At 41.5% G+C, this 57,671-nt stretch carries 55 protein-coding genes (1 of these 55 running past the window's edge); 27 read left to right on the top strand and 28 right to left on the bottom strand.

The features are described from left to right. The 3 genes from CHB71_RS18470 to dinB all read right to left on the bottom strand — a co-directional run. Positions 1 to 1,673: the 5' portion of a DNA polymerase III subunit alpha gene (locus tag CHB71_RS18470; protein ID WP_317043998.1), read on the bottom strand. Its footprint begins 1,342 nt before the window's first position; only the first 1,673 of its 3,015 coding nucleotides appear in the window; it begins with the start codon at positions 1,671 to 1,673; its stop codon lies off the left edge, out of view. Then, complete coding sequence (locus CHB71_RS18465; RefSeq protein ID WP_089358446.1) at positions 1,643 to 2,071, bottom strand: endonuclease domain-containing protein; 429 nt, start codon at positions 2,069 to 2,071, stop codon at positions 1,643 to 1,645. The genes CHB71_RS18470 and CHB71_RS18465 overlap by 31 nt, the downstream gene beginning before the upstream one ends. Before the next feature lie 88 nt (positions 2,072 to 2,159). Beyond that, entirely contained in the window at positions 2,160 to 3,368 is a 1,209-nt protein-coding gene (dinB, locus tag CHB71_RS18460) for a DNA polymerase IV (RefSeq protein WP_089358445.1), read from the bottom strand. A gap of 140 nt (positions 3,369 to 3,508) precedes the next feature. Here dinB and CHB71_RS18455 point away from each other — a divergent pair, with 140 nt between their 5' ends. The 5 genes from CHB71_RS18455 to CHB71_RS18435 all read left to right on the top strand — a co-directional run bounded on the left by CHB71_RS18455 (position 3,509) and on the right by CHB71_RS18435 (position 8,254). Continuing rightward, positions 3,509 to 5,428, top strand: a complete 1,920-nt coding sequence (locus CHB71_RS18455) for a YfiR/HmsC family protein (protein ID WP_089358444.1) — start codon at positions 3,509 to 3,511, stop codon at positions 5,426 to 5,428. A 9-nt stretch (positions 5,429 to 5,437) separates the two neighbouring features. Then, on the top strand, positions 5,438 to 5,809 hold the full coding sequence (locus tag CHB71_RS18450; RefSeq protein ID WP_089358443.1) for a response regulator: 372 nt from the start codon (positions 5,438 to 5,440) through the stop codon (positions 5,807 to 5,809). 79 nt (positions 5,810 to 5,888) lie between these two features. Next, positions 5,889 to 6,257, top strand: a complete 369-nt coding sequence (locus CHB71_RS18445) for a response regulator (RefSeq protein ID WP_089358442.1) — start codon at positions 5,889 to 5,891, stop codon at positions 6,255 to 6,257. Between the two features lie 150 nt (positions 6,258 to 6,407). Next, entirely contained in the window at positions 6,408 to 6,773 is a 366-nt protein-coding gene (locus tag CHB71_RS18440) for a response regulator (protein WP_089358441.1), read from the top strand. 152 nt (positions 6,774 to 6,925) lie between these two features. After that, positions 6,926 to 8,254 carry a sensor histidine kinase gene (locus tag CHB71_RS18435; protein ID WP_245811372.1) on the top strand — a complete coding sequence of 443 codons (1,329 nt, stop codon included), beginning with the start codon at positions 6,926 to 6,928 and terminating at the stop codon, positions 8,252 to 8,254. On the opposite strand, the gene CHB71_RS18430 is transcribed toward CHB71_RS18435, so the two are convergent. After that, positions 8,247 to 8,516, bottom strand: a complete 270-nt coding sequence (locus CHB71_RS18430) for a hypothetical protein (protein WP_144017491.1) — start codon at positions 8,514 to 8,516, stop codon at positions 8,247 to 8,249. The two genes, CHB71_RS18435 and CHB71_RS18430, sit on opposite strands and share 8 nt — an antisense overlap. Before the next feature lie 95 nt (positions 8,517 to 8,611). Further along, positions 8,612 to 8,851 carry a hypothetical protein gene (locus tag CHB71_RS18425; protein ID WP_089358439.1) on the bottom strand — a complete coding sequence of 80 codons (240 nt, stop codon included), beginning with the start codon at positions 8,849 to 8,851 and terminating at the stop codon, positions 8,612 to 8,614. Positions 8,852 to 8,963: 112 nt separating this feature from the next. On the opposite strand from CHB71_RS18425, the gene CHB71_RS18420 reads away from it, so the two are divergent. The 3 genes from CHB71_RS18420 (at position 8,964) to CHB71_RS18410 (ending at position 11,005) form a co-directional block, all read left to right on the top strand. Then, complete coding sequence (locus CHB71_RS18420) at positions 8,964 to 9,677, top strand: hypothetical protein (RefSeq protein WP_089358438.1); 714 nt, start codon at positions 8,964 to 8,966, stop codon at positions 9,675 to 9,677. Positions 9,678 to 9,788: 111 nt separating this feature from the next. Beyond that, positions 9,789 to 10,310 carry a hypothetical protein gene (locus CHB71_RS18415; protein WP_089358437.1) on the top strand — a complete coding sequence of 174 codons (522 nt, stop codon included), beginning with the start codon at positions 9,789 to 9,791 and terminating at the stop codon, positions 10,308 to 10,310. A gap of 5 nt (positions 10,311 to 10,315) precedes the next feature. After that, on the top strand, positions 10,316 to 11,005 hold the full coding sequence (locus CHB71_RS18410; protein ID WP_089358436.1) for a metallophosphoesterase: 690 nt from the start codon (positions 10,316 to 10,318) through the stop codon (positions 11,003 to 11,005). A 183-nt stretch (positions 11,006 to 11,188) separates the two neighbouring features. Here the strand turns inward: CHB71_RS18410 and CHB71_RS18405 are convergent, their stop codons facing one another. After that, complete coding sequence (locus tag CHB71_RS18405) at positions 11,189 to 12,073, bottom strand: dienelactone hydrolase family protein (RefSeq protein WP_089358435.1); 885 nt, start codon at positions 12,071 to 12,073, stop codon at positions 11,189 to 11,191. Positions 12,074 to 12,383: 310 nt separating this feature from the next. On the opposite strand from CHB71_RS18405, the gene CHB71_RS18400 reads away from it, so the two are divergent. From CHB71_RS18400 to CHB71_RS18955, 3 genes are read left to right on the top strand one after another with little or no spacing between them, the layout of a single operon-like run. Then, positions 12,384 to 13,355, top strand: coding sequence for an SMP-30/gluconolactonase/LRE family protein (locus CHB71_RS18400; protein WP_089358434.1), 972 nt, complete (start codon positions 12,384 to 12,386; stop codon positions 13,353 to 13,355). Continuing rightward, positions 13,352 to 13,873 (top strand): hypothetical protein, encoded by a 522-nt coding sequence (locus tag CHB71_RS18395; RefSeq protein WP_144017490.1) that lies wholly within the window; start codon positions 13,352 to 13,354, stop codon positions 13,871 to 13,873. Before CHB71_RS18400 ends, CHB71_RS18395 begins: the two co-directional genes overlap by 4 nt. Continuing rightward, positions 13,855 to 14,730 carry a hypothetical protein gene (locus CHB71_RS18955; protein ID WP_221406767.1) on the top strand — a complete coding sequence of 292 codons (876 nt, stop codon included), beginning with the start codon at positions 13,855 to 13,857 and terminating at the stop codon, positions 14,728 to 14,730. The genes CHB71_RS18395 and CHB71_RS18955 overlap by 19 nt, the downstream gene beginning before the upstream one ends. On the opposite strand, the gene CHB71_RS18385 is transcribed toward CHB71_RS18955, so the two are convergent. The 3 genes from CHB71_RS18385 to CHB71_RS18375 all read right to left on the bottom strand — a co-directional run bounded on the left by CHB71_RS18385 (position 14,727) and on the right by CHB71_RS18375 (position 18,458). After that, on the bottom strand, positions 14,727 to 15,416 hold the full coding sequence (locus CHB71_RS18385) for a LytR/AlgR family response regulator transcription factor (protein ID WP_245811370.1): 690 nt from the start codon (positions 15,414 to 15,416) through the stop codon (positions 14,727 to 14,729). The two genes, CHB71_RS18955 and CHB71_RS18385, sit on opposite strands and share 4 nt — an antisense overlap. After that, a complete protein-coding gene (locus tag CHB71_RS18380) occupies positions 15,413 to 16,432 on the bottom strand; it encodes a sensor histidine kinase (RefSeq protein ID WP_089358432.1) in 1,020 nt (339 codons plus the stop codon). Before CHB71_RS18380 ends, CHB71_RS18385 begins: the two co-directional genes overlap by 4 nt. A 136-nt stretch (positions 16,433 to 16,568) precedes the next feature. Continuing rightward, positions 16,569 to 18,458 (bottom strand): CocE/NonD family hydrolase, encoded by a 1,890-nt coding sequence (locus tag CHB71_RS18375; RefSeq protein ID WP_089358431.1) that lies wholly within the window; start codon positions 18,456 to 18,458, stop codon positions 16,569 to 16,571. A gap of 111 nt (positions 18,459 to 18,569) precedes the next feature. Between CHB71_RS18375 and CHB71_RS18370 the strand changes: the two genes are divergently transcribed. Continuing rightward, positions 18,570 to 19,088, top strand: a complete 519-nt coding sequence (locus CHB71_RS18370; RefSeq protein ID WP_221406766.1) for a hypothetical protein — start codon at positions 18,570 to 18,572, stop codon at positions 19,086 to 19,088. A gap of 14 nt (positions 19,089 to 19,102) precedes the next feature. Here CHB71_RS18370 and CHB71_RS18365 read toward each other — a convergent pair whose 3' ends face one another. Together CHB71_RS18365 and CHB71_RS18360 are read right to left on the bottom strand one after the other, a co-directional pair. Then, a complete protein-coding gene (locus tag CHB71_RS18365; RefSeq protein WP_089358430.1) occupies positions 19,103 to 20,155 on the bottom strand; it encodes a DUF4407 domain-containing protein in 1,053 nt (350 codons plus the stop codon). Positions 20,156 to 20,233: 78 nt separating this feature from the next. Continuing rightward, positions 20,234 to 20,779: a hypothetical protein gene (locus CHB71_RS18360; protein WP_089358429.1), complete on the bottom strand. Its 546-nt coding sequence runs from the start codon at positions 20,777 to 20,779 to the stop codon at positions 20,234 to 20,236. Between the two features lie 149 nt (positions 20,780 to 20,928). Between CHB71_RS18360 and CHB71_RS18355 the strand changes: the two genes are divergently transcribed. After that, positions 20,929 to 21,510, top strand: a complete 582-nt coding sequence (locus CHB71_RS18355; RefSeq protein ID WP_089358428.1) for a TlpA family protein disulfide reductase — start codon at positions 20,929 to 20,931, stop codon at positions 21,508 to 21,510. Between the two features lie 179 nt (positions 21,511 to 21,689). Here the strand turns inward: CHB71_RS18355 and CHB71_RS18350 are convergent, their stop codons facing one another. The 11 genes from CHB71_RS18350 to CHB71_RS18300 all read right to left on the bottom strand — a co-directional run bounded on the left by CHB71_RS18350 (position 21,690) and on the right by CHB71_RS18300 (position 35,120). Then, positions 21,690 to 24,647: a type I restriction enzyme HsdR N-terminal domain-containing protein gene (locus CHB71_RS18350; RefSeq protein ID WP_089358427.1), complete on the bottom strand. Its 2,958-nt coding sequence runs from the start codon at positions 24,645 to 24,647 to the stop codon at positions 21,690 to 21,692. A gap of 138 nt (positions 24,648 to 24,785) precedes the next feature. After that, positions 24,786 to 27,416 (bottom strand): FtsX-like permease family protein, encoded by a 2,631-nt coding sequence (locus tag CHB71_RS18345; RefSeq protein WP_089358426.1) that lies wholly within the window; start codon positions 27,414 to 27,416, stop codon positions 24,786 to 24,788. 2 nt (positions 27,417 to 27,418) lie between these two features. Further along, the gene (locus CHB71_RS18340; protein WP_089358425.1) at positions 27,419 to 27,751 is read right to left on the bottom strand and encodes a PadR family transcriptional regulator; all 333 of its coding nucleotides are present in this window, start codon (positions 27,749 to 27,751) and stop codon (positions 27,419 to 27,421) included. A gap of 79 nt (positions 27,752 to 27,830) precedes the next feature. Then, positions 27,831 to 28,223 carry a hypothetical protein gene (locus tag CHB71_RS18335; RefSeq protein WP_089358424.1) on the bottom strand — a complete coding sequence of 131 codons (393 nt, stop codon included), beginning with the start codon at positions 28,221 to 28,223 and terminating at the stop codon, positions 27,831 to 27,833. After that, positions 28,224 to 28,766 (bottom strand): DUF1579 family protein, encoded by a 543-nt coding sequence (locus CHB71_RS18330; RefSeq protein WP_089358423.1) that lies wholly within the window; start codon positions 28,764 to 28,766, stop codon positions 28,224 to 28,226. Positions 28,767 to 28,771: 5 nt separating this feature from the next. Then, positions 28,772 to 29,416, bottom strand: a complete 645-nt coding sequence (locus tag CHB71_RS18325) for a YceI family protein (protein ID WP_179213471.1) — start codon at positions 29,414 to 29,416, stop codon at positions 28,772 to 28,774. After that, positions 29,409 to 30,026: a dioxygenase family protein gene (locus tag CHB71_RS18320; protein WP_089358421.1), complete on the bottom strand. Its 618-nt coding sequence runs from the start codon at positions 30,024 to 30,026 to the stop codon at positions 29,409 to 29,411. The genes CHB71_RS18325 and CHB71_RS18320 overlap by 8 nt, the downstream gene beginning before the upstream one ends. Before the next feature lie 106 nt (positions 30,027 to 30,132). Further along, complete coding sequence (locus CHB71_RS18315) at positions 30,133 to 30,951, bottom strand: LytTR family DNA-binding domain-containing protein (RefSeq protein ID WP_089358420.1); 819 nt, start codon at positions 30,949 to 30,951, stop codon at positions 30,133 to 30,135. A gap of 309 nt (positions 30,952 to 31,260) precedes the next feature. Continuing rightward, complete coding sequence (locus CHB71_RS18310; protein WP_144017489.1) at positions 31,261 to 32,076, bottom strand: hypothetical protein; 816 nt, start codon at positions 32,074 to 32,076, stop codon at positions 31,261 to 31,263. Positions 32,077 to 32,212: 136 nt separating this feature from the next. Continuing rightward, entirely contained in the window at positions 32,213 to 32,848 is a 636-nt protein-coding gene (locus tag CHB71_RS18305) for a cation transporter (protein ID WP_089358418.1), read from the bottom strand. A gap of 31 nt (positions 32,849 to 32,879) precedes the next feature. Continuing rightward, complete coding sequence (locus CHB71_RS18300) at positions 32,880 to 35,120, bottom strand: FdhF/YdeP family oxidoreductase (protein WP_089358450.1); 2,241 nt, start codon at positions 35,118 to 35,120, stop codon at positions 32,880 to 32,882. A 470-nt stretch (positions 35,121 to 35,590) separates the two neighbouring features. Here CHB71_RS18300 and CHB71_RS18295 point away from each other — a divergent pair, with 470 nt between their 5' ends. The 9 genes from CHB71_RS18295 (at position 35,591) to CHB71_RS18255 (ending at position 41,870) form a co-directional block, all read left to right on the top strand. Beyond that, positions 35,591 to 35,821, top strand: coding sequence for a MoaD/ThiS family protein (locus CHB71_RS18295; RefSeq protein ID WP_089358417.1), 231 nt, complete (start codon positions 35,591 to 35,593; stop codon positions 35,819 to 35,821). Positions 35,822 to 35,824: 3 nt separating this feature from the next. Next, positions 35,825 to 36,241 carry a molybdenum cofactor biosynthesis protein MoaE gene (locus CHB71_RS18290; RefSeq protein WP_089358416.1) on the top strand — a complete coding sequence of 139 codons (417 nt, stop codon included), beginning with the start codon at positions 35,825 to 35,827 and terminating at the stop codon, positions 36,239 to 36,241. Beyond that, the gene (moaA, locus tag CHB71_RS18285) at positions 36,241 to 37,221 is read left to right on the top strand and encodes a GTP 3',8-cyclase MoaA (RefSeq protein WP_089358415.1); all 981 of its coding nucleotides are present in this window, start codon (positions 36,241 to 36,243) and stop codon (positions 37,219 to 37,221) included. Before CHB71_RS18290 ends, moaA begins: the two co-directional genes overlap by 1 nt. Further along, entirely contained in the window at positions 37,218 to 37,688 is a 471-nt protein-coding gene (moaC, locus tag CHB71_RS18280; RefSeq protein ID WP_089358414.1) for a cyclic pyranopterin monophosphate synthase MoaC, read from the top strand. Before moaA ends, moaC begins: the two co-directional genes overlap by 4 nt. After that, entirely contained in the window at positions 37,621 to 38,256 is a 636-nt protein-coding gene (mobA, locus tag CHB71_RS18275; protein WP_179213470.1) for a molybdenum cofactor guanylyltransferase, read from the top strand. Before moaC ends, mobA begins: the two co-directional genes overlap by 68 nt. Continuing rightward, complete coding sequence (moeB, locus tag CHB71_RS18270) at positions 38,253 to 39,257, top strand: molybdopterin-synthase adenylyltransferase MoeB (RefSeq protein ID WP_089358412.1); 1,005 nt, start codon at positions 38,253 to 38,255, stop codon at positions 39,255 to 39,257. The genes mobA and moeB overlap by 4 nt, the downstream gene beginning before the upstream one ends. After that, positions 39,254 to 40,006, top strand: coding sequence for a sulfite exporter TauE/SafE family protein (locus tag CHB71_RS18265; protein WP_089358411.1), 753 nt, complete (start codon positions 39,254 to 39,256; stop codon positions 40,004 to 40,006). The genes moeB and CHB71_RS18265 overlap by 4 nt, the downstream gene beginning before the upstream one ends. Before the next feature lie 160 nt (positions 40,007 to 40,166). Next, positions 40,167 to 41,348: a molybdopterin molybdotransferase MoeA gene (locus CHB71_RS18260; protein ID WP_089358410.1), complete on the top strand. Its 1,182-nt coding sequence runs from the start codon at positions 40,167 to 40,169 to the stop codon at positions 41,346 to 41,348. A gap of 213 nt (positions 41,349 to 41,561) precedes the next feature. Further along, entirely contained in the window at positions 41,562 to 41,870 is a 309-nt protein-coding gene (locus CHB71_RS18255; protein WP_089358409.1) for a DUF7009 family protein, read from the top strand. A gap of 159 nt (positions 41,871 to 42,029) precedes the next feature. On the opposite strand, the gene CHB71_RS18250 is transcribed toward CHB71_RS18255, so the two are convergent. Genes CHB71_RS18250 through CHB71_RS18240 form a run of 3 tightly spaced genes read right to left on the bottom strand, consistent with a single transcriptional unit; the run spans position 42,030 to position 44,895 of the window. Continuing rightward, positions 42,030 to 42,623: a nucleotidyltransferase family protein gene (locus CHB71_RS18250; protein ID WP_089358408.1), complete on the bottom strand. Its 594-nt coding sequence runs from the start codon at positions 42,621 to 42,623 to the stop codon at positions 42,030 to 42,032. After that, positions 42,620 to 43,777, bottom strand: a complete 1,158-nt coding sequence (locus tag CHB71_RS18245) for an XdhC family protein (protein ID WP_089358407.1) — start codon at positions 43,775 to 43,777, stop codon at positions 42,620 to 42,622. Before CHB71_RS18245 ends, CHB71_RS18250 begins: the two co-directional genes overlap by 4 nt. After that, entirely contained in the window at positions 43,774 to 44,895 is a 1,122-nt protein-coding gene (locus tag CHB71_RS18240; protein WP_089358406.1) for a cysteine desulfurase family protein, read from the bottom strand. The genes CHB71_RS18245 and CHB71_RS18240 overlap by 4 nt, the downstream gene beginning before the upstream one ends. A gap of 114 nt (positions 44,896 to 45,009) precedes the next feature. On the opposite strand from CHB71_RS18240, the gene CHB71_RS18235 reads away from it, so the two are divergent. Then, complete coding sequence (locus tag CHB71_RS18235) at positions 45,010 to 45,471, top strand: (2Fe-2S)-binding protein (protein WP_089358449.1); 462 nt, start codon at positions 45,010 to 45,012, stop codon at positions 45,469 to 45,471. A 22-nt stretch (positions 45,472 to 45,493) separates the two neighbouring features. Continuing rightward, positions 45,494 to 47,692: a molybdopterin cofactor-binding domain-containing protein gene (locus CHB71_RS18230; RefSeq protein WP_089358405.1), complete on the top strand. Its 2,199-nt coding sequence runs from the start codon at positions 45,494 to 45,496 to the stop codon at positions 47,690 to 47,692. Positions 47,693 to 47,721: 29 nt separating this feature from the next. Here the strand turns inward: CHB71_RS18230 and CHB71_RS18225 are convergent, their stop codons facing one another. Both CHB71_RS18225 and CHB71_RS18220 read right to left on the bottom strand, forming a co-directional pair. After that, positions 47,722 to 50,319 (bottom strand): ABC transporter permease, encoded by a 2,598-nt coding sequence (locus CHB71_RS18225; RefSeq protein ID WP_089358404.1) that lies wholly within the window; start codon positions 50,317 to 50,319, stop codon positions 47,722 to 47,724. A gap of 1 nt (position 50,320) precedes the next feature. Further along, positions 50,321 to 50,656, bottom strand: coding sequence for a PadR family transcriptional regulator (locus tag CHB71_RS18220; RefSeq protein WP_089358403.1), 336 nt, complete (start codon positions 50,654 to 50,656; stop codon positions 50,321 to 50,323). Positions 50,657 to 50,765: 109 nt separating this feature from the next. On the opposite strand from CHB71_RS18220, the gene CHB71_RS18215 reads away from it, so the two are divergent. Then, positions 50,766 to 51,152: a DUF1801 domain-containing protein gene (locus CHB71_RS18215; protein ID WP_089358402.1), complete on the top strand. Its 387-nt coding sequence runs from the start codon at positions 50,766 to 50,768 to the stop codon at positions 51,150 to 51,152. Here CHB71_RS18215 and CHB71_RS18210 read toward each other — a convergent pair whose 3' ends face one another. Beyond that, positions 51,153 to 51,899 carry an EcsC family protein gene (locus CHB71_RS18210; RefSeq protein WP_089358401.1) on the bottom strand — a complete coding sequence of 249 codons (747 nt, stop codon included), beginning with the start codon at positions 51,897 to 51,899 and terminating at the stop codon, positions 51,153 to 51,155. A gap of 84 nt (positions 51,900 to 51,983) precedes the next feature. Here CHB71_RS18210 and CHB71_RS18205 point away from each other — a divergent pair, with 84 nt between their 5' ends. Both CHB71_RS18205 and CHB71_RS18200 read left to right on the top strand, forming a co-directional pair. After that, entirely contained in the window at positions 51,984 to 53,129 is a 1,146-nt protein-coding gene (locus CHB71_RS18205; protein ID WP_089358400.1) for a BamA/TamA family outer membrane protein, read from the top strand. A gap of 220 nt (positions 53,130 to 53,349) precedes the next feature. Then, positions 53,350 to 57,671: Ig-like domain-containing protein (locus CHB71_RS18200; RefSeq protein ID WP_144017488.1), on the top strand; the 4,322-nt coding region annotated here is incomplete at its 3' end.

The raw sequence follows: 57,671 nt of genomic DNA, 5'->3' as shown, positions 1-57,671 counted from the left end.
GCTGGTGACTCGATATAAAAACAACCGATCGCGTCAGCGTTTCTCAGCTTGTTATTCAGTTTAGGATCATCCTTAAAAGACTTGAAGTTGTGGATGTCTACCTCCGGATCATCGGGGCAATTGTGCTTGATTACATCCAGGGTGTCACGAATCTTCCCGAGCCCTCGCTGGCTTAGGATGTCAAATTTGAATAACCCCACATCCTCCGCCACAATCATATCGAAGTGCGTCACCGGGTAGCCTTTTGGTGGGAGGGAGGTAGCGGTAAAGTAATGAATGGGTTTGTCTGCAATAAGTACTCCACCGGCATGAATGCTGAGATGGCTGGGAAAGTCTATCAATCGCTGACCATAGCGATGGATCAGTTTGCCAATATGATCGAGATCCTGAGGTGCTGTTTGTGATACTTTCTCGATCTCATGTGGAGGGAGACCGAAAACCTTACCCAGCTCCCGGATAATTGCCCTGTTCTGGAAAGTACTATAAGTGGCTAATAATGCTACCTGCCCATTCCCCCCAAACCGCTCAAAAATATAACGGGTGATGTCATCCCGGTCCTTCCAGGAAAAGTCAATATCAAAATCAGGTGGATTTTGTCTGAAAAGGTTGATGAACCGCTCAAAGTAGAGATTCAGATCTATTGGATCAACATCGGTGATTCGGAGAAGGTAGGCCACCACACTATTTGCACCACTGCCTCTCCCAACGTAGTAGTAGCCTTTCTTTCGGGCATAGCAGAGTATGTCCCAATTGATGAGGAAGTAGGACACGAACCCTTTGGTTTTGATGAGGTCTAATTCCATTTTTAGTCTGTCCAGAATTTCCTGCTTCGGATTTGCCCCATATCGATAAGGCAATCCCTCATTGCAGAGTTGGGTGATCTTTTCAATGTCTTTGGTTTCTGACTCTCCATATACTTTCAAGTTTTGGTGATTTACCGGATCTTGAAACTGGAATTCGATAGAGCAGTTTTTTAGCAGTTTCTTGGTATTTACAATGATCTCAGGGTAGTCTTTGTAGTATTCGAAAAGCGTACCTACCGGATACATCACATCATTGGGGTTACCTTCCTCACTTTTTGATAGTTTGCTTAGTAGCGTGTTTTGATCAATGCTTCTCAGCAGTCGATGCATATTGAAATGGATCTTGTTGGCCTCACCTCCCTCGAAAGAGACAGTTTGCAATATGACCAGTTGATCCAGTTGATCAATCCACGGAGTTCTGGGTAGTTTGAAGATATCGGTTGGTTTTACACCTAAAAATTCATTTTCGTGAAGCGTACGATTGAATGTAGAGGTAAAAGGGTATACGACATATACCTCCTTAAAAGCAGGGGCTTGCTCAGGAAAGTCCAGCTTTTCATGCAGGTGTTGTGATAAGTATTCATTCAATTCCTGAAATCCCAGATTGTTTTTTGCAATGCCAACGAACTGTTGTCGGGCCCCATTTCTAAAGTCAATTCCAACAATAGGCCTGATGTCAAATTTGGGAGCTAGGCGTATGAAATTGAGGCATCCGGCGGTAGAATTGATATCAGTGAGTGAGCACTCACTAAGTCCGGATTTCTTGGCGGTTGCAAGCAAATCCTCCTCGGAGAGAGTACCGTACTTGAAACTGTAATATGTGTGGGTGTTTAGGTACATTAACTCACCCCGCCCTCCTTCGGCGGGCACCCCTCTCTAATTTTAGAGAGGGGAGGGGGAGAGTTAAAAGAGTGCTTAATTTTCTGAAGAGTGAGATCGATATTTGCAATCTCTTTATTCTGTAATCTCAGAACCTTCAGTCCTTTTTCAGAAATAATTAAATCACGCTGTTCATCATAATTTTTTTGTTGATCATGAATTCTACCATCTACTTCAATTACTAATTTCTTCTCAGCACTATAAAAATCAGCAATGAAGAAATAATCTCTTCCATGTTGATGATACACTAAAGGATGTTGCCTGAAGAATTTAACACCATAGAATTTTCTGTTTCTTAAACGTTTCCAAAGTATTTGCTCGCTTTCAGTTTGATTTTTCCTGAGCTCGCGAGCTAGTGATTTTATTGTATTCCAATAGCTTTTATTCATCTCATTTTATGATTAAAAAACTCACCCCGCCCTCCTTCGGCGGGCACCCCTTTCTAATTTTAGAGAGGGGTGGGGGAGAGCAAGTTCCCTAAGTTTCCACTTTAGCCACCCGCATATCTCCCTTAAATGGGTTGAACGTGCGGAGGGCATTTACGCCCAAAGCTTTCGCTCTCACTAGAGACCGGTCTCCATATTTTTTCTTGATCCAGTCCATCTCCTGGTACAGGTTGATAATCTCGCCGGTATCTTCGAACAGGTTGATCTGATAATTCCCATGAACCAGGCTGCTAAAGCGAACGCCTACGAGCCGAACCAGTAGACGCCTGTCGTAAAGCTTTTCGAAAAGTTCGGTCACTTTCGGGATCAGAATATGATCTGCTGAAGTGTAGGAGATGCGAGCCTGTTGTGTGTAAGTGTTGAAATCCGAATACCTGATTTTCACCGCGACACAGGCAGTGAGCTTATTTTCATTTCGAAGCTGATAAGCCAGATGCTCTGTCATGGCCAGGATGATATTCTTTAGTCGCGTGATATCGGTGGTGTCTTTATTAAAAGTCTGCTCTGTGGAAATGGATTTTCGCTCAGAATAAGGAATTACCGGTGAATGATCTATGCCGTTCGCTTTTTCCCACATTGCGGCACCATTCTTCCCAAAGATCTGTACCAGCATGTCCTTGGGCATCTCCTGAAGGGTGCGCACTTTTCTTACACCCAGTCCTCTGAGTGTTTGGTAGGTCTTTTCGCCGATCATCGGTATTTTCTGTACCGATAAGGGGGCAAGGAAGGGCTTTTCCGTGCCGGACTTGATCCAGATTTTATTGTTTGGTTTAGCTTCTCCGGTGGCCACCTTTGAAACTGTTTTATTAATGGACAGACCAAAGGAGATTGGGAGTCCGGTGTTGTCGATCACTTTATCCCTTAACTCTGATGCCAGCTTAAAGCACCCGAAGAATCGATCCATTCCCGTGAGATCGGCATAGAATTCATCGATGGAGGTTTTTTCGAAGACGGGCACATTTTCCCGGATAATCTCAGACACATCCATGGAAAACTTCGTATAATCGGTATGACTACCCTTGATTACGATAGCTTCCGGACACAGCTGCATGGCCAGCTTCATTGGCATGGCAGAGTGAATGCCAAACTTCCGAGCTTCATAGCTGCAAGCAGCGACTACACCTCTATCACTAGACCCGCCAATTAGAATTGGTTTGTTGTTCAACTGGCTGTCTCTCAACCGCTCTACAGACACAAAAAACGTGTCTAAATCCATGTGTAATATGAAAGAATTTTCCATGAGTTAAAATTACTAATATTTTTAGTAAAATATATATTTCTATGTACATACGTTTTTTATCTAATCATGGACGAGACTTATCTAATAGCTTGTATGAACCCGTTTAAAATCACTATATTTCGAGTTGTCACCAGTCCTATATGAAGATAAAACGGGAAATAATATTTTCACTTACAACGCTTTTATGCGCTTGCTTCACTTTTGCTCAAACTGATCGCCAAAAGGAGATGATCCGTTTGACTTACTCAATCGCCAAGAACATTGAATGGCCAGAAAAATCTACGCCATTCAAAATCCATGTTATCACAACCGACGAGGCACTCAAAAGTGAGTTTAGAAAGACTAGTCAATCGCAAAAAATAGACGGCAGAAATGTAGAGGTTACCTTCACTAGTTATGTGATGGTTCCGCAAGGAGCTGATGCCATTATGGTAACTAATAGATACAATTCAACCATCCCTTCTTTACTGGATCGTATTGGAGGGACACCAACGCTGCTTTTTACTGATAGGTACGACAAGCAGCGGGATGTCATGGTCAATATTTTAGATAAAAGCTCTGAAGCATTAACATTTGAGATCAATCGGGCGAATGTGACCAATCAGGGTTTGATCATCAAATCTGAAATGCGATCTCTGGGCGGCTCTGAAGTTGATTTAGCTAAAATTTTCAAGCAGGTGAGAGATTCTGTACGGGCGATGGAGCTGAGAGCCCAGGAGCTGAAAGTTGTTTTCGACTCATTGAATTTTGCTACAACAGTCTCCAGAAGGTTGTTTCGTGAGCAGGATCGGATTATTCAGGATAGAAACGATGAGATTGCTTTTAAGCAAAGCCAGATTGATGACCAGAACAGTATTCTTGATAGCCTGAGGGAAGAGTTCGCAGAGTCAGAGAAAAAATTAATAGCGCTAACTTCTCAATTGGATAATAGGGAAAAGCAGCTAGCAGTATTATCTGAAGAAATTTCACTTCAAGCCGATAAGGTAGAAGAAGGAAATAAAACGCTGGCAGAGCAACAAGAACGAATCGCAGCTCAGAATGAAGAGATTGCACAACGTGAGCAAAGGCTTGATGAAATGTCTACCGTCGTAAATTCTCAGCAAAGCGCACTAGTATTTCTGATACTATTCTTAGTTGTAGTTGTCGTTTTCTTGTTTCTCATATTTACCGCTTATCGAGCACGGAAAAGAGCTGCTAAAAAGCTTGCAGAGCAAAAGGAGGATCTTGCACGTCTTTTGGACGAGCTTCAGGATACCCAATCTCAACTGGTACAATCAGAAAAAATGGCTTCTCTTGGTGTACTTACTGCCGGTATAGCTCATGAAATTAACAATGCCATCAACTTCGTTTATTCTGGTATACATGTGTTAAGTGATAAATTTTCCGAGATAAGGCCGGTGATTTCTCATGTGACTGAGCTGGATGAAGATGATAAAAATTTAAAGAAATCCATTAAAGAGTTGGTACAGGAACGAGAGGATGTAAGCTACGATGAAGCGCAAGGCGTTATAGATCAGATGATTACGAGTATAAAGGTTGGGGCTGAACGTACTACTGAGATCGTGAAGGGACTGAGGATTTTTTCACGCTCTGAAACTGAGAAGAAAACGAATATTGATATCCATAATGATTTGGATGTTGCACTGCTGCTTTTGAATAGCCGGCATAAGGATGCAGTTAAAATAAACAAGCATTTTGCTGACCAGATTCCTGAAATTCAGGGATTTAAGGGGCAATTGAGTCAGGCATTTCTCAACATTATAAGTAACTCCATTGATTCAGTCAATCAGAAAGGAAAAGGAGGAGAGATTGATATTTTTACTTCTAAAAATGGAGCAAGTGTTGAAGTGAAAATAAAAGATAATGGAGTGGGAATGTCAGAAGTAGACAGACAAAAGATTTTTGACCCATTTTTTACAACCAAAAAAGTTGGGGCTGGAACCGGCCTTGGCTTATCTATCACCTATGGTATTATTGAGCGGCATGGAGGTACTATTGTAGTTCACTCCAAGCTGGATGAGGGAGCTGAATTTATAATTAAACTGCCTTTAGAAAGCTAAATTTAAATTATGAGCGAGTCAAAACCGTCACTGATTTACCTGGATGATGAAGAGATCAACCTGATCCTCTTTAGGGAAATGTTTAAAAATGATTTTGACATTTTTACAACCACATCTCCACATGATGCAATCGACTATGTCAAAAGCAACAACCTCGATTTTATTCTTACGGATCAATTGATGCCAATTATGACTGGTGTGGAATTTCTCAAAGAATTGAGGGATGGAGAGGTCGCTCCTGATTCCATGAAAGTAATTATATCTGGCTTTACCCAGGAAGGTGAGGTTGATAGTGCGCTGGAAACTAAGCTTATTGATAGTTTCGTCAGTAAACCATGGTCATATCAAAATTTAAAAGAATTATTGCTAAGTCGTGTGTAGTTTTTCTTAAAATTGAATTAATTGCATTGCAAACTATTTCAGTTACACAGATTAAATTTGTCTATTCAACCGGACGATAATGAGTGAGCACAAACCAGCAGTGATTTATTTAGACGATGAAGAGATTAACCTTCTTCTGTTTAGGGAAATGTTCAAGAAGGACTTTGAAGTTTACACAACCACAAGACCTGAAGAAGCACTAGAATACCTAAAAAACAACGATGTGGAGTTTGTTTTTACAGATCAACGTATGCCGGTTATGACTGGTGTTGAGTTTCTGCGAGAACTACATGAGCTTAAAGTATCTGTAGCTCCTAAAAAAGTCATGATCTCTGGTCATGCAGCTGAGGGAGAGGTGAGCGAGGCAATAGAAAAGAACCTAATTGATAGGTTTATTGATAAGCCCTGGACCTACGAAGGGCTCAAGAGTGCGATTAGCACTATTTAAACAATCAAATAATGTAGCTGCGCTTACATCGTTAGAGAACGCTACTTAGAGACGACTACTCATTTTCCTTAGTCATATTTCAGTACTGTTGACGAGATATTCCAGTTGGATATCTGTCTACTTTCGTCAAGAGTTTAAGCAAAGCAAAATATGAGTAAAAATCAGCCGACAGCAGTTTATCTTGATGATTGTGCAGTAAACCTTCTCTTATTCAGAGAGATGTTTAAGGATGACTTTAATATTATGACCACTCAAAATCCAAAAGAAGCACTTGATTATGTGCTAAACAATAATGTGGATTACCTTTTTACAGATCATCATATGCCTGATATGACAGGGATTGAGTTTTTGCAGGGTTTATCTAAGCTGGAATTAAGCAATATGAAAAAAGTAATAGTGTCCGCGCAAGTACCTGAAAGAGAACTTAATTCGGCATTCAGTCAAAAACTGATAGATCAAGTTATAGACAAGCCCTGGACCTATAGTGGGTTAAAGTCCGCAATAAGTACTATTTAAAAGCCTATAATTTCACTACTGTATTGACAACATTCTAAAGAATATTTAGCGTTTCATCTAGATAAAAATGTCTGTAGGTCATAAAAATTAGTGCTTGTTTCTAGCGTTTGCGATCGCTCATTAAGTAGTAGCTTTGCAAAAGCCTGCAAACCATGATAGCTGCTCTAGTTGATTTTTTCATTCATCCGGATTATTTTGAGGATCCACTCAAACTTAGAAAGGCGAGACTCTTCGTAAGGTCTTGTTTGCTCACCAGCTTATTTTCAAACTCTTACATCTGGTTTAGTATGTTGTATGAATATGATCGTGGGGTCAACCTCATGATTTTTAACGTGATAGGTTTTTTAGCCTTGGCATTTCTCGTAAAAACACGTCTGCCACTCCTTTTAATTACCAATACATACATCCTGGTCGGCTCTATAGCGGTGTTGGTTTTGACCTATTTTTCGGGTGGGATTTGGTCTGCAGTATATCCATGGATCATATCCATTCCGGTACTAGCACTACTAGTAGTAAACCGCACCTATGGTATCGCATGGGGGATTTTCGCTTTCCTGGCCATGTTGTGGTTTGGATGGCTGGAGCTACAAGGCATAAAACTTCCATATGAGTATAATCAGGATTTGAAGGCAGAATGGTTTATTTCTGTTCTGCCAGGGTTATTGCTTATTATTTTAATCATTTCTGCTGTGTTTGAGTCCGTACAGACAGGTGCTCTACGGGTGCTACAGAAGCGAAACGAGCAGCTCGCTGAACAGAAGGAAACCATAGCAGATCAATCCAGAAAACTTGAAAGATTGATTGATGATAAGGATCATCTTATTCGAATACTTGCGCATGACTTAAAAAACCCGCTCGCAAATATTACGACCATTGCGAATATCCTTAAAGAGGAAGAGGATGTAGATGAGCAAAAGAAATTCATTTCTATGATTGAAAAGGTTTCAGGACAAGCTCAGGGACTTGTGAATAAAGTACTCGACATGGCTATCAATGAGCAGGGAGGTATTAAGCTTAAGATAGAACAGCTAAATATCAATCAGGTAGTAGTGGAAGCAATTGACTCGATGTTAGAGATTGCCAAAAAGAAAAAAATTGAAATTCAATATCAGGCGAAAGATGAGTTGGTTTTAGTGAACGCTGATAAAACTTACTTGCTTCTTATTTTCGAGAATTTGCTTTCGAATGCCATAAAATTCTCTTCTCCCGGATATGATGTACATGTTGATGTTACATTAATGAATTCCACCGTTAGCGTTCGGGTGATGGATGAAGGTCAGGGTATCAGACCTGAGGAAGAAGATCTACTCTTTGAAAGATTCGCGAAACTTAGTTCAAAACCGACTGCAGAAGAGAGTTCAACCGGACTGGGGCTCTCACTAGTGAAAGAATACGTAGATCAAATCAATGGTAAAGTGTGGTACGATAATCAGGCCTCAAAAGGAGCAACTTTTGTAGTAGAGCTGCCGGTCGTTAATTAACTAGGTGTTGGTTTGTAATGTGTTGGATAGCATTGTCAATAAATTCTTTTTTCTTTTCATGGTTCCTTTCTGGGCTGTAGATAATATTTGAAGCTCTCCATATTACTGTTTCCTCATTTTCCTCATGACTTTCCGTAAGGTTGTATAGGGTACCAACCATAAAATACTTCTCAGGTTTTTTGTAATAGCCGACATGCAAATCTTTGTTTCGACCCCATCGTCCATAATACATTTTAAACCTCTTATGGTCGGTTGGCATCATATACGAATGATCATTTTCATGAAGTATTTTGATGGTTAGAATCGCGTCTATATTATTGGCCGCAATTAATGATGAGATAGTGTCCTGATTATTAGCTAACTCATTATTTCTTGAGGGAAAATTTCTATCCCCTCGATTGCATAGAAACCTGATTTATTGAGTTCGGAAACAGCCTCTTGTTCATAAAATATCCGATTTTGTAATTCATGTGACAAGCCTACAACTACAAGTTTCTCGAAGTGTACACTTTCATAGGGTTCACGCTTCCACTCATCATCGAAATCTGAGCAGCCAAAAACGGAAACGAATAATAGAATAACAATAATGCGGTTCATGTCACAATATTATGATATTCGGGTTGAAATGAATCTTTAGGCAATGATATTTGGTGTTGAATAGGGTTTTTATCATTTTTCACGTCCATTTTTAAACAGCCTCTTAACTAAAATGAAACAGCTGCTAATTCTTGTTGCCTTAATTTTCTCCCTTTCAGCTAGCTCACAGGATCTTTTAGAATCCGAAAAATGGAAGTCCTTCTTTACTGAGCGTCCATATTTAGAAAAGGCCAAGAAAATCAACGATGAAACATTCTGGGAGGTGGATGATATCTATACCTACTATACCGGTTATCCGGTATTACTCATCTATGCTGATGGCGGTACTCGGGAAATCAAATGGTCTTATAGTGGATTAGGTAGTTTAATAAACAAGAAGGAGGCATTGGAAGACATAGATTTTGAACGATATGAAAAAGAGAATGTGATTTATATCGTTTTTGATGGGTATCTGTTCAAAAATCCTGAAGTAGAAAATGCCATAGAAGGTGATTTTATGCTGGTATATGAGCAAGGTCCACTCAGCGTCTATCGGGAGTACATCACCAATCCGATCACAAGAGATAATATGGAGTCCATCTTTGCCATATATAAGGAGGGCCAAAAAGATGATACGTTCTATTTAGGGAAGTTTGAAAAGAAAGCAGCTAAACTAGTGGACGATTATCCCCGGCTTGCTAAGAAGATCAAAGACAAAATCATTGGCTACCGCAACGAGGAGGATGATATCGTCCGTATTGCACAAGAATACAATGAATTAGTTAAGGAAAACAATCCATATAGGTACGATGATTATTATCTGTTTTTCTGGCAGAGGTGGTATTGATCAGTTGAGCTACTTATTTTCTCCAATATGAGACTCATGTAATAGGGTTTGAAACTGTCTGTCTGTTCTGCATAAGAACCAGTGATATTTTTAATATCTTTAGAAACCATCATGAAAAACTTACTTCTTATTTGTCTGCTATTTTGCGGATTCTCATCCATAGCACAGAAAAAACCTGAAGTAGATATTGTTGCCATCATTGACGACCTCACGGTGCGATGGGATGAGACCGCCATTAAGATGAAAAACTATCAGGGAATACAAGAGTTCTGCCTAACGGAAAAATTTCGATTTAAAACGATTGAACTCCTGGACGACATCCATCACTGGGACACAACCTTGTATTTCATTGTTCAGGAGAAGTTTGACACAAGCAAGGATAAGGAGGCCGCTGCTACACTGGAGGATATTGAAAAACTGGAAACGGAATACTCTACTGCAAATTTCAAAGCATTCATTACCGAAGAATGTGGAATACTAAAAGTGATCCAGGATAATTTTGATAAGGAAACAGTGAAGCAATACGAAAAGGATATTCGAAAATTCGAGAAAGAACTGGTAAAATACCTCAACAGCATCACCTATCGTATTGACATCATCGACGAACATATTCACCATTTAGATTTTAATTAGGAGCGATGGCCAGGACTCTTGTCATGGGTGATATCCACGGCAATTTGAAAGCCCTCGAACAATGCCTGGAGCGGTGCAGCTTTGATTTAGAAAATGATAAACTGATCCAACTGGGAGATGTATGCGACCGGCATCCCGATTCTGCATTGGTTGTTGAAAAACTCATCAAGATTTCAAAGCTGGTAGCCATCCGCGGTAATCACGATCCATGGCTAAAAAAATGGTTGAGAAGCGAAGAAGTAAACCCGGCATGGCCGGATAACGGTGGTATCTCCACTATTCAATCTTACATCCAGGCAGGTGATAAAATCGACAGGTCTAAACATTTGACATTTCTTGAAGAACAGGTTGATTTTCATGTTGATGAAGAAAATCGTGTTTTCATTCATGCAGGATTTACCAATCCGAAAGGACCATCTTTTGAGCAACCATCTTCAAATTGTTACTGGGATCGTAGCTTATGGTTGAAGTCAATGGAAGCACGAACTACAGGTCGTCAACCTGATTTTTTGAATGCCTTCAAAGAAATTTACATCGGTCATACGCCAACAATTAAGTGGCTGCAAGACACACCAATGCAGGCTTTCAATGTCTGGAATTTGGATACAGGGGCAGGATGGCATGGTAAACTTACGGTAATGGATATCGACACTAAAGAATATTGGCAATCGGATGCTTCGGGATTGTTGTATTAAGATAATTGGATTATCTGAATTCCATTTAATCCCAACAAAAACCGTTACGTCACTCTGAGCCTTCAGGTGATGGCCAAGAGTGTTGGTGTAGGCGCGAGAGCCCCCTTGATTAAGGAGATTCTTTCAGCTTCTCAAGTCTGAGAGCCTTTCGATAAGCTTCAGAATGACGGTTTTTTGTTAGGGCTACTTTAAATTCTCTCTAAAAAATTCAATCGTACGATCCCATGCCAATTTAGCTGCCTCTTCATCATACCGGACGGTTGTGTCGTTGTGAAACCCATGGTTCGCATTTGGATAAATGTAGGCCTGATATTCCTTGTTGTTTTCCTTCAGTGCTTTTTCATAAGCAGGCCATCCGGCATTCACACGCTCATCCAATTCACCAAAATGAAGTAATAAAGGTGCCTGTATATCAGGGACCAACTCTGCATCTGGCTGACCACCGTAAAAAGGAACTGCGGCTTTTAAGCCAGGCACTTTCACAGCCATCAAATTCGAAATCCAACCGCCGAAGCAAAAGCCCACAACCCCTACATTTCCGGTACATTCCTCGTGATTTTTTAGATACTCAAATGCTGCGATGAAGTCTTCAAGCATTTCGTTTCGGTCTCTTTTTCGTTGCATCGTTCTGCCATCATCATCATTGCCCGGATAGCCACCCAGTGGAGTTAATGCATCTGGCGAAATTGAAATGAAACCGGCCATAGCTGCTCTTCTTCCTACGTCTGAAATGTGTGGATTCAAGCCACGATTTTCATGAACGACCACAATTCCCGGGAGCTTTCCTTTCGCGTCTTTCGGTCGGGAAAGCTGAGCATTGATGGTACCGCCACCTTTGGGAGAGTTATACGCTATCGTTTCAGTGTTGAGCTTCGGATTATCCTGAGCTATTTGAATGGCTTCATAGTTAGGCATGATGGAACTCATAAGTGAAGTAAGGGTCAATCCTCCAACAGCATACAATGAAAGCTTTTCAATGAATTCTCTTCGCTCCATCCGATTGTGAGCATAATCATCATAGAGCTTAAATACTTTAGGATCAATGTCTTTTTTGTCGAGCTTTTTCATAGTGAGTAGGTATTTGTCTGTCACTAAAGTTAATTCTTTTGATTTTTTGTTAGCCAGGTACTTATCAACAAAACCAACACAACGTCACTCTGAGCCTTCATGTGGGAGGGAGTGCGTGGGCGAAGGCGTGAGAGTCCCTTAGATCAAGGAGATTCTTTCAGCTTCTCAAGGCTGAAGCCTTTTTAGAAGCTTCAGAATGACGGTTTATGTGGTTCACATAAAGACTCAACCAATTTGAATAAGCATTTAAATGATCCGAATAGAAATTGAATAGCTGAGGTGTTTTAAGCGTAATATTCCTTTAAAAACAATGCTTAAATCAATCTGTTATCTGTTTACTGTCATCACTTTTAATCTCCATGCTCAAAATAGCACGGTCGCTTTCACCCTTGCCGAGAAAGACTTACTGCCTGAAAGTGTCGCTTACGATCCAGACTCGCAATCCTTCTACGTGGGGAGTACACGAAAAGGAACCATCACCAAAGTAGATGCCGATGGGAATCAATCAACCTTTGTTGCTTCAGGCAAATTTGGACAGTGGATGGTCATTGGAATCAAGGTAGACCCGCAAAGAGACGAGCTTTGGTTTTGTAGTTCGGGAGGAGGAAACTTGGTAGGCTATTCATTTAAAGATGATGAAGAAGGAAGACCGGCAGGAATTTTTAAAGTAGACCTCAATACTGGAGAGCTGATTAAGAAATATACGCTTGAAAAACCGGGGGAAGTCCACTTTTTTAATGATCTGGTCATTGATGAAAATGGAGATGTTTATACCAGCCACATGTTTTCTGAGCATACGATTTATAAAATTGATCGTGACACTGATCAATTGGAGCCATATGCAAAAAGCGAACTGATCAGGTACCCTAATGGCCTGGATATATCGAATGACAGAAAAAGCCTTTTCGTGGCTCACTCTGACGGGATAGCCAAAATCTCGCTGGAAACCAGTGAAGCCACTTCACTAAATATTGCTAATGATATTAAGCTTACCGGAAGAGAGAGTGCAGACGGACTTTACTTTTATAAGAATAGCTTGATCGCGATTCAACCCGATCTGTCACAGGTAGCAAGATATCGATTGAGCATGCCCCAGAATGCGGTGATGGAATCTGAGATTTTAGAACTGAATCACTCCGCGATGGATCATCCTACTACTGGTGTGATTGTGGGAGATACGTTTTATTACATTGCTAATGCACAATTTGAAAAAGTAAATGAAGATGGGTCGCTCGCTCCCGAAATATCAGCACCAACTATCTTAAAAATCGACTTAAAATGAAGAGGACTTTAACATTCCTATTACTCCTGATAGCGATCGTGTCTAAAGGACAAGATCTTTCCCTGAAAGAATTGATCAACTATGTAGTTGGTGGCACCTGGACTTCCATCAATGAGGACAATGATGGCGAACCTGAAGGTTATAAAAGCTATTACATGAATTTTTCTATCTGGTCCGATGACGAATCAGTCATCGGGACAATCTATGGCGTCAAAAACAATGGCGACACTATCCAGCTGATTGAGGTTTGGAACTTCATTGATAAAGCAAATCAAAGTATATTCTATGTGCACCGAACGACCTGGGGATCTTATGCCACAGGCACTATTCAGACTTATGAAGGTAAGCACATCGATATTCAATTCAAGTCAACCACAGCTGAAGGTCAGCAGTATTTTACACGAGATTTACACTACATCGAAGAGCGTAACCGCATGCGTGCAGTCACCTATCACAAATCCAAAGAAGGTGAGGAGTGGAAAGAAGCGAATAGATCCGAATGGACCAGAACGTACTAGATATGAAAAATGAAAACTTAATCTCTCGAAGGAAAATACTAAAGGGCTCAGCATTAGGTATTGTAGGGCTTTCACTTCCATTTACAACAAGCGCATCCATTTTCGAAAAGGATCACCCTTCCATAGGAAAACCATATCCTGCATATCCTTCACTGGAACCAGAATTGGTGAGTGAGGTGGTTGGAAAGTCACATTTTGATTTGGATACCGTGAAGAAATTGGTTGATAAACGACCGGAACTGGCAAGGGCGACCTGGGAATGGCGGTTCGGCGATTTTGAGTCTGCGATTGGTGCGGCCTCTCACGTAGGTAGAAGAGACATCATCCATTACCTTTTAAGCAAAGGTGCCACTCCGGACATATTCACATTTGCTACGTTGGGCGCATTTGAGACCGTCAAAGGCATTATTCAATTGAGTCCCGGCATTCAAGCCTCGTTAGGTCCACATGGCATCAGTTTGCTAAGTCATGCCAAGGTGGGTTTGCGAATGGAGGATAAGATGAGCACTCAGGAAGTTGACAATTGTAAAAAGCTCATTGATTACCTGGAGGATCTGGGAGATGCAGATGGGCCAAGCTATGAGGAAGTACCGGAAAGTGAGAAGCCAAAATATCTGGGAGATTACAAGTACGGTGAAGGAGAAAAAGAGGGATTCTCTATCCAGCTCAATATGCGTAAGCTCTTGTCACTAGGAGCTATCGGGGAATTTGGGGGCGCGCTTTATAAAACTGGGAAAAATCAATTTAACTACAGTGGTGCTCCATCTATAAAAGTTACCTTTCAGTTTGATGGTGATCAGGTGAAGTCGCTTACTGTTAAAGACCCTGACAGAGAGATTGTTGCAAAGAAAATTTAGGCTTGATGTCTGGATAATTCAGCCATGAGGTTTTCGCGGTAATTTCCACCAACTGGAATGGCCGTATCCCCAATCTCCAGGTCCTGGCTAGTAAAGGATGAAACCTTGTGAAGGTTGACAATGTATGATCGATGCGATCGCATGAATTGACCGGGAAGCACCTCTTCCAGGTGACTGATTTTTTGATAGGTGATCAGCGTACGATCGTCACAAAAGACGCGCACATAATTGCTAAGACCCTGGATGTATTTGATCTCATCCAGAAATACCTGAACCATTTTCATATCCACTTTAAGATAAATGTATGGTTGATTATTTGCGACTTTATCAGGAATTGTGAGGACTCGGTTAATGGACTTCAAGAACCGCTCGTTCGAAATTGGCTTTAGCAGGTAGTCAATCACATTCAACTCATGTCCTTCAAGCGCATACTCCCGATAGGCAGTAGTGATGATTACTTTGGGCGATTTTTCCAGGTTCTTGATGAAGGACAAACCATCCACTTGTGGCATTTCAATATCAAGAAAAATCAGATCGATGGGTTGCTCATGTAACACTGTCGTGGCTTCAATTGCATTGGAGCATTTGGCTACAATCTCTATCTGATCGAATGGCTCAATGTAATCCTCCAGAATGTCCTGTGCAATGGGTTCGTCATCTACTATCAAGCATCTTAGCTTCATCATGATCTTTGGATGGTAAGTTTTACAATGTACTCATTTTCCTTTTCGGTGCATTCGAGTTGCTGTTTATCTCCATAGAGTAATTCCAGTCTCTTTTTCACATTCGAAATACCTAATCCACCGGTTTCTTTTGCTTCTGAATTGTTCTTTGGAATGCTATTGCGAATGGTAAACTCAAACGTTTGATTATTCACCAAAACTAAAATATCAACCCGGCCATCTTTGGTTGTTTTATTCACCCCATGCTTGAAGCTGTTCTCTACAAAGGGTAGCAATATCAACGGAGGAATTGGGAAATGATCGACCTCACCTTCAGTCTCAAATCGCACATCAAATCGATTTTCGTATCGAATTTGTTCCAGGGCAATGTAGCGTTCCACCTGATCCAATTCTTTCGTAAGTGGCACAGTTTCCTTATCGGCATCATACAAAACATAGCTCATGAGTTCGGATAGTTTCATCACTACTTCAGGTGTCTTGTCCGATTTTTTTAAAGCAAGACCATACAGATTGTTGAGCGTATTGAAGAAAAAATGAGGATTGATTTGAGATCGCAAATAACTCAGCTCAGCCTTCACTTTTTCGCCTGCCAATCGCTCTACCCTTCGTTCAGAATCCAGCCATCTGATGAGTACCTCAATCCCGATCAAAAAGATCATTGGGGAAGCGATTATCATAGCAGACTGTACGAGTTTGTATGGCCGAGGGAAACCTCCAGGATTCCAGTTTGGAAACAAGATGTCATTCAAATAAAAGTACATGAATGCCCGGTGGAGAAAGCTGGTAATAACAATAAAGACCAATGTCTGGAGGATATATTTCGACAGCTTTCGGTCTTCCAGGAACCTGGGGAGAAGTAGAAAATAGTTAATGTATACGACGACCAGACGAAAAGGCAAAAAGCCCAATTCCATGTAGAATGCAACATCAAATTGGTTGGAATAGCCTCCTTCCACGAAAGTGAAAATGGACATATAAGTTATCCAGAACAGCACATGCCAGTACACCGTCTTTTTCATGGACCTAAGATAGCTAAGTGATTATTTTCAACACTTTAGAGCACATTCTTTAGTCACAAAATAAAAAGGCTTCAGATAAGATTTTTGATAATTCACATACCTGAAACCTGATTTCGGATAAACCTGTAATTTGTCTCTATCTGTCTTCAATCTTTAGCTTGCCTACAATTGGCAGCTTAATCTGAGAAGGATACTCCGCTGAATGATGGATCGTATTGTGAGCCACAATTCCTTCAGTTTCATCATAGTTGTTTCCTCCGGTATTCAGGTTTCGCATGAATCGTGGGAAGTTGCTACTGGCAACTTCAATTCTGATTCTGTGTCCCTTTTCGAAATAGTTGCTGGTAGAAAGTGGCGTTAAATCGATTTGATAAACTTCGCCTTCTTCCATAAAGACTTCTTTGTCATAGCCTTCTCTGTATCGGGCTCGTTGGATAGTCTCATCTAGATTGTATGCTGTACCATCGGGATACACATCAATGATCTTCACCGTAAAGTCCGTGTCTTTTACATCTGATGATACGAACAGCGACATTTCAATAAAACCTGAAACTTCAATCCCCTCCGTCAGTGGATCAGAAGTATATACCAGGATATCGCTTCGTGTTTCCATTTCTCGCTGATCCCGAGCCCCATTTTCTATGGCATTACCTGTGCAACAGACATTTCCTCCATAAGAGTAAACAGGATTGTTTGGATCATAGGTGTAATTGTCCTGATTCGGTTCAGCAGGAGGCGAAAGGGTAAGCTTCCCATCACCAAAAAGGCTGTTTGCGTTTCCATCACTATCCAAATAAAATGAAGTCATGCTGGCTTCTTTTGGCGGCCAGGTTTCGGCGGTTTTCCATTCGTTCTTACCCATCAGATAGTATTGAATGCGAGGAAGGTCATCCAGGAAGTCACTCTCCCCATCGTTTTTCAACCAATGATCAAACCACCCATAAACCAGCTCGTCGTAGTTGAGTCTCGCATCGCCCACACTTCTTTCTCCAACTATGGTATTCTCGGTCGCTCTGGTGTAACCGCAGTGAAGTGTAGGCGCAATCACCAGGTATTGGTTATCGGCTACTTCAGGGTCACTATTATTTCTCAGGTGATTAAAGAGCGCAATGTTTGGACTTACAGAAACATCGTACCAGGACACAAACCAAAATCCCGGCTTCTTAATTTCCATATCATCGTGGTAAAGTCCGCCCTCAAACCAGGCCGGATCATTGGGTTTTCTTCGGATCATTTTGTCAAAGATCTCTCGTTTGCCTCCCATATTCACCAGCATGTCTTGTACAGGCAGATGCGACATAGCCGCCAACATATCGTCTACTTCAGGATTTTCAGGTGCCAGGTCATAGAATCGTGAAATTCGGATAAGGTCTTCCTGTGTAGCTCCTTGCGGAATGCGTGGCTTGAATTTATCATGCTCCACACCATAGAGCCACGATGCAAACAGCATTTGAAATGCGCCACCTCGGTACCAGTTACCTTGTTCATAATAATCACCTACGGTACCGATTCCGGCTCCAAAACCTTGCGGCACCATAGCGGCATGAGACGGGTGGTCCAAAGCAGCGACTGCCATCTGCCATTCAGCAGTGGATGAGCAACCCAACGTTCCTATTTTTCCATTGCTCCATGCCTGGTCTTTCATCCAGGAAAAGGCATCATAACCATCTGTCAGCGGTACGCCTAAAATGTCCCATTCTCCTTCAGAGAAATATCTTCCTCGTTCGTTTTGAACCACATACGCGTATCCTCTTTTCACTGCTTCAAATGCTCGTTCATAGGTTCTTGTTCGTTCCTCTCCATCCCCCCATGAATTGAAATTGTAAGGAGTACGTGAGAAAATGATCGGTACTTTTTGGTTGGTCTTTGGTCGGTAGATATCCGTGGCAAGACGGATTCCATCACGCATGGGCATCATCACCTTTTGATCGATTACAGCGATTTCTTCCAGCTGCTCGCGAATGGATTGCGCATTGAGCAGGCCAGAAAAACAGATAGTTAGAATAAAGAACTTAAGAGCTTTCATACTTAGATATAGGTTAGGTTTAGGAACATTTAAGTTAGGCATATTCTTAATTATGATAGGGTGATTTGATATGAGTGGCTGATTTTTTATTTGTAACTTGTTTAAAAAGGAATGATGAAAAAATTAGCAACACTAATCTTCTTTCTGAGCATTGGTTTTATGACTTCAGCACAGGATGAGTACCTAAGCAAAGTACAAACTCTGGATAGCACGATCGAAACACTCTATGATGTCATTTCCGGTGAAGCCGGGGAGAAGAGGAATTGGGAATTGTTCAAGTACCTGTTTACCGAGGATGCCACGTTACTTCCATCCGGTCCAAACGAAGATGGAAAGATTGGGTATCGGGCAATGACACCAGATGGCTATATTGAAACATCCGGAGCATGGTTGGAAGAGAACGGATTCTTTGAAAAGGAGATATTCAGAGTGACTGAAACATTCGGCTCTGTGACACACATTTTTAGCACCTATGAATCTTACCGCAGTGAGTCAGATGATAAACCCTTTACTCGAGGAATCAACAGTATCCAACTCATGAATGATGGTGAGCGATGGTGGGTAGTAAATATTTACTGGACAGGAGAGCGCGAAGGCAATCCAATTCCTGATAAGTATCTGCCGAAGTAACCGGTAAGTAGCTATTAAGTCTTCTCCAGGCTTAGTGAAAGGCGATTTTGAACGTAATCGATTTCTTCTTCTGTAAGTCGTGTTGATCGTTTTTTGATAATCGCATTGACTTTCGCCAGATCCTCATAGTAGGAAGCCTCAACACCATACTCTTCTTTCTTTAAGACAAAATCATAGGGGCCTCTTTGAGAAATAAGCTTTACAAACACAGGAGCAGTTTCTACTGCAAGGAATAGGAGCAAGATGAACCAATGAGCTGCCCAAATTGCGCTGCTTTTATCTGTCAGTCGATCCAATGCTTCGATTCGCGAGGCTAACCCTGTGAGCTGACTCTCTTTCATTTCTCCAAGGGCAGCCTTTTCTTGTTCGTCCAACTCGGCCAATGCCAGTTCTTTTTCATTAATCAATTGACTATTGGTAGTTGTCAATGCCTTCAGTTCAGCTTCTACTTTATCCGCATCAGCTTTTTTGATTTGATAGATAGGCCCGGCATTGCGTTGCTTTGATCCTCCGGTTCCATCGGCCTCTTCTTGCGCGATTTTTCTCAATTCATCCCTTTTATTAGCTTTTTCAGCTATCTCATTCTTAAGCACTAGAATTTCAGCATTCAATCGTTCCCTAGTTTCATTGAATCGCATTTTCACGGTATGTTCCTGAGCGGCTAAGTCCTCCTGGATCATATGAGATATTTCAGCCTCTACTTCCTTTTCAAAAATTTTAAGTTCAAGTGGTTTGGCGATCACGACGGAAATGATAATGGCAAGGATAAGCCGTGGGATGGCACTGATCCATTCCTGTTTGGAATCACCATTCTTCCGCATGCTGGAAACGATAAACCGATCAAGGTTAAAGATCATGAGTCCCCAGATAATACCGAATGTTGCGGCTATCCAATAGCTATCGAAAATGGTGTAAAGTGCATAGCCTCCGGCCAGCGCAGCAAATACCCCTGTGAAAAAGATGGTAGCTCCAATGCCCACATATTTGCTGGATTCAGAGGGGCAGTTGGATAAGATGGATTTATTCACTCCGGCACATAGCCAGAAAAATTCTTTTAAGCGATTCATTGAAAATTCAACGAAGTGCTTGTTTGAATGTTATATGATCAGGTTTAAATCAATTAACCCGGTCATTATTTAATGAATTTAATATGGTCTTGTTGGATAATCTGAGCTTGCCAACTTCGAGTCTGATAAATTGAGATGCGCCTTTACTGCGTTATAATCTGAATAGTCGATACGTCCGGTAAACTGTGCTGGGATCACTACTACCCGCGCGATCCAATTGTCTGTTAGATCCGCACCCAATCCATCCAGGTTTACCGTACCATCAAGAAAAACCCTTGCGTCGAATTTGGTGAAGTCATAGTTGTATTCCAGCATGCCGTCATTGAAGTACAATGTCTGAGGCAGTGAACGCCAGATTTCAACTCCATCTTCTACGCCCCACAGAAAGTAAACCTGCATCACATCCGAATCCAACATCTCAAAATCGTTAGGAAGATTCAATAGAACACTATATTCAGGCGCTGTGAAGCTAAACTCGTATTCAAACGCATAGCTTTCTTCACCATCTACCCCGTCAATCCCGTCTCGTCCATCATAACCTCTTGGGCCGGGTATGCCTTCTCCACGGTTGCAACTTGAAAGTCCGATTAATGCAATCAGAAAGAGTATATATAGCCTTTTCATAGTGATTCATTTTGGTGAAACATTTGACCTATTGATTATGATATAGGAAAAAATGATGCCAGAAATAAAGTACAAAAGGGTATAGGATGCTTTCTTTAGTCCGAAATTCAATGTAAAACCTTATTTTTCAAGAAAATACGTGATACAGAATGAGGCTTTTTTTATCCCTGTTATGTTTTGTAAGTTGGTTTTTTATCCTTGCCCAGGACGGACAATCACAAATCCCTGACGAGTACTACAGAAGTCTACTTGATCATGAAATGGAAGATGAATTCCAAAAAGGGATTCCTGTAGGAGAAATTTTTTCTGATTCAACATTTATTACCATTAATGGAGATGAGTTCAGTTTTATAGATTCCAATTATGTACTTACTGTAGTGGATTTTTGGTTTAAAGGGTGCCGCGGATGTGCTCAGGAAAAGCACTACATAAAGCAAATAATTGAAAAATATAAAGAGGACCCACGGGTTCGATTTGTAGCAATTACTCCTACCTCAGAGAGTGGAATAGAGAAAGTTATCAAGAAATATGGCAATTACTATGATGATATTATTTCAGTGGGAGGATTTAAGAATTGTGAAGAGTTATTCAAGTTTAAGTTATTTCCAAGGCATATTTTGGTTGGTAATGATGGTAAAGTAATGGCTAATTATATCACACCAATCTTTCATCCAATTACGCTGGATGAATATGAGAAAAGGATATTAAGCCTTATTGACAATTCAGATTGACCTACTCCGTCCGTAAACTATTGACAAACAGCATTGGACTTTGAAAATTCACATAATGGAGATCGATAGTGGTGCATCAAGAAGCTGGAGACTTAAAAGTACCTTTAAAAGTGGCTCAGTAGCTTATGGATGATAGTGTTTTTTAGGCGCTTTATTCCAGGGAGATTTGTGCCTTAGTATTATACATTGTTTTCTTTAAAAAGCTCCTTCGTATCGTTCTTAAGAAATTTATAAATCCAATTCCTTAAGACACAAAAATCGTCAACTTTAGGAGTGTTTATATGATCTACCGTCTTAATAACATCATAATAACCATTATGTAGGATTTGGTCGAGCGAAAATCCTATTAACACTTTTGTTTCTCCCTTTTCAAATGGTTCATTTGAAGAAGTATATTGCTTATAATGAATTTTAACTTTTTTATCAGTTGATTTTCTGTATCCAATTACTCCCCATTTTAAGATATCCTCATCCTTCATATAAATAAAGTACTCGTGGGGTGAAGTTGTATAAAAGTGAAATTGTTCTTTAAACGTTGGGAAAGCGTACTCAATGAATTTACTATAACTGGTATCGAAGTGCCTTATGAAAGTTTCTACATATAATCTGGCCTGTGCCTCACTAAATTGGGAAGGTCGGATTTTAGAAAGTTCAAACTTCCTGTTTTTCTCCTGTAATTCTTTTGTGTCAGCTATGGATATATCTGGACATGGGAGGTGATGTTCAGAAAGGACCGAATACCCTTTGCCGAGTAGAATGTCTACAATTTTATTTAGCTCCTCAAAAGGAGGGAAATCTCCATGGACATTCAACGGGGGTATTTCAATTTGTTCTTCAACGGCCCTATTTGCCATTACCTCAATTGCTGTAGAATCCAATCTTGGCTTACTTCGGTAATTTTCTCTTTTGTAGTGCTCGATAGCTCGGAATTTGTATAATCGATATTTCAATTCATTTAAATCTATTGGATAGATTAAGTCAAATCTAGGAAGGTAAAAATCGCTTATTGAAAAACTGTAGCCGAGCTTTTGATGATAGTAATATAAGATTGTAGAAACTTGTTCTAGAAGAAGAATATCTGAATTATAAACACTAATTCTACCTTTTTTTATTATTTCTTTTAGCTGTTTGAATATGTTTTCTTGAATACTTTTTGCTTGATCACGAATCAATAATGGGTAGAAACTTCCATGTATTGATTGCACTCCTTTATGAAAAAATAAGTCTTGATGATTTGAATTCAAGCTAAGATTTTCGAATTGAACAATGTTTTGCGAATTAGAACCTAAAGGAAACAGAGCGTAACCATGACCAAAGAACAAATCTTCTGGAAGGAAGATGCCGATATTTCCGTCCGTCTTAGGATCAAATTTCGTTTTTAACCTCTTGAAATGGTGCTCCAAATATGAATTATAGTCATTTGCATATTGGTGCGATTTATCCTTTATGAATTTGACTAATGCTGCTTTATGACTAGGTGGTGCATTTCGGACATAGAATGTAATTGCACTTTGCCCTATATGGTTCTCGTAGAACAATTCCAGGCTGTCATAAAATTCATCATCGCTAAGCTTGTCAAGTTTGTAAGAATGAAAGCAAATGACATAGTCGCGAATTTTTGAATAATAAAAAGAAACATTGTAAGAATCTTCGATTGAGGATTTAATTAGGATGTTGCGAGTAAACAGGTCTTCTGGAATTGTTTCATCTGTCTGAAAATCTAACTTCTCTACAAGACTTTCAATATCTAACCCTTCGTCACGGAAAGCCTCCCATGAACTGTATTTATGATTGGTAATAACTTGACCAATTTTTGAAAGTATTCTCGCTCCTACCTCAAATCCTAAATGGGTTTTATCAAGAGATTGCTTGAGGTATTTTTTGATTAACTTTTTATCATCTATCTCTTGCGGTATTTCCCTCTGACTGTAAACTTCGCTGAAAATTCTTAAGAAGAATCCGTTTCTTAATTCCTTTAAGATTGAGTCCGAAATTTGCCCTTTGAATCCGAATGTCTTTTGATATAAAGGAATTATAGAATCAAGCTCTTCATTAGTGAAATTTTCCAAAAGAAACCCGGGGCAATTATTCAGCTTAGAAATGGGTGGGTGGAATTTGTGTAACTCTTCAAATAAATGAGTGGGATTACTATTCTTTCTCAGGACACTGTCCCAGATATTGGACTTACAACTTATACAAATTTTGATTCTCTCTAAGTTCCTGACGATCAATGCTATTTCACTCAATTCTAGAGCAAGATTAGAACCAGTATGTTCGTCAATTGCGTCAATGAAGATTGTTACATCTTGATTTAAAAATCGTCCTAATTCATCAAGCTTTTTAAGTATTACATCACTTTCAGCCCGACTTGAAAACGCAAGATTTAGGTCTTGAGCAATGTGTTCTAAAGGCGATTTGTTAATTAATGCAGCATTATAAAAGAAGACGATTCCTGCTTCCAGCTGTTGGAGGGTCAAGGAACAAATAGCACTAGTCTTGCCAACTCCTGCATCTCCTATCAATCCAAAAACAGATGTATTCGAAGTAATAAATTTCGTGAATTCCGATTGTAGGTCTTGTCTTTGAACATGAAGTTCTTTTATGAATTTTGAATATGGGTTTTCGATGTTTCCAATTATTGTCCCCATTCTATCTTGAACCTGATTTTTGCAAAATAACTTTAGATTCGCTGGAGAAAATGAAATGAAGTTTTTAAGAGCTTCATATCTTATTTTCAGGTCAAAATCTGTTGAAATAGTACAACCATCTTTCCAAAAACTTGACTTTTCGGAAATTTTACTTCCAGTCAGGTCTTCTCTAGATATCGTGTCAAAAATTTTGGTGTCTTTACCATTAGTAATTATTGTAAACGGAGCAATATTATCTTGAAGAAGTCTAGCATAAGAGATTCCCTGTTCAATGTCATTTTGATCAATACTCTTTGAATCTTTTTTTAACTCAATGACGAAGAGATTCTGCCCATGCCTTTTGCACAATATATCTGATCTTCCTGTCTTAATTCTTGATTTTCCGAGCCTGATAGTGAATGAGTTTTCCAAGAAAACCTCTGACTCACCGAATCCAAGATTACTTAGAAATGGTAATAAAATTTTCCCTCTAACGTCTTCCTCATTCATAAAAATATTAAAATGGTAAAACTCTCTATCCAGAGATACGCTGTTGCGCCTAAAAATAATGTAAACGCCGCATGGCGTTTATCTACCTTTCAAATATAGCGGATGTACCTACTTAATGACACTCCTAATTCCCACAATTCACTCCGTCCGTAAACTATTCACCGGATTAGAGGTAGCAGCTTTGATGGAATGATAGCTGATCGTTAAAATGGCGATAGCTGCAGCGGCAATACTTCCAACGACAAAATAATACCATGACAAATCAATCCGGTAGGCAAAGTTGGCCAGCCATTGATTGATGAAATAGTAAGCAACCGGAGTTCCAACCAGTACAGAAATTCCAACCAGTTTCAGGAAGTCTACGGAAAGCATACCGACAATCTTGTTCTCTGATGCTCCAAGCACTTTGCGAACGGCGATTTCCTTGATGCGCTGCTCTGCCACAAAGGAAGAAAGCCCATAAAGTCCCATGCATGCAATGGCTATTGCAAGCATGCAGAAGATCAAAATGAACTGGTTGAATTGATCCTCATCCCGATAGGCTGCTTCAAATTCTTCATCTAAAAACTGATAATTGAAAGTGGTTGGTACATTCCATTCTGCCCACAGGTTTTCAATGGATGCAATGACTTCATTTGTTTTCTCCGAATCTACCTTCACCATCAGTTTCCTGCCAGGCACATTATGAATGACCAACGGATCAATCTCACGCTCCAGTGAATGGTGATGAAAGTCTTTTACTATCCCAACGACCACACCTTTCTTATCCATCGCCCAATCTCCACTATGAGTTGTATAGTATTCAATGGTTTTTCCAATGGGTTCATTCCAGCTTTCCCCATACTCCTCAATGGCTCTCTTCCAGCCACTTTCATTGAGGATAAATGCAGAGCTATCAGTAGGGATGTCTTCTGAAAATGTTCGTCCCATTAACACCTCAACCCCCAGGCCATCGAGCGTATTATAGCCTATGTAAAAACCTTTCCAGGCATCACCATACGGATCCTCATATTCACTAAAGTCTTCAAATTTATATCCCCAATAAAAGGCATTGTCCCCCGGAACCATACGTCCGGCCATTACGGATTTAACGCCAGGCATAGATTGTACCTGACTTCTTACCCTGTGCCATTTTCGTCCAAACTCTTCTGTGTTTCCAAAATTCATCACCACTACATTCTCCGGCTCAAAGCCAAGATCTTTCTGCTTGACAAAAAGCATTTGATTATAAACCACCATAGCACCAATGATTAGGGCAATGGAGATGGTAAATTGAAATATGACGAGTGCTTTTCGGATGGCTCCTTTACCGCCATTTCCGGTAGCGCTTCCCGATAAAATGGAAACCGGTTGAAATGACGAAAGAAATAGGGCCGGATAACTCCCTGCGATAAGAATGGTGATGATTGTGAGTAAAATAACCCCGATTATGATCGGAACTATTTGATCCATTCCCAAAAACAGGTTGATATCTGCAATGCGATTGACAGGAGGGATGACCAGCACAAGAATTACGGAAGCAAGTATAAGTGCCAGAACCGTCATGATCGTGGACTCAGCAAAAAACTGGATGATGAGTTGCTTACGGAAAGCTCCCATCACTTTTCGTACACCCACTTCTTTGGATCGTTTCGAAGAACGTGCTGTGGCCAGATTCATAAAGTTGATGCAGGCAATGAGCAATATGATAATCGCGATAGCAGAAAAGATTCGTACCTGATTGATATTACCATGATCGGCATAATCTGCGCGTAGGTCATAAGATTTTAAGTACAAATCTTCCAGAGGCATTAAATCGATCGTTATCGAATCCGCTTCTGCATCATAGTACTTGTTATACATCTCCTGATACTTATCTGCTACAGACTCAGGATTTGTGCCCGGTTTCAACTGGATGTAGCTCCCAATCCAATCGTTGGGCCAGAGCTCTAGAATGTTAATGGATGGGTCGTCGTACATAATTGAAAATGACGCGACCATGTCAAATTGCAGGTGGGAGTTGAAGGGAACATCTTCAAAAACGGCAGCTACTTTATATGGAAGGTCCCGACCATTAATCATATCCTGAACCAGCATCACCTGACCGATTGGGTCTTCTTCACCAAAAAACTTCTTTGCGTAGGATTGTGAAATGGCAATGCTGTTTTTATCATTCAGACACGATTTCTTATCTCCACGAATCAATGGGAAGGAGAAAAAGCTGAAGAAGTTGGAATCAGCCAGCAACACATCCTCATAGTAGATTTCCTCATTTGAAAGCGAAATTCGCTTGTTCGTTTTCCAAAAGTTGATCCTGGTTGAACCGATTACCTCAGTGTAATCACGTTCGTAAGTGGGAGCAGCTTGCGCGTTGATGTATCCGTAAACATGCTGCAATCGATAGATGTCTGATCCATTTTCATGAAACTTGTCGTAGCTGGTTTCCACCTTGATAAACAGGAAGATCATAAATACACAGGCCAACCCGATACCTAGCCCACTAATGTTGATAATGGAATAGCTCTTGTGTTTGATCAGATTCCTAAAAGCCACTTTGATATAGTTCTGCAGCATACTGAATGAGTTTGTTGATTGGTAATTTCTTTCTGCCCGATACATCCTGGCATAGCGAATGACCTCTGCCAGATATAGGAGATTGGCCCTGAGTCTTCCTTTGGTTTGTACATATTCTTGGTACTCCTCTGTCAGATCGCCGGAGATTTCTTCAAAGAATTCCTGACTGACAAGGTAGGAGAGAAGCCAGGTCGTAAATTTTGGAGGGATGGCCATATCTAAGAAAGGTTAGGCATGAGTTGTAGCATATTGCCCCAGAGTGCATCACGCTTGGATTTGAGTGCTTCGAGTGCTTGAAATCCCTGCGGAGTAATTTCAAAAAATCGCTTTCGCTTTCCTCCTCGTTCGGGGGTAGACTCACCAAATGCACTTTTTACAAACTGTTTGTTTTCAAGCCTGGTAAGCACCGTGTGAATGGAGCTCAAAACTACTTTTCGATCCATTTTTTCAGCCAGTTCCTTTTTGATGGCCGGGGCATAAGCTTCAGGATAGAGTGATCCTACAGTGAGTAGTACTAACTCTTCAAGCTCTCCAAGATGTTCTCCTCGCATATAAAATTCTGATTTGTCGACTTTATGATACGGAGATTAAATCATAATGTTCTGATTTGTCGATAATAATCCGATCTTTTTAGATTCCGAGTTCCATTTGGATGAACTCCTTTGTTCCCTCAGGTCCCGAGAGGGTAAGGGAGAGTTGACTTGATGGTGCTAATTCAAGCTTAAAGGAGAAGAAATTGCAGCACTTACTTTCTGTTTTTATAAACTCAGCAAGCATATCAATACACGCATCGGAATTCGTGAAAAAAAAGATATAGCCAAACTCAAGCTCGGTTTTGGAGACGATCTTTTTCTTTATTTCGGTGATGACAGTTTCTCTTCGTTCCTGTAATTCCTTTGACGTAAGCTGGCAGGTTAGTTGAGCTTTTTCTTTGAGCTCTACGTACGATTGTGCATTTGCCTTCATAGTTACAATTAATATCAAGGTGGCTAACGAAAAAAGCTTGATCAAGATGGTTCTCATTTATTTTATTCGTTCATATTTCATAGTCCAGAAAGTAGTCCAGGATTGGCCACCATCAAAGGATGATTGAACTTCCCATTCAAATAGATTTTCCGAAATGAATTGAAAGATTGTTTTATCAATCAGTAGATTACCTTTTCGATGCTGTGCCAAACTAAATACCAATTCATTATTTTGATAAAACCCGTTCGTGGTGATGATATTTCCATGAGCTGAGTCAATCATAGCTTGTTGCCATTGTTTATTGCGATTATCAAAAGTTAGGTGTTGTACCCATTTTAACGGACATTCATCTATTATACCCTCCCAGTGTTCAGTCCATAGACACCCTTTAAGTTGACGTTCCCATATGGCTATTGCAGAAGATTCTTCCCATTCATCGTTTTTGACATCTTTGAGTTTTCTTGATGTGACTTTCCATTGACCACTTAAATACTTGATGTTATCATGTTCAGGTTGTAAACACGGGGGAGTGAAATTTTCTTGTGCGATGCATAAGTGTGTGGCGATAAAGAATGAAAGTACTGAAATAGTCGCGCGCATATTTCTTACTGATTAGTTAATGCTGGATTACTTTTTGGAACCAATTTCACCTTCAGTTGGATCATTTCATCTACCAGTCGCTTTTCAAACCAACTTCCATTTTCACCAATTCCCCAATCAAAACGGTTAAATGAAAACTCAGAGGTATAACCATCGCTGGTTTTATTGGCGAAGATTCTAATTGGATTGGAAACTCCTCGAATGCTAAGCTGTCCTGCGATTTCTATTCGATCTGCTCTTGAATGATTTACTTCGGTAAAAGTGAAGGATGATTTTGAAAACTGATTGATTGTAAACTCTTCAATGAAGTGGTTTAGCAGGTTTCTCCGAGCTGTTGTTTCATGCTCAGGGATATCAGAAATATCAATGGATTCCATATCTACGATTAGTTCACCACCAATGAGTTTACCTTCCGAAAAGGTTAATTGTCCCTCACGGAAATTAACAGTGCCTTCGTGCTTACCGGTAATTTTTGTCCCCTTCCAGGCGATCACAGATTTGTCCAGGTCAATAGGTATTTCTTTTGCGCCTGTTTGTTGAGTTAATACTGAAGATTTCTTGTTACTAGCAAAAACAGGTTTGCTCTCTATAGTACTTTGACTCCCACATGCCAATGATAAAGTGGCTAAAAACAATAAGTTTTTAATCATAGTCAGGGACATTTTTACCTAAAACAATATCTCTACGATCTGTCAAAAGATTTCCTTCTTTGGTCAGTTTGAGTACACCATCTGACCCACCACGAGGTGTCTTATCAATATCCCTATCTCTCAATAATGGATCATCATGAAACAGGTAGCTGCCGATCCAATAATACTTGCCGTCAGGTTCAAGCACAGTAATGTGAATGTGTTCAGCTTCTGTACCGCTTGGGTAAGAGGCCGGCCTAAAAGTATAGAAGGCATACTGTCCATTTTGGTCCGTTTTTACCCATCCACGAATGTACCCGTGTCTTCGCGCCCAGCCTTTTTCATCTCCGCGTTTGGGGTAAATTCCATCTCTGTTGGTATGATATAAATAAAGAATTACACCCTCTGCAGGTGTAATGCCGTCCGGCTGATAAACGGTACCAAACACTTTTATTTTGGGGTTGGTCTGTTCATAGAGCGGCAGTGTATCAACCGAACTTAGCTTTCGGTCACCAAATTCCAATACAGCTTCACATCCATCACACCGTCCACTATCGATTAGTCTATAATTAGCTTCTTGCCCGCATGCATTTATGCAGCAAATACTTAAGAGTATAAAAATGTACCTCATGTTATTATTTTGATTTCTAATTAAACTAAACGGATGAGGCAGGATTGGTTCTGTTTGGAAAGATGCTTTCTTGCTAAGCTGAGGAGTTTTTAAGCTGAGTGGAGGACTAGAGTAGTCGATCTTTGACAGACTTCACATAATTTCTGCTCAGTCGAAGCTTCGTTCCATCTTTCATCAATAGATCGTAATCTCCATTCAAACGGGATGTTAGTTGATCGACCTCATTAAGGTTAATGACAGTGGATCGATGGATTTGCTTAAAGTCCTTAGGATCAAGCTGATCGATGACTTTCTTAAGGCTACCATTATAGATATACTTTCGTGAAGTAGTTTTAATTCTAGTGATCGCATCTTCAACAGTGATCCAGCAGATTTCATTCGTTGGGATGATAAAGGATTTAATCCCTGCTTTTACTTTAATCTCACTGGGTGAATGTGAGTTGGATTCTCTTGCCTTCAGCAATGGGTAAATACCGGCATAGGACAGGTAGACTATCACGACAATATAGGCTCTCCCTGAGAGTACCTCATAAAATAACCCTTTGAAACTCCATCCGTAAGCGGTCAGCGTATTCGATAAAAAACTGACGAATGAGGCGAAGCTTAATAGGTGTACTAGACTCACCGCAAGTGAAAGCATGATAGAGGCGATCCAAATCCTAATCTTAAAACTTGATTTAATGAAGTCGTGAAGCCAAAACCACCCCATTGAAAAGGGAATGAACAACAGCCAAAAGATTTTAAACAAAAGTGAGTCTAAAACAAAGTAGCCTTTTTCATTCATGCTTGAATCCACATAATCCTGGATAAAGACAAGCAGTGCCATGAGTACCCAAAAGAAGGTTTGGACATAAAGATTCCGCAATAGCTGAGAAGCTATAATGTTAACCTGGATATTGTTGATCTTTTTTATGAGGCTTTCCATTACAATATTTCGAAGAACACCGATTCCATTCCTTAAGATATACTTTTCTGAAATACAATTTCTTGATTAAGTAAGAAGGTTTTTTTTTTATGCAAAAAGAGAATTAAAGACTGTTTAACAACAATTTTTCAGCTTTAGTCAAAAATATGAAACTCTTTTACTGTGTTTCGTATTAAGTCAACAAAGGACTAAAAATCGAAATAATGAAGGCAAAACAAATTTTACTAATCGCGTATCTGATGATACTGGCGGTTACCCTAATTCTAGGTTAATGCTATTGATTGTTTATCAGCTTAACAGCTTGGATTATTAATTCACCTGAATAGTTTCTTCGAACCAAGGCACTTCTTCAATTGTAAAATTGAATCTATTGCCATCTTCTTCTCCTGACCAAATTGAAGAAATGTCTACTTCAAAAGTGTAGCTATATTGTTTTTCTAACTCCTTTTCTAAAGGGATTATATGGGATTTTAATAAAAAACCACTTTCATCATAAAACTTTAACTGTACCGAAGTTAAATCAATTGGGAAGCTGTAATAAAACCCTGTAGCATAAGGTTGGTAGGATGAATTATCTACATAGCCTTCATAGTTCTCACCAGTCCATATTAATGAATCCGTACATTTGTTCAAGTTTGGGATGTAAATTGTTGAAAAGTTAAGTAGAAAGTTAATGTAGTTAACTCCTGTATCACTGAAATTGGACGTGTCTTCAAACTTGAATCTAAATTGTTTATTTGTCAGTACTGTTTCAATAACGGTATCCGATTCCAAAACAAAACTTGCTGCCGAATCATATGCAATACCCTCTTCTCCTCTCACATCGATATTATAAAAATACTTCCCAGCTGGAAGATTTGGAAAAACCAGTGGCGGAATCGTACTATCATAAACCATCATTCCTTCTGCCACTACATCTTCACATAAGCTGTCGTAGACAAAATAATATACATCGGTATAAATTTCCTCTGCTCCAGAGGTAGTTCGACCTACTTCTGAGATGTCTATCAATTCCATTTGTGGAGATATTGAAACGCTGAAATATTCAATGGACGGACCTTCAGTAGTGTCTTCGCAAGCGACAATTAAAATCAAAAACAGGATTGATAAAGAAATTGATCTCATTACTGTGAATTAAAGAGGTAGTTATAACAAATCTAATTTATTATTTGGAAAATAATTTGAGAATTACCGCCACTAAGGTTAAATAAAAAAGTTTCCTAGATGTATCTGACCATATTGATTTACTTCTTGGTAAGGTTTAACAGCAATCATCCGAACAACTCAACTTTTTCGTGTACGCCTTTTCGAAGGATTCCTTTCCTTCGCTCCAGGCATACCACGCAATCCCCAAACTACCAATGGCGTCAATGTAGGGGATATGAAAAAGTTCATATATCAAACTTGATCCTAACAGGATAAATGATAAGTAGAAGCACGTCTTGGTGCATTTAGCATCCGAGATGATTGGTTCACTATTCAATTTTTTTCCAACCTTTAGTTTTTCCGAGTAAAGAAAATACATCGTTAAAATGGAGAGGGTGGAGATGATAATACCAGCCATTGTTGTTGAGGGTTCTGCCTGATAGATAAATGCAAGAATGGCTCCTACCACTAGCCCACCTGCAAGAATATAAAGCGCAACTCCGGTTATACGAAGTGCGGTTACTTCAAACGAGTCGTGCGTTTCAATGGCGCTACTTTTCATTCGCAGAATCATGTGTGCAATCCCAATGCCTGATAGAACCTCCGCAAAGCTGTCTACTCCAAAACCAAACAAGGCCAGGGTTTCATCCTGTGCTCCAAACAATGTAGACACCACACCTTCAATCAGATTATAAATGATGGTAATCAGACTTAAGGTAAAAGCCCATTTGATGAGTTGCTTTTGATCCATACTCAAAGAAACGGATTAGTGTTTAATTGATTCAAAGCTTCCTGATATTCACTCCCACAGATTTAGATGCCGGAGTGTGACTTTTTCTTGCTGTTAGATGCAGTGGTACCAATGGATTGGCTTCCGGGAAGTAGGTAGCTACACATCCCTGAGGTATTTCATAAGGCACTACAGTAAATCCGGCGACCTTTCGTTCCAACCCGTAATGGTTGGATAGTTCAACGACATCTTCTTTGTCAAGACCTTCTGATTTCATATCCGATTCATTCATGAAGACCACATTTCGTCCACCAAAGATGCCTCGATATCGATCATCCATCCCGTAAATGGTGGTATTGAATTGATCGTGACTTCTGATGGTCATCATCACATATTTGTGTCCTTCCGGTATGGATTCGGCCAGTTGATTGATGGAGAAAACTGCTTTTTTTGAAGGCGTATTAAATTCTCCTTTTCGAGCCCCATTGGGAAGCTCAAAGCCATTATCATTCTTTAGTCGCTCATTATAATTTTCAAACCCCTGAATGGCTTTAGCAATCAAATCCCGGATATTGTCATAGTCTTCAATCAACCCCGACCAGTTGATATCATCGTTACCTAATGTAGCTGCTGCGATAGAAGCCACAATCTCCGGCTCACTCTTTAAATGTTTGGATGGGGGAGTAAGGCTGCCATGCGAGCCATGAACCACACCCATAGAATTTTCAACGGTTACGACTTGTTCTTTTCCATTCTGAATGTGTTTGTCCGTTCGACCAAGGCATGGAAGTATCAATGAGGTTTTACCCGTCGCTAAATGAGTGCGATTGAGTTTGGTACTGATATGAACCGTCAGATCACATTTCTTCAAGGCTTGCTCAGTGAGTAAGGTATCAGGTGCTGCCGGAAGGAGATTTCCTCCAAGCGCCATGAAGAACTTCACTTTGTCTTGATTCATGGCTTCAATGGCTTCAACTACATTATAGCCGGGTGATTCAGGTGGATCAAAATTGAAAGCATCTTTCAGTTTATCAGTCCAGGCTTTAGTAGGTCGCTCCCAAATGCCCATGGTACGGTCGCCCTGTACATTGCTATGACCTCTGACCGGACAGGTGCCTGCACCTTTTTTGCCGATACTACCTTTCAGCAAAAGCAAATTGACAATTTCTCGAATGTTGTCTACAGCATTCACATGCTGTGTGAGCCCCATGGCCCAGCAGGCGATGATTTTTTTGCTTGCCGCCAACCAATGTGAACTTAAAAGCACATCTTCTTTAGAAAGGCCTGTTTGACTGATTAGATCATCCAATGAATGCTGTTCCAGGTCTGCTTTCAAGGCTTCAAATCCTTCGGTATTAGCTGCAATGAATTTTCTATCTAAGCATCTTTCATCTACCAGGAGTAGCTTCAGCCAGGCTTTGAGTAAGGCAACATCCTGATTGATTTTGATCTGCAGGTATAAATCTGCGATATCTGTTCCCTTGCTGATCCAACCCTTGATTTTTTGTGGGTTTTTGAATTTCATCAAAGCCACTTCTTTCAATGGATTGATCACAATGATCTTGGCGTCATTGCGTTTCGCTTTTTCCAGCGAACTCAGCATTCGGGGATGATTGGTGCCAGGATTTTGACCGAAGATCAGAATGACTTCTGCATGCTCAAAATCCTCAAGGGTCACCGATCCTTTGCCTATGCCTAGGGTTTCAGTCAGTCCAACACCGCTGGATTCGTGGCACATGTTAGAGCAGTCGGGGAGGTTATTGGTTCCGAACTTACGTACGAAGAGTTGATAGAGGAATGCTGCCTCATTGCTGGTCCGTCCGGAGGTATAGAAAACTGCTTCATCAGGATGTGGGAGAGATTTTAGATGATCACCAATAAGATTGAAGGCTTCATTCCATTCAATCGGTTCGTACCGTGGACTTCCTTCTTTTTTGATTAAAGGTTGGGAAAGTCTTCCTTGCTGACCGAGCCAGTAGTCGCTTTGTTTCCGAAGTGATTCAATGGTGTACTGTTTGAAAAAGGCTTCTCCTGCCAACTTATGCTGGGCTTCTTCAGCGATGGCTTTTACCCCATTTTCACAAAACTCACCAACCTTCGACCGTTTTTCAGGGTCGGGCCAGGCACACCCCGGGCAGTCAATGCCCTTTTTTTGATTTAGTCTACTCAAAAGCTTTAATGCTTTCCATGGAGGCATGGCCTTCAGGATCATGCGGCTGGCGTTGGCCACTGATGTTGGTCCTACGGAGACTTTAGGCTTGTCTTTAATGTGTAGATGGTTGTGCGCTGGCATAGGAGATAAAGATAGGAATCCTTGGGGAGAGATTATTGGTTTATTTCCTACGTCTTCCTTATAAATTATAGAGTATTTCCATGGCTTTTCATTCCCTTCTTTTTTCCTTGATGAAAAAAGAAGCAAAAAAATCAAGAAAATTTTAAAGCCTTTGCGCACCAGGCCATCACCACCGCTCCAAATTTTCTTTCCCGCCCTCCATGACGGCCATGATCTTTTAACTAGATACTATATCCCCCTCTGGAGGGGGTAGGGGGAGGAAAAAAACCAGGATCGAAGCACCACCCTTTTCTCTTAGACCCGATAGGAGTGGCATCCTTTTACATTTAGGTTGGGCAGTGGGAGGTGCAAAAGATACAGCGGATAGCGGGAGCGCCTGATCCAAGACTTGATGAATGTTCTCTCCTTACAAAGGAATCATTACACCAGCGGCTGCTTGTTTACCTCTTTAATGCCTATTTTTACCTTATATGATAGTGGTGAAAGCTTTTGGTCATGTGAAGGAGGTATTGGGATCTGAGTTGGAGGTAAATAGGGAGTTGATCGATGTAAAATCACTGCGAGATTACTTAGGTAACGAGTACCCCACCATTGTATGGTCCACGGTTGCGATAGCTGTAAACAAGAAGTATGTGCAGGACCCGGACCCCATTAGCCCCGGCGATGAAATCGCCCTGATACCACCAGTATCCGGAGGGTAAAAATTGGTACAATTAGTCGAACATATTGACCTCAATGAGGTGTATAAGCTGCTTGCTGATACAAAAGCAGGAGGTACGTGCGTATTCGTGGGTACGGTGAGAAATCACACCCCGCAACGCGAAGATGCGGAGGTGACTGATTTGCGTTTTGAAGCGTATGATGAAATGGCACTGGCCGAGATGGAAAAAATCCGGCAACAAGCCATCGAAAAATGGGGACTGCATCAAGCAGTTATAATCCATGCCATTGGTAAAAAGGAAGTTGGAGAGCCGGTGGTGGTGGTAGGAGTAGCGTCATCACATAGGAAAGAAGCGTTTCCGGCCTGTCAGTTTCTGATTGATGAATTGAAGAAATCGGTTCCCATCTGGAAGAAAGAATTTTTCACCGATAGTAGCCACTGGGTTTCACCTACACCATAATGGAAAAATTGCAAGACAAATTTGGAAGAGGGATTAATTACCTCCGGCTGTCGGTGACCGACCGATGTAACCTGAGGTGTACCTATTGCATGCCGGAACGTGGAATGGTGTTCGAGCCGAAAGAGCATCTGCTATCCTATGAGGAGTTGCTGAAGCTTGTGGATGTGATGGGTGAAATGGGCATCAATAAAATCAGGTTAACCGGAGGAGAGCCATTCGTTCGAGCAGATCTGATGTATTTCATTAAGGAGCTATCTAAAAAGTCTTATCTCGACAAAATCAGTATCACTTCTAATCTGACCTTGATTCGACCTCATTTGGATGAACTGGTAAGACTTGGGGTCAAGGATATCAATGTGAGTCTGGATTGCCTTGATCGACAGAAGTTCAAAGAGATAACCCGAAGAGATGAATATGAGGAGGTCTCGGGTGCTCTACATGAAATGATTGCAAGAGGCTTTAACCTGAAAGTGAATTGCGTAGTGATGCAGGGCGTCAATGAAGATCAGATTCTTCCATTGATTGAACTTGCAAAAGAGCATCCTGTATCTGTTCGATTTCTGGAAGAGATGCCATTCAATGGCTCAGGAGGGAAGGTGGAAACTCCGATGAATTATAAAGATATCCTGTCGATCATCGAAAAGGAATACGATTACACTAAGATGATTGATGGCCCACATTCCACCTCACAGAACTATCAGATTGTAGGATTCAAAGGTTCATTTGGTGTGATTCCATCTTTTAGTCGAACTTTCTGCGGCGATTGCAATCGATTGAGGATGTCGGCAACCGGAGAGATCCGCACCTGTCTGTATGGACATAGCCAGTTGAATTTGAAAGAGATGCTCCGGTCCGGAGCTACTACTGAAGAATTGAAAGAGGCATTGATGGTTGCGGTAGCCAATAAACCCAAAGATGGATTCGCTGCAGCGGAAGAAAATGAAAAAGAGTATTTATCCATGACCAAATTAGGAGGATGAGTGAGTTAACACATATCAACAAAGAGGGGGACGTCCACATGGTGGATGTGAGTGAAAAGGAAATTACTGAGCGAATTGCGGTTGCTGTATCTATCGTAAAATTCCCGAAAGAGGCATTTGAAACCATTAAAGAGAATGGTTTTAATACGAAAAAGGGAAGCCTGATCCAGACGGCAGTTTTAGCCGGGATTGGAGCGGTCAAAAAAACGTCTGATTTGATTCCGCTATGCCATAACATTCCAATATCCAAAGTTGATATTGATATTCAGCCAACCGAAAATGGATTTGAGATTAGCTGCCTGGTGAAAACGACCGGTCAAACCGGAGTGGAAATGGAAGCTTTAACCGGTGCATCTGTTGCCGGATTGTGTATTTATGATATGTGCAAGGCTCTTTCTCATGACATCATCATCGGACCAACTCGATTGCAAGAAAAGAAAGGAGGGAAGCGTGACTTCAAGCGATGAACTATATGGATTGGTATTGATGGGCGGGCAAAGCTCCCGCATGGGGACGGATAAGTCTGCGCTCAATTATCACGGCAAACCACAGGTAGAATACCTGTTTGATTTGCTCAGATCAAAACTTCCTAAATCTTTCGTTTCAGTTCGAAAGGGGCAATCTGTTGGGTTTACTGACCATGTAATTGAGGATAGTCTGGACACCAAAGGACCGATCAATGGCATCATTAGTGCCATGCGTGCACATCCGGATAAGTCGTGGCTGGTGCTAGCGGTAGACCTACCATTTGTGACTGAGCAAACAATAGATCATCTGATCAAAAATCGTGATCAAACTGCCCTGGGAACTTCACTGGCTACTCAGGAGACCGGATTACCTGAGCCTTTAATAGCCATTTGGGAAGCGCATGCTCGTCCGGTTTTGGAAGAATTTCATATCGAACATGACATGAGGTGTCCACGCAAATTCATGATGAACCATGAGGTCCATTTGGCACATCCACAGGATGATCAGGAGCTTTATAATGCGAATAACCCGGACGAATACGAGTTTGCCAAGTCTTTGATTCAATGAACACCGAGCGCTACCAACGGCAGATTGTGCTCCCTGATTTTGGGGCAGAGGGACAACAGAAATTGTTGGATGCTAAAGTGGTAGTGGTTGGAGCCGGAGGTCTGGGCGTACCGGTTCTCCAGTATCTGGTAGGAATGGGCGTTGGAACTATCCGAATTGTTGACGGAGATGATATTTCGCTTAGCAACCTGCAGCGTCAGGTACTTTACTCCACCGCTGATGTGGGGAAGAAAAAAGCAGAGGTGGCGAAGGAGCGGTTAAAAGCTTTGAATCCTGAAGTGTCCATTGAAGTGACGACTCAAATGCTCGATGGAAACAATGTGAAAGACTTGATTTCAGGATATGACCTGGTGGTTGATTGCACTGATAATATTGAAACACGATACATCATCAATGATGCTTGCGTGGCAAATGAAATCCCATTCGTTTATGGTGCTCTTTACAAACATGAGGGTCATGTGAGTGTTTTCAACTACCAAGGCAGTCCCAGCTATCGCGACGTTTATCCGGATGATTCAGCGAAAGTGGACAATTGCAATGAGATCGGGGTACTGGGTGTGTTACCGGGAATTATTGGCACGTACCAGGCCATGGAAGCAGTGAAAGTGTTGACAGGAATCGGTCAACCTTTAGCCGGGAAATTATTGGTGGTGGATGCGATTAATACGGAGCACCATGTATTTGAATTAGCCCCAATCACCAAGCCTGAACCAAAAAAGGAGACCAGTAAAGATTCCTGGCTGACATGGCAAGAGTTGACTGAAATGGACCTGGATCAATATCACCTGATCGATGTACGTTCAGAGGTTGAGTATAATCAAAGCCACGATGATCGTTTTGAGAATCGACCAATGGATGAGTTGACTACTTTCAAAGCTGAAAAAGAAGTGATCCTGGTCTGCAATAAAGGGAATGCTACGCGGCAAGCTGCTGCATTGATAGCAGCTCAAAATCCAGAGGTCAAAGTACATCAAATGAAAGGGGGGTACAGTACACAATGAACGAGTATGTACTACTAGGGTTGTTTTTTTTCATTGCACTTTTTTATTCCTCCATTGGGTTTGGAGGAGGCTCCAGCTACCTGGCTATTTTAAGTTTGGTATTGACCGACTTTTATGAAATCAGAACTTTGGCACTGGTACTTAATGTGATCGTGGTAACGATAGGGACTATCGTTTTTCTTCGTAAAGGGGTTTTCAATTGGTCACTTTTCTGGCCGTTTCTGTTGTTAAGCATTCCGATGGCATTTTTTGGAGCCCAGCTTAGACTGACGGAACAGGTATTTTTCATCATTTTAGGAATCGCATTGATTCTCGCTGCATTTGCTATGCTGGCTCAATCCATCATTAAGAAAGGACGACCGAAGACCTTAACGTCCTCCAAAAGCATGATTTTGGGAGGAAGTATTGGCGTGTTATCGGGACTGGTGGGTATAGGAGGAGGGATCTTTCTATCACCCACTCTTAATTTGATGAAATGGCAGAATGCAGTGACCGTTGCTTCGCTGGCTTCTTTTTACATTTTGGTTAATTCTTTGGCTGGAATTACGGGGTTGGTTGTTAATGATACGTTTCTGTTGAATGCTTCATTTTCGAGCGGAATTATCATTGCGGTGATGCTTGGGGGGTTGGTGGGTTCTCAGCTTTCTATCAAGATGAACCTCAACATCATTAGAAGGCTTACGGCTATTCTTGTTTTGTATGTGGGGGTGAGGATTGTATTGTTACATGGGTTTGGGCTAACTATTTAAATTGATGAGGCGAATTAAGATGATCCAAAACAAAACAATAAATTCTCCTCTCGGGAGGAGTGAAGAGGTGGGTTTGAAAACTATTGTTTTGGATCATCTTAGAATTGAGACCCACCCCTGCCCCCTCCAAGGAGGGGAATAAATAATTGAAATAAGATAAATGATAGCAGTAAAAGAAGCACTAGCCATCATAGAACAACATAAAGGATCGTTTGGATCGGAGGTGATTCCGTTTGAGCAGTCGGTGGGCCGGATATTGGATGAGGATGTGATGGCAGATCGAGATTTTCCGCCTTTCAATCGGGCGGCCATGGATGGAATAGCAATTTCAATGAGCGACTGGGAAAAGGGAATGCGATCGTTTCCGGTGAGCGGTGAGCAATTTGCCGGGGCGCCTCAGCAGGAATTGACTCACGGAACGTGTTTAGAAATCATGACGGGAGCAGTGGTGCCAAAAGAGGCTGATGTAGTAATCAGATATGAAGATATCACCATTGAAAATGGAAAAGCATCTGTTAATATTGAAGAGGTAAGTCAGGGGCAAAACATCCATCCGCAAGGGGTTGATTCAGAAGCAGGAACGATTTTGATTCCAGTCGGAAAGCAACTCACCATTGGTGATGTAGGTATTTTGACCTCTGTTGGAAAAGTGGAAGTAAAGGTCAGGCGATTACCCAAGGCAGCCCTGATCTCTACGGGAGATGAATTGGTGGAGCCCCATGAAACACCTTTGCCACATCAGATACGTAAATCAAATATTCATACACTCGCAACGCTCTTAAAGAAAGCAGGCATTGATTTTACCATCTTTCACATCAATGACTCTAAGGAAGAAATCACAAGAGAGATTGGTGAGATACTGAAATCCTATGACCTGATTCTGATGAGTGGAGGGGTCTCAAAAGGGAAGAGAGATTACATCCCTGAAGTGCTTGAAGAATTGGGAGTAAAAAAACACTTTCATCGTGTGATGCAGCGACCGGGAAAACCACTTTGGTTTGGTAGTAATGAATCCACTACTGTATTTGGGTTCCCGGGGAATCCAGTGTCTACACTCGCCTGCTTCATGGTCTACTGCAGGTATTGGTTACAATCATCATTGGAAATGAAAGTCCAAAATCAGCATGCGAAACTGGGTAGAGAAATCAGATTCGAAAAAGAACTTACATTCTTTGCCTCGGTCTCTGTTAAAAACGAATTAGGTGAACTGATCGCCACACCCATAAAGGGCAATGGATCGGGAGACTTAGTCAGTCTTTCATTGGCGGATGGCTTTATTGAGTTGCCAGCAGAGAAGTCCATTTTCAAAGAAGGAGAAGTGTATCCGATATATTTGTTCTAGCAGAGTAAACGCAGGCTTTACGTAATTAGATGATGTAGAAAATGCTTATTAGAAGTTCCATTTTTAAGATGAAATTCCTCCCTTGAGGCCGGGCCGACGTTTCGGAGGTTAGGAGGGTGTTTTATGATTATTTTACTCATTATGAATACTCAAAAACACCCCTATAATCCCCTGAAGGGGATATTCACTAACTGAAATCAAGCTTAGCTTGCAATGAAACTAAGAATCAATCATTCATCCATTCGTATTCGGATAGGTAAACAGGACGTTCAGGAACTTAAAGAACATGGAAGTGTGAGAAACGAGCTCCTTTTCCCGGGCAGGGAAAAGCTGGTTTATCAGCTTGAAATAGGTGAATCCTTTCATGCTTCTTTAGATACGAACTGTTTGATCGTCACCATTCCGAAGGATGAATCAGATGCCTGGTTAAACGCTGAGAAACTCGCAATAGAGACAAAACTAGGGCGAAATGAGGGTGATGAATTGATTTTATTGATTGAGAAAGATCTACACGATCTTTAATCCTAACTTTATCAAGTTTAGATTCTGAAATAAACCTGCCTTTGCCGGTAGGCAGGTTCAGAATGACTAGTATTTCTATTTCTACTTTCTAACCAAGAAGTCATACTGAACTTGTTTCAGTATCTTCTTATATAAGCTTGATAAAGTTAGGATTAGGAATCATTCCAGCTTTCCCAAATCGTCCGGAGTATCTATATCAATCACTCCTTTACTGAATGGGATCGTGCGCACATGATCTAGTTTTTGCTGAATGAGTTTTCTGGCCCCCTGATCTCCAGTCAACTTCAATAAATCTGCGAAGAAATGATGACTAAAAATAGCCGGAACACCCATTTGATTGGCATATGAGCAAGTTGTTATACATGGTTTAGTGTCATCCTGACTTGCAATCAATTGATTGATGATTTCAATAGTTACATACGGCTGATCGGATAACATGATGATCACATGTTTAAGGTTGGTATGCTTCTCTTGTAGACTTTTCAACCCGACCTTAATGGAGGTACTCATGCCTTTTTCCCAATCGTAATTATGAACGATGCTAAAAGCCCCCGGAATAATAACTTCCTGAATGAGTTCACTTTTCGCGCCAAGGACAAGTACTCGTTCATTCACATTGACTTCCTTCCCAATATCTAAGATGTGTTGGAGTAGCGGTTTATCTTCAAATTTGACCAGTTGCTTTGGTTGACCCAACCTGCTGGAAGCACCGGCAGCTAAAACCAAGAGTCCGATATTTTCATTGGCTTTCAAATCTTTAGGGTATCAAATTGGGTGTTCTCTTTTGTGTGAATGGGTCCTCGCTTATCTCGCAGGAATGTTCCTTTGGTACCATTCAAAACTGCATTGATCTCCGCCAACACAGAAATAGCTATCTCTTCGGGCGTTTCTGCACCAATTTCCAAACCAATCGGTGCATATATTCGATCCAGTTGTTCTTGTGCGATTTCAATGCCTTTTTCTTTCAGCTCATCCACCATACGCTGGAACTTCTTCTTCGGTCCTAAAATCCCGATGTAAGGCACTTGATCATATGGAAGTAGGCACTTGAGAATAGAAAGGTCATAGTGATAATTGTGCGTCATGAGCACAAAGACCGTCTGCTCATTGATGGGGATGTTTTGAAGGGCTTCTTCCGGTTTGGCTACAATGATTTGACAGGAGGAGACAAAACGTGATTCAGACGCATGAGATGGTCTGCCATCCACGATATAGATATTCCATCCGAGTGTTTCGGCCATTAGTGCCAGTCCCTGTGTATCATTCCCGGCACCAACAATTACTAACGAAACAGCTGGAGCGAAGTACTCAATAAACGCGTTTTGAGTTGTCTGATTATCCTCGTAAGCTCTGAATAGCGATCGCTTTTCTTTGAAGACGATATTAGTGTCATTAAGAATGGAATCGTAAAGCTTCTGATTGTCGATCGATCCGGTAATTTTTTCACCTTCCTTATACATTAAAGTACATCCCGATTGCTCGCCTCTTCTGTCTTTTAGGTTAAAGAGGGTAACCATGACATAAGGTTTTTGTGAGCCAATGATTTGCTCCAAAAGCTTGAGCGGATTCATTGAATTATTAGCATCCAGTGGCTCAAACAGCACCTGAATGATTCCTTCACATCCAAGCTGAGCGCCCACAACCGCATCTGCTTCATCGCTGGTATCATAAGAGATCAGTACATTCCTATTTTGAACCAACGCATGCAAGGCTTTTCTAAGCGCATCACCTTCCAAACAGCCACCACTTATAGCTCCGGTCGTGATTCCATGTTCGTCTACTAACATCCTTGCGCTGGGTCTTCTATATGACGAGCCATCCACATGAACCACTGTTGCAAGCACAGTTTTGATTCCTTCTGCAGTAGCTTTCTTATACGCTTCGATGATGGTTTTTAATTCTCTCATGCGCTCAGTTTGTTGACGGCTGCTGTAACTTTTTGGATGGCAAAATCAATTTCGTCTTCTGTAGTAAATCTACCCAGACTAAAACGAAGGGAGGAGTTAGCCAACTGATCAGGAATGCCCATGGCCTTTAAAACATGCGAAGGTTCGACCACAGCAGACGTGCATGCTGATCCCTGAGAAACAGCCAGTCCATTGAGTGAAAGAAGCAATCGCTCGCCATCAACACCCGTGAAAGCGATGTTGGTTACATTCGGAAGCCTGTTTTCTATTACGCCATTCAGCTGAGTCCCCTCGATAGATAATAAGGATTGCTCCAATTTGTCTCTGAGACTTTTAATCTTTTCAGCTTCCTGCATTTCCTGCTTACACAATTCACATGCCTTCCCGAATCCTACGATAGCTGGAACGTTCAAAGTGCCTGAGCGGATCCCTCGTTCATGTCCGCCTCCTTCGATGATCGACCCAACCTTAGTACCTTTCCGAATGTAAAGCGCTCCAATTCCTTTTGGGCCATACATCTTATGACTTGAGAAGGACATCAGGTCAATACCTAATTCATTCACATCAACTGGTGTTTTACCTACTGCCTGTGTTGCATCGGAATGAAACAACCCTTGATTGGAATGAATGATGGCTGAAAGTTCTTTGACGGGCTGGATGCACCCTGTCTCATTGTTGGCCATCATGATGCTTACCAATCGAGTATGTTCAGAAATTGCATTTTTAAATGCATTGATTTCAAGCAATCCAGCTGGTTGTACAGATAGTACCTTAACATCAATTCCTTGAGCTGCTAAGGATTCTGCCGGGTCAAGAATGGCTTTATGCTCGGTTGCACAGGTGATGAAATGATCCCCTTTATTCAATAGTCCTTTCAAAGCCAGGTTATTGGATTCTGTTGCTCCTGAGGTAAAGATGATCTCACTAGGATTGGCGCCAATCAATTCCGCTACCTGTTCTCTCGCATGATCCACTGCTTCCTTCGCCTCCCATCCGTAGGCGTGGTTGCGACTGGAGGCATTCCCAAACTTCTCAGAAAAGTAAGGAAGCATTTCATTTACCACTCGTGGATCAGTGGGCGTAGTTGCGTTATTGTCCAGATATGCTCTTTGAATCATTGAAATTAAAATTAAACCGAAATACTACAATTGATTAACCGTCTACATAAGTGGTCTGGACATTGGAATAGAAATTCACTAATTTGTATGTCCTTACCAAAAAATGATACCAACATGGCCGCTTTTTCAATTAAAGTAAACGGTAAAACTCATCAGGTAGACGTAGATTCGGATACCCCCGTTTTATGGGTTTTGCGAGATCATCTAAAACTTGTCGGAACGAAATTTGGGTGCGGAATCGCTTCATGTGGTGCCTGCACCATTCATGCAGATGGCAATGCGATTCGTTCATGCTCGCTACCCGTATCGGCGGTTAAAGACATGGAATTGACTACCATAGAAGGGTTGTCAAAGGACGGAGACCATCCGGTTCAGGAAGCGTGGCTGGAGCATGACGTGCCACAATGCGGCTATTGTCAGGCGGGTCAGATAATGAATGCGGCAGCATTCCTTGAAAAGAATTCAAATCCTTCTGACGAGGAAATTTCCCAGGCAATGAATGGAAACATTTGCCGATGTGGAACTTATATCCGTATCAATCAGGCGATCAAGACGGCAGCCTCTAAAATGTCCTAACTCACCTCAAAAGAAATTCATTATGACACTCATTAGAACACAAATCAATCGTCGTTCATTTATGAAACTTTCTGCAGCCGCAGGAGGAGGGATGATGTTGGGATTCAGTTGGCTGGCCTCATGCTCATCACCTAAGGAACAATATGCACAAATACCTGAAGAATGGTTTGATATTAATGCATATATCAAAATAGGGGAGAATGGAACGGTCACCATTTATTCACCCAATCCGGAGATCGGACAAAATGTGAAGACCTCTATGCCTGTAATTGTAGCCGAGGAACTGGATATCGACTGGAAAAATGTCATTGTAGAGCAGGCGGATTTGAACACCATAAAATACAATCGTCAGCTGGCCGGAGGCAGTCAATCGATCCGCCATGGATGGCAAAGCCTTCGTATGGCTGGTGCAACCGGACGCAGGATGATGATGGAGGCGGCCGCAAAACAATGGGAAGTACCGGTGAGCGAATTAACGACCAGTTTGGGTGAAGTGATCCATGCTGCAAGTGATAGAAAAATTGGATATGGAGCGTTAGCTTCATTAGCAGCAACCCTGGAGATTCCTGCAGAAGTAGAAACGAAAGACAATGCAGACTTCAAGCTAATAGGAGGGAATATTAAGAATGTTGATGCAAAGAAAATTGTAACCGGAAAGCCACTCTTCGGGCTGGATTATGAGCAGGAAGGAATGCTCACAGCTATGATTGTTCATCCTCCGGCTTTTGGTATGAAGATTAAGTCTTACGACGATTCAGAAGCAAAGGCAATGCCTGGTATTAAGGATGTGATTGTGATCAATACAGAACCAAAGGAAAAGCAATGGTCAGATACGAATGCATTTACGGAATTGATTGCGGTAGTTGGTGAATCTACCTGGCAGGTGATGAAAGCGAAGAAGGCATTGAAAGTAGAATGGGAGCAGGACACACCTGCTGAGAATACTGAGGATCATTTAAGATTATTGTCAGAAGCTTTGGATAAACCCGGAGAGGAAATAAGAAAAGATGGTGACCCGGATAAGGCTTCAATTAAAGCTGCAAAAGTGGTGGAGAGTGTTTTTAGTGCTCCTTTTCTGGCTCACAATACCATGGAGCCAATGAATTTCTTTGCCAATGTAACAGCCGATAAAGCTGAGTTGGTTGGACCTGTCCAAACACCGGAATATCTGCGGCTTTCAGCGATGGATCTTCTGGGGATGACTGAAGACCAGGTTTCGATTCAGATGACCCGAATGGGAGGAGGCTTTGGAAGAAGACTGTATGGAAATTTCGGATTGGAAGCAGCAGCTATATCACAGAAAATGCAAGCCCCAATTAAATTGGTCTACACCCGTGAGGATGACATGACTCAGGGTACATATCGACCGGCCTATCGTGTGGCTTACAAGGCGTCTTTGGATGACAATGGTAATTTACTTTCCTGGCAGGCGAAAGGTGCCGGAATCCCAAGCGATCCATTATTTCCACATCGATTTCCGGCTGGAACGGTGGACAATTTTAAAATCGAACGGGTAGGTATACCAACAAACATCTCAACAGGAGCATGGCGAGCACCGCGTTCTAATTTCATTGCAGGTGCTGAGCAATCTTTTATGGACGAAGTGGCGGAAGCTGCAGGAAAGGATCCGATAGAATTTAGACTTAATCTATTTGATCGAGCGATTAAAGATCCGGTTGGAGAAACCAATGATTATGATCCGGAAAGATATGCGGGTGTGTTGAAGCTCGTTCGGGAGAAATCAAACTGGGGAACCGAGATGCCCGGAGTATTTAGAGGCGTGTCTGCTTATTACTGCCACAATTCCTATGTTGCACAGGTGGTAGATCTCGAGAAGGTCGGCAATGCCCTTAAAATCAAGAAAGTTTGGTGCGCGGTGGATTGTGGTATTGTTGTGAATGTGGAGGGTGCCCTGAATCAAATCCAGGGAGGTATCATTGATGGAATAGGTCATGCGATGTATAGTACACTGACATTCAAAGATGGAAAGCCTCAGCAAGAAAACTTCAATGGTTACAAGCTTATTCGAAACAGTGAAGCTCCGTTGGAAATTGAAACCTTCTTTGTAGAGAATGGAATCGATCCAACCGGACTGGGTGAACCATCCTTGCCACCTATATCAGCCGCATTGGCCAATGCTTTATACAAAGCAACTGGTCAGCGCTACTACCATCAGCCGTTTTCAAGTGCTGAGCAGGTACAGGTTGAGATGGTCGGATAGTACTTTATTGATTTTAGTTACCCTGTTATTTACTCATCCTTTAGGATCGTTGCGGGATTCGTTCGCGCAGTTTTAGAGGAAATATACCCTGAAGTCAACAGGACGATCAAAACCATAGCCACTGCTGAAATGACAAACATGGCCACAGGAATGTCGGTTTGGTAGGCGAAATCTCTCAGCCACCATTTTGAGAGTATAAAAGCTCCGGGCAGACCTATGCAGATTGCAATCAACAGCAAGTACAAGAAACCTTGCAGTAACTGCCAGAGCATTTCGGGATAGGAAGCTCCGAGTACCTTTCTAACTGCAATCTCTTTGGATTTTTTATGTGCATTGTAAGATGCCACTCCAAATACTCCTGAGATGGTTAAAAAGATCGTCATCAAGCAGAAGACACCAATAATCACCTGAAGTTTATTTTCCGATTGATAAAGCTCCTCAAAGCGTGAATCCAGAAATTCTACCTCCATGTCAGGCAGGTTCGGGTATAGTTCATCACTTATATCGCCGATCCCAGACAATACTTTCTCAACCGACTCAGGATTGAATTGAATGGATAAATAACCATAAGAATCTCCAGGGAATTTAACCATGGTCAGGGGCTCAATGGAGGTATGAAGTGATTGAAAATTAAAATCTTTTACCACTCCGACCACACGTCCGGTATCATTCCAAACCAACTGTTGACCGATAGGATCTCGGTCAGGGAAGCTAAGTGCCGCCATGGACTCATTGATGATAAACTCTGTTTCGTTTCTTGTAGGAGTAAAATTTTCTCCTGAAGAAATATCCATATTGTAGGTATTGAGAAAATTTTCATCCACTATAAGTATCCTGCTATATCTCCTTTCCGGATCACCTAAATTCCTAACTCCTTCCATCATGATTCGGTATCCGGGCACGGAGCTGCTGATGGTATGATTACTGACTCCAGGAATTTCATTGATCATTTCTCCCAGTGTTTCAACCTTTTGCCTTAATGAATAGTTGAGCTTAAGCAATAGAATCTGATCCTTCTCAAATCCCAGATGCTTCGTTCGCAGGTAGTTCATTTGATTGGATACTACGACAGAACCGATGATCAATATCAGGGACAGACTGAACTGGAGTATCACCAGGGTTTTACGTGTAAAACCGACTTTGCTAAAGCGGGAAGATGTCTTTTCTGAAGAGTTAAGGATTTCTGCTGGTCTAAACTTAGATAACAGGATTGCCGGATACAAACCACTCAATAATTCCAATCCCAAGATGATACCTAAAAGCACTAAAGCAATTATAGGATTCGCAATAAAATTGAGCGAAACCTGCTTTCCGGTAAAGTTTTGAACAGCCGGTTCTATAAGAATGAGTAGCAATAGACTGCCCAAACCTGCTAATACCAATAAGACCAGATTTTCGGATAAAAATTGGGTTACGAGGCTGCCTCTACTTGCTCCAACAGTCTTTCTCAAACCGACTTCTTTTGAGCGATCCAGTCCTTTTATGATGGTGATGTTGACGAAGTTGATGCATGAAATAATTAGTACAAACGTCCCAATAGAAAGCAAAATGTAGATGGTGTACACATTACCGTGATCAGCTACATCTTTTTCCTGATCAGTAAATAGGTGAATTCTGTGAATCGGTGTGAGTACAGTTTTAAACTTCTCTTTTCGCTCCTCACTAACATTATATTGGGTAAAAAACTCTTCCTTTATTAAGTTCTCAATTCGATCAAAATCCGGATTGTCGATGGTTTCGAAATAGGTATAAACAAAGTAGTTTCTCCAACTTCTTTGATACTCTTCATCGCCATACGAATAGATGGATCGAAGAAAATCAAACTGCAGATGTGATTGATCTGGCACATCTTTTATCACACCTGTGACAATACTGGCATCATCTCCATCAACAAGTAGCTGCATTCGTTTACCCATTGGGTCTTCATTCCCAAAATACTTTTTTGCCATGCTTTCGGTAATCACAATAGAAGAAGGATCCTTTAATGCGGTTTTGGGATTGCCCTGGATCATTTCATACGATAGCATATTAAAAACTGATGAGTCCGCATAGAAGACATTCTGTTCATAAAACTTTTTGTCTTCATGGCTGATCCATGTATTTCGCTCCGGAATAAACCTTGCTACCCGCTTTACATCCGGGATATTCTCCTGAATAAAAGGCCCTAATCCAAACGGGCCTGCAGCCCAGGCCCTGTCACCTCCGGTATCCTGTCCCATTCGATAGATATTATCGGCATTGGTATGAAACCGATCATAATTGAGCTCATAATCAGCATAGATTAATGCCAACATGAATACGCCAATACCGAACACGAGATTAGCAAACCTGATAAAAGCGGATATTTTGTCTTTCCGAAGATTACGGAATGTGATTTTAATGATGCTTTTCATAGATAAGTATTGTGGGTGTTGGATAATATTTTGAAATGTTTTTGACCGTTCGAAGGAGAAATATCGGACGATATTAATCAGGTACCTAAGATTACGGAAGGAGGTTTGATTCTCTTGGGATTGCGCGTACCACTCATGAAGGTCACCCTGCACTTCTTCCAGGTAGTATTCAGCACAATACCATTCCAGGATTCGATCCATCCATTTAGGCGGGGTTTTGATGGGCCTTTGCATGCTATGACCGGCTAAATTCAAAAGTTAATGCAGGTACCTTATCCCATAGTTGGGTCCTTAGCTGTTTGGCTTCATTCATTGCAGCATAGCCGGAAGCGGTAATTTTGTAGAGCCTTCTTCTCCGTCCGCCTCTTTCATTGGTGGCACCACCCATAAAAGACTTGAGAAATCCTTTTTTCTCCAATCTTACAAGGACGGTATGCACCGCACTTAACGTCAGATTCCTACCTGTACTTTCTTTCACTTCATTTACAATAGAAACCGTATAAGATTCTCCTAAAATAGCAGTGGTAATGAGTGTGAGTTCTTCCAATTCTCCCAGGTGTTGTCCTTTCATGATGGAATATTAGTGTTATAAATGTAAGACTAATACGGTCCGCATGTCGAAAGGTTGCAGGAATTGTCGTGAGAGTTCCTCATAGCTTTTTTATCTTTATTGTAGCATTATGAGTATTCAAGAATTTAACGAACTGCAGTCAAACGAAGATCAAAAGATCTGTGTTGTACTGATGAAAGAAATCGGCAAGCATTTACCTGAAGCCGAGAGTAAGATCTGGCATGGACATCCAGTCTGGTTTCTTGATCAAAATCCGACTGTTGGCTATAGCAAACTCAAAGATTGTATCAGGCTTATGTTTTGGAGTGGGGCAAGCTTCGATGAGCCGGAGTTAAAGCAGGGAACCGGAAAATTTAAAGATGCTTCTTGCCGTTATACTTCTGTCGAAGAGATCAACCTCTATGATCTTCAACGTTGGCTAGAAAAGTCCAAAATAATTCAATGGGATTATAAAAACATCGTGAAAAAGAAAGGGAAGTTGGATCGGTTGAAGTAATTACTCTAACATCTTCACATTCTTAAACTTACCATCTCGCATTCGATAGGCATTCATAGCCGTTTTGCCCAGCTTATTGGTAAGTCGGTGATTGACAAGTGCACCAGCAATGGCACCAACACCGGGAATTAGTTGTAGCAGCTTGGCAAGGTCGATGTAATCTCTGTACTCCAGTTGGAAAGTACGCCAGTCAAAGCTATTTAAGTCATCGGGTAATTGCTCTTTAATCAACTCCCAGTTCTCCATGTTTTCAAAGATCATATTACGGTGTTGCTGGCTTGAAAAAGTTAACTGAAAGATGTAGAGAATGTACAATCGCTCTTTATAATCCTTTGTATCGTACCCGTAACGAGAAGCGATCTCAAATAACATCTTCATCTTCAAAGTCAACCACAACGGGAAGTCTGCCAAGCTGAGTAGAAATCCTCCGAACCCAGTAGCCGCACCTTCAACTGCCGCTGAAGATGAATAGAAGTTGATGCGTTCTTTGATTTTAGCCTCTGTTTCCTCCAATGAATGGACTTCTCGTGGTTTGCGAGTAGTAAATCCTGAGCCAAAAATTACCCCACGAGTAATTTCTTTTATTGCTTTAGTGATGGCACGATGTACTTTTTCCGGAATTATATTGTTGATTTTCTTCTGAACCTTTTTGGTGGTTTTATTCCAAAATGAAGGCTTACGTTTCATCGCAGTTTTCCACTGCTTCAATTCAGACCGGACAAGTTGGTGATAAACAGAGTTGGACATGATGGAAATATATAACTAAATGTTGCTTTTTCAGTTCAAGTCAATTATTTGCATCCGAAATTGAAGCATATTTATCTAGTCAAAATGAGCATTCCATTATTACTCCTGAGAATTCTGTCAGTCATTGGTTTGATTGTAGCGATTTCATTATCATCACATGCCCAGGAGACAGGATTAGTAAAACGCGTTTGGAACTCCGTTTTTAACGATACTACTTCTATTGAAAGACCAAAATTCATTGCCTATCCTACCGTGGCTTATGCTCCTGAAACAAAGTGGGAACTGGGAGTGAGTGCCGTTTATGTTTATTACGCCAATCAGGATATCAAAAACAGGCTGAGTGAGATCAATGCGTTTAGTTTTATTACACTGGAGCAGCAATATGGACTCTGGATGGATCACGCACTGTATAGTGACAAGAGCAAATGGTTTTTTCTTGGACGGATTCGACTGCAGCAGTTTCCGTTGCTTTATTTCGGTGTTGGGCCGGATACAGATGGAGAGGAACTTGCACAGATTGATGCAGGAAGCATCAGTATTCGAGAACGTGTTTTAAGAAAGGTGTACAAAAGCCTCTACCTGGGATTTGAATCTGATTTTCACAGGTTATCGAATGTGAGTCTAACATCGCTATCAAATGAACCCTATGAAATGCCCACGGGGCTACAGAAATTGAGTAATATCGGTCTTGGATTAGGTTTGGTGTATGACAGTCGACACAATGTGCTCAACGTACGGGAAGGATTCTTTGGAGAAACAGGTTTTCTCAGATACGATGATACATGGGGAAGTGATTTCGAGTTCACTTCATACTTTTTTGATGCCCGCTACTACCTTCCGGTAACCAGCTCTCAGGTATTCGCTTCTCAGGTGTATTTCTCTGAAGTTCAGGGTAATGCACCTTTCAGTCAGCTTTCGTTGATGGGGGGAGAATCGCTTATGCGCGGGTACTACCTGGGAAGATATCGCGATCAGACACTATTGGCGGCCCAAACTGAATATCGATTTTTGCCCTTTTCTTTTAGCGAACGCTGGGGTGCTGCCGCTTTTGTAGGAGCGGGTACTGTCAGCGATGGTGTTCGATCCTTGGACATGAGTAAACTCAAGGTTGCAGGTGGAACGGGCGTACGATTTTTGATCTTTCGCAGTAAAGACATCTTCACGCGATTTGACGTGGCATTTTCTGAAGACGGGTTAGGCTATTACTTCTTTATTGGGGAGGCATTTTAGTCAGGTTTAAAAGCGTCTTCTTTCACATGTTTTTCTCTAAATAGCTGGAAAAAGATTGTTGATTTTTTTTAAAACTGATTAATAAGACATTCTATCCAGTAGGTATCGCGTTTGGTAGAAATTGTTATCAGATGATAACATTAGATGTGTTAATTTGTATAGAGTGAGTGAAAGCGTAAATAGCGAATTATAGGCTTGAAAGGGTCAACCATCTATTGTAATGTTTAAAAGCGCTGTATTTTCAGTTGCGTGGCTATGCTGGGCGATTACCGCCAGTGCCACAGAAATACCCACCTGTGGGGGAGGAACTGCTGATTCTAATGCAGAAGATGGAATAGAAATTCCAAATGGTGTTTGTGCAGAGCTATTTGAAGACATTGGTACAGTTGATGGAATCCTTATCAATGATGGAGCTACGCTTACCATCTATGGTAACATTACGTCACTTACCGATAAAATAAACATCAAACCTGGTGGTACCCTTATTCTTTACGGCAACATCAGCGCTATTTCAAACGGTATTTTGGTTGATGGAGGAACGCTGGAGGTTTACAGCAATGTGACAATAGATGGAGGCTTTGAAATCAAAGCCTCTTCTAAAATAACTCTTAATGGAGCCAATTTAACTGTTTCATCTGGAAACGGGATTTTATCAGATAGCTCCGCCGAACTTGAGTTGTACAACGGCAGCACCATTGAGATCGTTGATGGTGCTTCTAAAATTGATAATGGATCAAATGGAACAATTACATCTGATGGCTCAGGAAACTCAATTGAAACGCAAACATGGGATGGCGATCAGGGAGATTTTAGTTGTGCATCCGGAAGCTGTTCTGATTCCGCGTCAAGCGCACAGGTCATCATCACTGAAACAGGAGGAAATACAGTTACCACTGAGAGTGGAGCGTCCGATTCATTTACCGTCGAGCTTTCAACGCCAATTACCGTAGGAACCGTTCGAGTAGATCTTAGCTCTGGTAATACAAGTGAGGGAACGGTTTCTCCCAGCTTTGTGGAGTTCTATTTTGGCAACATGGGAGCCAAAACAGTCACAGTAACTCCTGTTGATGATGGTATTGATGACGGGCCACAGTTTTATACGATTACCACAACCACTTCTACGCCAGTTGCAAGTTCACCTGATTACAATGGAGTACCAACTCCGGATGTAGGAGTTGTAAATCAAAACGATGGTGAGTTCCCTCGAATTGATCTCACAGCGACAACCTTAACAACAACAGAAAATGGATCAGCCCAAACATTCGATGCAGTGATTGGATCACAACCAGCGTCAGGTAAGGTGGTTCAGCTGGATGTTACTTCCGGTGATATGACTGAAGGAATGGTGAGCCCGGCTTCATTGACCTTTGATGAGTTTAACTGGGATACTCCCCAAACAGTGACGGTCACTCCTGTCGATGACACTCCTGTGGATGGGGATGTCGATTACAATGTGACATTGGCTGTAAATACAGGAGTGGGTAATGCAGATGGCGATTACAATTCCGTGCCAGATGCAATAGTTACGGTAACTAACCAAGACGATGAAGTGGCAGGTTTTACACTGAACACTTCAGCTACAGGTAGTACTACGGAGGGCGGAGGTAGTACCACTTTTTCCGTGGTACTGGATGCAGAACCTTTAAGCAATGTGGTTCTAAGGGTATCAAGTTTGGATATATCTGAAGGCCAGGTCACACCCTCTGATCCCCTTGATTTGACATTTACTTCAGCTGATTGGTTTACTGCTCAAACTGTGACGGTTGAAGGAGTAGATGATGCACTAAATGATGGTACAATCTCTTACAATGTTCAGGTAAGCGTTTTAGATGCAAGTAGTGATGAATTTTTTGATCCGCTGGCAGACCAGACAGTTACCATCTCCAATATTGACGATGAGCAAGCGCTCTATGGTATTATTGATGGGAATGATTCCATTTATCAGGTTGGAATAAATGATGGCATTGTTACGAGTCTTGGACCCACTCCATCAGGCGTATCACCTAGTGCCTTGGCATTTAATAATCAAGACAAACTCCTTTATTATACCAACAAGACTGGTCAGAGAGCATTATACTCATTCGACCCATCTGATGGCACCAATACCTCAAAGGGAAATACCAGTCATTCCAGTGAGATAGTAGGCCTAACTTTTGATCAGGATGGTAACCTTTTTGGTCTCGATGATAGTAATAATTTTCTCCGAATCAATTCTGCTACCGGTGCAGTTACAGAAACAACGGCGCTCACTTTATCAGGAAATGCTGGTGATTTGGTTAGCAGTCCCAGCGGAGATATGCTAATCCTGACATCTTTAAAAATCTACAAAATCAGCAAGACAGACCTGGATGCTGGAGCTCCTTATACCTTGACGGAAATCACTACCAAAGGACAATCTGCCATTTTGGGTGCGACTTTACTCACCGAACCAAACACCGGAGCATTCACCATTTTTCAGGTATCTGATGGGGACAACAAGCTATTCTACTTCTTATATGAGGGTAAGGATCTAAAGGAGCAAAAAGATCATAATACCATGTTTACTGATATGATCACCCCTGCTTATCTTATCGATCTGGCATCCGCTCCTCGCTTTGGAGGAAAAATTAGTGGGTTTGTATATGAAGATAAAAACATCAATAGCACCAAAGACGGGGGAGAAACCTCGCCTACTAGTTATTCCGGTAATCTCTTCTTAAAGTACATCGTTTCCGGAGAAACTACTGCAAGTGAAGCAATAGAGATTGATCCTTCAGTGGACGGGAGCTTTGAATTAGATATGGGACTTTTGGCAGGAACGTACGATATTATCATTGATGATAATAAGACACTAACGGATATCACTCCCCTTGTTCCTTCGGATGGGTATAACATTTCTGAATCCGGAGATCTGAAGGAAACCATCAATCTACCGGCCAATCAATGGGGGAATGTTGTATTGCAAAACTTTGGGTTATACCGGGATGCAAACATCAGCGTGACGCCAACCTCAGGGCTTGTGGTAAACGAAACCGGTACCACAGCTACCTTTGATGTCGTGTTATTACAGCCACCATCTGCAACTACTACTGTAACGATACCTATATCGAGTGACGATGCTACTGAAGGAAGTGTTTCGCCTACATCATTGATCTTTGATGACTCGGATTGGAATTCAGCTCAGACGGTAACTATAACCGGCTTGGATGACGGTGATGATGATGGTCATATCCTTTTTAATATAGTTTTAGACCCTGCTGTCTCAGGAGATGATGTTTACAATGGATTGGATGCTCCGGATGTATCTGTTACGAATGAGGACGATGAGAATACAGCGCCTGCAGTTACAGGTTCTTCTGTTTCAACAAAAGAGGATGTCGGTGTAGCAATTACACAAACAGATCTTGGGTATTCAGATGGTGATGGAGACCCGTTTGATAAAATAAAAATAACCGTATTGCCTGCCAAGGGCACACTTTTTCTTGATACAACACCATTTGAAGGGGACTATAATGTTGGAGAGGAAGTTGCAGTCAATGGTGAAATTACAGCTGCAGAGTTGGCTAGTGGATACCTGATTTTTATTGGTGATCCGGATGATAATGACGTCCCTTACACTTCATTTGATTTCCAGGCACACGATGGGACAGAGTACTCGACCGATGCTACCATTACAGTTAATGTTAGCCCCATAAATGATGCACCGACGTTTACTAAAGGCGCTAACGAATCCATCAACGAAGATGCCGGTGCACAGACAGTGGTAGGCTGGGCCACAGGTATAGATGAGGGAGGAGGACCGGATGAAGACTCACAGACGCTGACATTCAACGTTTCGAATAACAACAATGTCTTGTTCTCTGTCCAGCCGGATGTAGATGAGGCTACAGGTACCCTTACTTACACGCCTGCAACGGATGCGAATGGTGTTGCGACTGTTACAATCTCTTTGTCGGATGATGGAGGTACAGGTGGAGGCGGAGTGGATACCAGCACGGATCAGACATTTACGATCACGGTGAATGCGGTAAACGATGACCCTACGATCAGTACGATAGCTGACCAAAGCACGAATGAAGACACAGATAAGACCGGCATATCCTTTACGGTAGATGAAGGTGGCGGCACGGATGAAGATGCACAGGTGTTGACGGTGACGGCCACTTCGAGCAACACGACGTTGGTACCGAATGGGAACATTACGGTGAACTATACGGACAATGGAGGCTCCTCGGCGAATGTGCTGAGTCCAACCCTTGATATCACACCTGCAGCGAATCTTTCAGGCACGACCACCATTACGGTGACGGTGCAGGATAATGGCACGGGCACACCGAGTGCGGTGGAGACGTTTGACCTAACCGTCAATGCGGTCAACGATGACCCCACGATCAGTACGATAGCTGACCAGAGCACGAATGAAGACACAGATAAGACCGGCATATCCTTTACGGTAGATGAAGGTGGCGGCACGGATGAAGATGCACAGGTGTTGACGGTGACGGCCACTTCGAGCAACACGACGTTGGTACCGAATGGAAACATTACGGTGAACTATACGGA

The sequence above is a fragment of the Ekhidna lutea genome (assembly GCF_900188325.1).
Classification (GTDB): Bacteria; Bacteroidota; Bacteroidia; order Cytophagales; family Cyclobacteriaceae; genus Ekhidna; species Ekhidna lutea.
The sequence above is the reverse complement of the archived record's forward strand: the minus strand, read 5'-3'. Positions and strand labels throughout refer to the sequence as shown.

Excerpts from the sequence above, each read along its gene's own strand:
- CHB71_RS18205 (WP_089358400.1), top strand. The coding sequence starts at position 51,984 with ATGAGCATTCCATTATTACTCCTGAGAATTCTGTCAGTCATTGGTTTG.
- CHB71_RS18420 (WP_089358438.1), top strand. The coding sequence starts at position 8,964 with ATGAAACAGCTGCTAATTCTTGTTGCCTTAATTTTCTCCCTTTCAGCT.
- CHB71_RS18405 (WP_089358435.1), bottom strand. The coding sequence starts at position 12,073 with ATGAAAAAGCTCGACAAAAAAGACATTGATCCTAAAGTATTTAAGCTC.
- moeB (WP_089358412.1), top strand. The coding sequence starts at position 38,253 with ATGAACACCGAGCGCTACCAACGGCAGATTGTGCTCCCTGATTTTGGG.
- CHB71_RS18345 (WP_089358426.1), bottom strand. The coding sequence starts at position 27,416 with ATGGCCATCCCTCCAAAATTTACGACCTGGCTTCTCTCCTACCTTGTC.
- CHB71_RS18210 (WP_089358401.1), bottom strand. The coding sequence starts at position 51,899 with ATGTCCAACTCTGTTTATCACCAACTTGTCCGGTCTGAATTGAAGCAG.
- CHB71_RS18455 (WP_089358444.1), top strand. The coding sequence starts at position 3,509 with ATGAAGATAAAACGGGAAATAATATTTTCACTTACAACGCTTTTATGC.
- CHB71_RS18410 (WP_089358436.1), top strand. The coding sequence starts at position 10,316 with ATGGCCAGGACTCTTGTCATGGGTGATATCCACGGCAATTTGAAAGCC.
- CHB71_RS18955 (WP_221406767.1), top strand. The coding sequence starts at position 13,855 with ATGGACCAGAACGTACTAGATATGAAAAATGAAAACTTAATCTCTCGA.
- CHB71_RS18335 (WP_089358424.1), bottom strand. The coding sequence starts at position 28,223 with ATGAGAACCATCTTGATCAAGCTTTTTTCGTTAGCCACCTTGATATTA.
- CHB71_RS18305 (WP_089358418.1), bottom strand. The coding sequence starts at position 32,848 with ATGGATCAAAAGCAACTCATCAAATGGGCTTTTACCTTAAGTCTGATT.
- CHB71_RS18435 (WP_245811372.1), top strand. The coding sequence starts at position 6,926 with ATGATAGCTGCTCTAGTTGATTTTTTCATTCATCCGGATTATTTTGAG.
- CHB71_RS18355 (WP_089358428.1), top strand. The coding sequence starts at position 20,929 with ATGAGGCTTTTTTTATCCCTGTTATGTTTTGTAAGTTGGTTTTTTATC.
- CHB71_RS18415 (WP_089358437.1), top strand. The coding sequence starts at position 9,789 with ATGAAAAACTTACTTCTTATTTGTCTGCTATTTTGCGGATTCTCATCC.
- CHB71_RS18235 (WP_089358449.1), top strand. The coding sequence starts at position 45,010 with ATGGCCGCTTTTTCAATTAAAGTAAACGGTAAAACTCATCAGGTAGAC.
- CHB71_RS18385 (WP_245811370.1), bottom strand. The coding sequence starts at position 15,416 with ATGATGAAGCTAAGATGCTTGATAGTAGATGACGAACCCATTGCACAG.
- CHB71_RS18340 (WP_089358425.1), bottom strand. The coding sequence starts at position 27,751 with ATGCGAGGAGAACATCTTGGAGAGCTTGAAGAGTTAGTACTACTCACT.
- CHB71_RS18430 (WP_144017491.1), bottom strand. The coding sequence starts at position 8,516 with ATGATGCCAACCGACCATAAGAGGTTTAAAATGTATTATGGACGATGG.
- CHB71_RS18245 (WP_089358407.1), bottom strand. The coding sequence starts at position 43,777 with ATGAGAGAATTAAAAACCATCATCGAAGCGTATAAGAAAGCTACTGCA.
- CHB71_RS18240 (WP_089358406.1), bottom strand. The coding sequence starts at position 44,895 with ATGATTCAAAGAGCATATCTGGACAATAACGCAACTACGCCCACTGAT.
- CHB71_RS18295 (WP_089358417.1), top strand. The coding sequence starts at position 35,591 with ATGATAGTGGTGAAAGCTTTTGGTCATGTGAAGGAGGTATTGGGATCT.
- CHB71_RS18315 (WP_089358420.1), bottom strand. The coding sequence starts at position 30,951 with ATGGAAAGCCTCATAAAAAAGATCAACAATATCCAGGTTAACATTATA.
- CHB71_RS18395 (WP_144017490.1), top strand. The coding sequence starts at position 13,352 with ATGAAGAGGACTTTAACATTCCTATTACTCCTGATAGCGATCGTGTCT.
- CHB71_RS18350 (WP_089358427.1), bottom strand. The coding sequence starts at position 24,647 with ATGAATGAGGAAGACGTTAGAGGGAAAATTTTATTACCATTTCTAAGT.
- CHB71_RS18230 (WP_089358405.1), top strand. The coding sequence starts at position 45,494 with ATGACACTCATTAGAACACAAATCAATCGTCGTTCATTTATGAAACTT.
- CHB71_RS18320 (WP_089358421.1), bottom strand. The coding sequence starts at position 30,026 with ATGAGGTACATTTTTATACTCTTAAGTATTTGCTGCATAAATGCATGC.
- moaA (WP_089358415.1), top strand. The coding sequence starts at position 36,241 with ATGGAAAAATTGCAAGACAAATTTGGAAGAGGGATTAATTACCTCCGG.
- CHB71_RS18440 (WP_089358441.1), top strand. The coding sequence starts at position 6,408 with ATGAGTAAAAATCAGCCGACAGCAGTTTATCTTGATGATTGTGCAGTA.
- CHB71_RS18365 (WP_089358430.1), bottom strand. The coding sequence starts at position 20,155 with ATGAATCGCTTAAAAGAATTTTTCTGGCTATGTGCCGGAGTGAATAAA.
- CHB71_RS18255 (WP_089358409.1), top strand. The coding sequence starts at position 41,562 with ATGAAACTAAGAATCAATCATTCATCCATTCGTATTCGGATAGGTAAA.
- CHB71_RS18445 (WP_089358442.1), top strand. The coding sequence starts at position 5,889 with ATGAGTGAGCACAAACCAGCAGTGATTTATTTAGACGATGAAGAGATT.
- CHB71_RS18330 (WP_089358423.1), bottom strand. The coding sequence starts at position 28,766 with ATGCGCGCGACTATTTCAGTACTTTCATTCTTTATCGCCACACACTTA.
- moaC (WP_089358414.1), top strand. The coding sequence starts at position 37,218 with ATGAGTGAGTTAACACATATCAACAAAGAGGGGGACGTCCACATGGTG.
- dinB (WP_089358445.1), bottom strand. The coding sequence starts at position 3,368 with ATGGAAAATTCTTTCATATTACACATGGATTTAGACACGTTTTTTGTG.
- CHB71_RS18400 (WP_089358434.1), top strand. The coding sequence starts at position 12,384 with ATGCTTAAATCAATCTGTTATCTGTTTACTGTCATCACTTTTAATCTC.
- CHB71_RS18375 (WP_089358431.1), bottom strand. The coding sequence starts at position 18,458 with ATGAAAGCTCTTAAGTTCTTTATTCTAACTATCTGTTTTTCTGGCCTG.
- CHB71_RS18220 (WP_089358403.1), bottom strand. The coding sequence starts at position 50,656 with ATGAAAGGACAACACCTGGGAGAATTGGAAGAACTCACACTCATTACC.
- CHB71_RS18225 (WP_089358404.1), bottom strand. The coding sequence starts at position 50,319 with ATGCAAAGGCCCATCAAAACCCCGCCTAAATGGATGGATCGAATCCTG.
- CHB71_RS18465 (WP_089358446.1), bottom strand. The coding sequence starts at position 2,071 with ATGAATAAAAGCTATTGGAATACAATAAAATCACTAGCTCGCGAGCTC.
- CHB71_RS18425 (WP_089358439.1), bottom strand. The coding sequence starts at position 8,851 with ATGAACCGCATTATTGTTATTCTATTATTCGTTTCCGTTTTTGGCTGC.
- CHB71_RS18260 (WP_089358410.1), top strand. The coding sequence starts at position 40,167 with ATGATAGCAGTAAAAGAAGCACTAGCCATCATAGAACAACATAAAGGA.
- CHB71_RS18360 (WP_089358429.1), bottom strand. The coding sequence starts at position 20,779 with ATGAAAAGGCTATATATACTCTTTCTGATTGCATTAATCGGACTTTCA.
- CHB71_RS18310 (WP_144017489.1), bottom strand. The coding sequence starts at position 32,076 with ATGAGATCAATTTCTTTATCAATCCTGTTTTTGATTTTAATTGTCGCT.
- mobA (WP_179213470.1), top strand. The coding sequence starts at position 37,621 with ATGACATCATCATCGGACCAACTCGATTGCAAGAAAAGAAAGGAGGGA.
- CHB71_RS18215 (WP_089358402.1), top strand. The coding sequence starts at position 50,766 with ATGAGTATTCAAGAATTTAACGAACTGCAGTCAAACGAAGATCAAAAG.
- CHB71_RS18300 (WP_089358450.1), bottom strand. The coding sequence starts at position 35,120 with ATGCCAGCGCACAACCATCTACACATTAAAGACAAGCCTAAAGTCTCC.
- CHB71_RS18450 (WP_089358443.1), top strand. The coding sequence starts at position 5,438 with ATGAGCGAGTCAAAACCGTCACTGATTTACCTGGATGATGAAGAGATC.
- CHB71_RS18380 (WP_089358432.1), bottom strand. The coding sequence starts at position 16,432 with ATGAAAAAGACGGTGTACTGGCATGTGCTGTTCTGGATAACTTATATG.
- CHB71_RS18370 (WP_221406766.1), top strand. The coding sequence starts at position 18,570 with ATGATGAAAAAATTAGCAACACTAATCTTCTTTCTGAGCATTGGTTTT.
- CHB71_RS18325 (WP_179213471.1), bottom strand. The coding sequence starts at position 29,416 with ATGATTAAAAACTTATTGTTTTTAGCCACTTTATCATTGGCATGTGGG.
- CHB71_RS18265 (WP_089358411.1), top strand. The coding sequence starts at position 39,254 with ATGAACGAGTATGTACTACTAGGGTTGTTTTTTTTCATTGCACTTTTT.